General features: G+C 42.6%; 48 protein-coding genes (2 of these 48 running past the window's edge). 21 read left to right on the forward strand and 27 right to left on the reverse strand.

What is annotated here, in order from left to right:
- The 3 genes in view from ACT3ID_RS06680 to ACT3ID_RS06690 are tightly spaced (at most 37 nt apart) and all read left to right on the forward strand, a layout consistent with a single transcriptional unit that may run on beyond the window.
- Window positions 1-1,372 carry the 3' portion of an MGH1-like glycoside hydrolase domain-containing protein gene (locus ACT3ID_RS06680; RefSeq protein ID WP_491541226.1) on the forward strand. 179 nt of this gene lie to the left of the window's left edge, so 1,372 of the gene's 1,551 nt are visible here — the last part of the coding sequence; its start codon lies beyond the left edge, outside the window; its stop codon occupies window positions 1,370-1,372.
- Between the two features lie 37 nt (window positions 1,373-1,409).
- Window positions 1,410-2,600, forward strand: a complete 1,191-nt coding sequence (gene kbl, locus ACT3ID_RS06685) for a glycine C-acetyltransferase (protein ID WP_491541227.1) — start codon at window positions 1,410-1,412, stop codon at window positions 2,598-2,600.
- A 15-nt stretch (window positions 2,601-2,615) separates the two neighbouring features.
- Window positions 2,616-3,587, forward strand: a complete 972-nt coding sequence (locus ACT3ID_RS06690; RefSeq protein ID WP_491541228.1) for an NAD-dependent epimerase/dehydratase family protein — start codon at window positions 2,616-2,618, stop codon at window positions 3,585-3,587.
- 176 nt (window positions 3,588-3,763) lie between these two features.
- Here ACT3ID_RS06690 and ACT3ID_RS06695 read toward each other — a convergent pair whose 3' ends face one another.
- From ACT3ID_RS06695 to ACT3ID_RS06760, 14 genes are all read right to left on the reverse strand, one after another.
- Window positions 3,764-6,025: a tetratricopeptide repeat protein gene (locus tag ACT3ID_RS06695; RefSeq protein ID WP_491541229.1), complete on the reverse strand. Its 2,262-nt coding sequence runs from the start codon at window positions 6,023-6,025 to the stop codon at window positions 3,764-3,766.
- A gap of 10 nt (window positions 6,026-6,035) precedes the next feature.
- Complete coding sequence (locus tag ACT3ID_RS06700; RefSeq protein ID WP_491541230.1) at window positions 6,036-6,644, reverse strand: ankyrin repeat domain-containing protein; 609 nt, start codon at window positions 6,642-6,644, stop codon at window positions 6,036-6,038.
- A gap of 302 nt (window positions 6,645-6,946) precedes the next feature.
- Window positions 6,947-8,686, reverse strand: a complete 1,740-nt coding sequence (locus tag ACT3ID_RS06705) for an arylsulfatase (RefSeq protein WP_491541231.1) — start codon at window positions 8,684-8,686, stop codon at window positions 6,947-6,949.
- Between the two features lie 56 nt (window positions 8,687-8,742).
- Complete coding sequence (locus ACT3ID_RS06710) at window positions 8,743-10,344, reverse strand: sulfatase family protein (RefSeq protein WP_491541232.1); 1,602 nt, start codon at window positions 10,342-10,344, stop codon at window positions 8,743-8,745.
- A 161-nt stretch (window positions 10,345-10,505) separates the two neighbouring features.
- Window positions 10,506-11,537: a LacI family DNA-binding transcriptional regulator gene (locus tag ACT3ID_RS06715; protein ID WP_491541233.1), complete on the reverse strand. Its 1,032-nt coding sequence runs from the start codon at window positions 11,535-11,537 to the stop codon at window positions 10,506-10,508.
- 202 nt (window positions 11,538-11,739) lie between these two features.
- A complete protein-coding gene (locus ACT3ID_RS06720; RefSeq protein WP_491541234.1) occupies window positions 11,740-12,519 on the reverse strand; it encodes a glycosyl hydrolase 53 family protein in 780 nt (259 codons plus the stop codon).
- A gap of 19 nt (window positions 12,520-12,538) precedes the next feature.
- The gene (locus ACT3ID_RS06725) at window positions 12,539-12,934 is read right to left on the reverse strand and encodes a glycosyl hydrolase 53 family protein (RefSeq protein WP_491541235.1); all 396 of its coding nucleotides are present in this window, start codon (window positions 12,932-12,934) and stop codon (window positions 12,539-12,541) included.
- Window positions 12,935-12,984: 50 nt separating this feature from the next.
- Window positions 12,985-14,022 carry a porin gene (locus tag ACT3ID_RS06730; RefSeq protein ID WP_491541236.1) on the reverse strand — a complete coding sequence of 346 codons (1,038 nt, stop codon included), beginning with the start codon at window positions 14,020-14,022 and terminating at the stop codon, window positions 12,985-12,987.
- A 171-nt stretch (window positions 14,023-14,193) separates the two neighbouring features.
- Window positions 14,194-14,895, reverse strand: a complete 702-nt coding sequence (gene phoU / locus ACT3ID_RS06735; RefSeq protein ID WP_491541237.1) for a phosphate signaling complex protein PhoU — start codon at window positions 14,893-14,895, stop codon at window positions 14,194-14,196.
- A gap of 40 nt (window positions 14,896-14,935) precedes the next feature.
- Window positions 14,936-15,766, reverse strand: coding sequence for a phosphate ABC transporter ATP-binding protein PstB (gene pstB / locus ACT3ID_RS06740; protein ID WP_491541238.1), 831 nt, complete (start codon window positions 15,764-15,766; stop codon window positions 14,936-14,938).
- A 35-nt stretch (window positions 15,767-15,801) separates the two neighbouring features.
- Window positions 15,802-16,659: a phosphate ABC transporter permease PstA gene (gene pstA / locus ACT3ID_RS06745; RefSeq protein ID WP_491541239.1), complete on the reverse strand. Its 858-nt coding sequence runs from the start codon at window positions 16,657-16,659 to the stop codon at window positions 15,802-15,804.
- A complete protein-coding gene (gene pstC, locus ACT3ID_RS06750) occupies window positions 16,652-17,527 on the reverse strand; it encodes a phosphate ABC transporter permease subunit PstC (RefSeq protein WP_491541240.1) in 876 nt (291 codons plus the stop codon). The genes pstA and pstC overlap by 8 nt, the downstream gene beginning before the upstream one ends.
- A gap of 69 nt (window positions 17,528-17,596) precedes the next feature.
- On the reverse strand, window positions 17,597-18,526 hold the full coding sequence (locus ACT3ID_RS06755) for a PstS family phosphate ABC transporter substrate-binding protein (RefSeq protein WP_491541241.1): 930 nt from the start codon (window positions 18,524-18,526) through the stop codon (window positions 17,597-17,599).
- A 156-nt stretch (window positions 18,527-18,682) separates the two neighbouring features.
- Window positions 18,683-19,633: a PstS family phosphate ABC transporter substrate-binding protein gene (locus tag ACT3ID_RS06760; protein ID WP_491541242.1), complete on the reverse strand. Its 951-nt coding sequence runs from the start codon at window positions 19,631-19,633 to the stop codon at window positions 18,683-18,685.
- A 204-nt stretch (window positions 19,634-19,837) separates the two neighbouring features.
- On the opposite strand from ACT3ID_RS06760, the gene ACT3ID_RS06765 reads away from it, so the two are divergent.
- Both ACT3ID_RS06765 and ACT3ID_RS06770 read left to right on the forward strand, forming a co-directional pair.
- Complete coding sequence (locus tag ACT3ID_RS06765; protein WP_491541243.1) at window positions 19,838-20,071, forward strand: hypothetical protein; 234 nt, start codon at window positions 19,838-19,840, stop codon at window positions 20,069-20,071.
- Window positions 20,072-20,214: 143 nt separating this feature from the next.
- Window positions 20,215-20,958 (forward strand): NYN domain-containing protein, encoded by a 744-nt coding sequence (locus tag ACT3ID_RS06770; protein ID WP_491541244.1) that lies wholly within the window; start codon window positions 20,215-20,217, stop codon window positions 20,956-20,958.
- 135 nt (window positions 20,959-21,093) lie between these two features.
- On the opposite strand, the gene ACT3ID_RS06775 is transcribed toward ACT3ID_RS06770, so the two are convergent.
- Genes ACT3ID_RS06775 through ACT3ID_RS06785 form a run of 3 tightly spaced genes read right to left on the reverse strand, consistent with a single transcriptional unit; the run spans window position 21,094 to window position 25,261 of the window.
- Window positions 21,094-21,978 (reverse strand): cell division protein FtsX, encoded by an 885-nt coding sequence (locus tag ACT3ID_RS06775; RefSeq protein WP_491541245.1) that lies wholly within the window; start codon window positions 21,976-21,978, stop codon window positions 21,094-21,096.
- Window positions 21,979-21,992: 14 nt separating this feature from the next.
- Window positions 21,993-23,978, reverse strand: a complete 1,986-nt coding sequence (locus ACT3ID_RS06780; RefSeq protein WP_491541246.1) for a putative porin — start codon at window positions 23,976-23,978, stop codon at window positions 21,993-21,995.
- Entirely contained in the window at window positions 23,975-25,261 is a 1,287-nt protein-coding gene (locus tag ACT3ID_RS06785; RefSeq protein ID WP_491541247.1) for a competence/damage-inducible protein A, read from the reverse strand. Before ACT3ID_RS06785 ends, ACT3ID_RS06780 begins: the two co-directional genes overlap by 4 nt.
- Window positions 25,262-25,390: 129 nt before the next feature.
- On the opposite strand from ACT3ID_RS06785, the gene ACT3ID_RS06790 reads away from it, so the two are divergent.
- The 5 genes from ACT3ID_RS06790 to miaB all read left to right on the forward strand — a co-directional run bounded on the left by ACT3ID_RS06790 (window position 25,391) and on the right by miaB (window position 31,372).
- Window positions 25,391-25,987, forward strand: coding sequence for a CDP-alcohol phosphatidyltransferase family protein (locus ACT3ID_RS06790; protein WP_491541248.1), 597 nt, complete (start codon window positions 25,391-25,393; stop codon window positions 25,985-25,987).
- Between the two features lie 399 nt (window positions 25,988-26,386).
- The gene (locus tag ACT3ID_RS06795; protein ID WP_491541249.1) at window positions 26,387-28,303 is read left to right on the forward strand and encodes a methyltransferase domain-containing protein; all 1,917 of its coding nucleotides are present in this window, start codon (window positions 26,387-26,389) and stop codon (window positions 28,301-28,303) included.
- Window positions 28,304-28,658: 355 nt separating this feature from the next.
- Entirely contained in the window at window positions 28,659-29,132 is a 474-nt protein-coding gene (locus tag ACT3ID_RS06800; protein ID WP_491541250.1) for a phosphatidylglycerophosphatase A family protein, read from the forward strand.
- Between the two features lie 76 nt (window positions 29,133-29,208).
- On the forward strand, window positions 29,209-29,850 hold the full coding sequence (gene pyrE, locus ACT3ID_RS06805) for an orotate phosphoribosyltransferase (RefSeq protein ID WP_491541251.1): 642 nt from the start codon (window positions 29,209-29,211) through the stop codon (window positions 29,848-29,850).
- Window positions 29,851-30,007: 157 nt separating this feature from the next.
- The gene (miaB, locus tag ACT3ID_RS06810; RefSeq protein ID WP_491541252.1) at window positions 30,008-31,372 is read left to right on the forward strand and encodes a tRNA (N6-isopentenyl adenosine(37)-C2)-methylthiotransferase MiaB; all 1,365 of its coding nucleotides are present in this window, start codon (window positions 30,008-30,010) and stop codon (window positions 31,370-31,372) included.
- Between the two features lie 140 nt (window positions 31,373-31,512).
- Here the strand turns inward: miaB and ACT3ID_RS06815 are convergent, their stop codons facing one another.
- The 6 genes from ACT3ID_RS06815 to ACT3ID_RS06840 form a co-directional block, all read right to left on the reverse strand.
- A complete protein-coding gene (locus ACT3ID_RS06815; RefSeq protein WP_491541253.1) occupies window positions 31,513-31,905 on the reverse strand; it encodes a response regulator in 393 nt (130 codons plus the stop codon).
- Window positions 31,906-32,172: 267 nt separating this feature from the next.
- The gene (locus ACT3ID_RS06820) at window positions 32,173-32,973 is read right to left on the reverse strand and encodes a DUF4382 domain-containing protein (protein ID WP_491541254.1); all 801 of its coding nucleotides are present in this window, start codon (window positions 32,971-32,973) and stop codon (window positions 32,173-32,175) included.
- A gap of 396 nt (window positions 32,974-33,369) precedes the next feature.
- Window positions 33,370-34,263: a hypothetical protein gene (locus tag ACT3ID_RS06825; RefSeq protein ID WP_491541255.1), complete on the reverse strand. Its 894-nt coding sequence runs from the start codon at window positions 34,261-34,263 to the stop codon at window positions 33,370-33,372.
- A 14-nt stretch (window positions 34,264-34,277) separates the two neighbouring features.
- Window positions 34,278-35,525, reverse strand: coding sequence for a glycogen-binding domain-containing protein (locus tag ACT3ID_RS06830; RefSeq protein WP_491541256.1), 1,248 nt, complete (start codon window positions 35,523-35,525; stop codon window positions 34,278-34,280).
- A complete protein-coding gene (locus tag ACT3ID_RS06835; protein WP_491541257.1) occupies window positions 35,522-36,241 on the reverse strand; it encodes a hypothetical protein in 720 nt (239 codons plus the stop codon). The genes ACT3ID_RS06830 and ACT3ID_RS06835 overlap by 4 nt, the downstream gene beginning before the upstream one ends.
- A 5-nt stretch (window positions 36,242-36,246) precedes the next feature.
- The gene (locus tag ACT3ID_RS06840; RefSeq protein WP_491541258.1) at window positions 36,247-36,807 is read right to left on the reverse strand and encodes an RNA polymerase sigma factor; all 561 of its coding nucleotides are present in this window, start codon (window positions 36,805-36,807) and stop codon (window positions 36,247-36,249) included.
- Between the two features lie 280 nt (window positions 36,808-37,087).
- Here ACT3ID_RS06840 and ACT3ID_RS06845 point away from each other — a divergent pair, with 280 nt between their 5' ends.
- The 3 genes from ACT3ID_RS06845 (at window position 37,088) to ACT3ID_RS06855 (ending at window position 40,211) form a co-directional block, all read left to right on the forward strand.
- Window positions 37,088-38,260, forward strand: coding sequence for a M20/M25/M40 family metallo-hydrolase (locus tag ACT3ID_RS06845; RefSeq protein ID WP_491541259.1), 1,173 nt, complete (start codon window positions 37,088-37,090; stop codon window positions 38,258-38,260).
- A 63-nt stretch (window positions 38,261-38,323) separates the two neighbouring features.
- A complete protein-coding gene (locus ACT3ID_RS06850) occupies window positions 38,324-39,319 on the forward strand; it encodes a glucosyl-3-phosphoglycerate synthase (protein ID WP_491541477.1) in 996 nt (331 codons plus the stop codon).
- A complete protein-coding gene (locus ACT3ID_RS06855) occupies window positions 39,312-40,211 on the forward strand; it encodes an HAD family hydrolase (RefSeq protein ID WP_491541260.1) in 900 nt (299 codons plus the stop codon). Before ACT3ID_RS06850 ends, ACT3ID_RS06855 begins: the two co-directional genes overlap by 8 nt.
- Here ACT3ID_RS06855 and ACT3ID_RS06860 read toward each other — a convergent pair.
- Window positions 40,191-41,927: a sugar phosphorylase gene (locus ACT3ID_RS06860; protein ID WP_491541261.1), complete on the reverse strand. Its 1,737-nt coding sequence runs from the start codon at window positions 41,925-41,927 to the stop codon at window positions 40,191-40,193. The two genes, ACT3ID_RS06855 and ACT3ID_RS06860, sit on opposite strands and share 21 nt — an antisense overlap.
- 227 nt (window positions 41,928-42,154) lie before the next feature.
- On the opposite strand from ACT3ID_RS06860, the gene ACT3ID_RS06865 reads away from it, so the two are divergent.
- The 3 genes from ACT3ID_RS06865 (at window position 42,155) to ACT3ID_RS06875 (ending at window position 44,672) form a co-directional block, all read left to right on the forward strand.
- Window positions 42,155-43,444, forward strand: a complete 1,290-nt coding sequence (locus ACT3ID_RS06865; RefSeq protein ID WP_491541262.1) for a sigma-54 interaction domain-containing protein — start codon at window positions 42,155-42,157, stop codon at window positions 43,442-43,444.
- Window positions 43,431-43,949: an LPS assembly lipoprotein LptE gene (gene lptE, locus ACT3ID_RS06870; RefSeq protein WP_491541263.1), complete on the forward strand. Its 519-nt coding sequence runs from the start codon at window positions 43,431-43,433 to the stop codon at window positions 43,947-43,949. Before ACT3ID_RS06865 ends, lptE begins: the two co-directional genes overlap by 14 nt.
- 87 nt (window positions 43,950-44,036) lie before the next feature.
- Entirely contained in the window at window positions 44,037-44,672 is a 636-nt protein-coding gene (locus tag ACT3ID_RS06875) for a hypothetical protein (RefSeq protein ID WP_491541264.1), read from the forward strand.
- Window positions 44,673-44,730: 58 nt separating this feature from the next.
- Here ACT3ID_RS06875 and ACT3ID_RS06880 read toward each other — a convergent pair whose 3' ends face one another.
- The 3 genes from ACT3ID_RS06880 to ACT3ID_RS06890 form a co-directional block, all read right to left on the reverse strand.
- Window positions 44,731-45,372, reverse strand: a complete 642-nt coding sequence (locus ACT3ID_RS06880; RefSeq protein ID WP_491541265.1) for an MBL fold metallo-hydrolase — start codon at window positions 45,370-45,372, stop codon at window positions 44,731-44,733.
- 88 nt (window positions 45,373-45,460) lie between these two features.
- The gene (gene rpmE / locus ACT3ID_RS06885) at window positions 45,461-45,673 is read right to left on the reverse strand and encodes a 50S ribosomal protein L31 (protein WP_491541266.1); all 213 of its coding nucleotides are present in this window, start codon (window positions 45,671-45,673) and stop codon (window positions 45,461-45,463) included.
- A 77-nt stretch (window positions 45,674-45,750) separates the two neighbouring features.
- A complete protein-coding gene (locus ACT3ID_RS06890) occupies window positions 45,751-47,247 on the reverse strand; it encodes a sigma 54-interacting transcriptional regulator (protein ID WP_491541267.1) in 1,497 nt (498 codons plus the stop codon).
- Window positions 47,248-47,587: 340 nt separating this feature from the next.
- Here ACT3ID_RS06890 and ACT3ID_RS06895 point away from each other — a divergent pair, with 340 nt between their 5' ends.
- The 5 genes from ACT3ID_RS06895 to ACT3ID_RS06915 form a co-directional block, all read left to right on the forward strand.
- Entirely contained in the window at window positions 47,588-50,560 is a 2,973-nt protein-coding gene (locus ACT3ID_RS06895; protein ID WP_491541268.1) for a SusC/RagA family TonB-linked outer membrane protein, read from the forward strand.
- A gap of 25 nt (window positions 50,561-50,585) precedes the next feature.
- Window positions 50,586-52,178, forward strand: a complete 1,593-nt coding sequence (locus ACT3ID_RS06900; RefSeq protein ID WP_491541269.1) for a RagB/SusD family nutrient uptake outer membrane protein — start codon at window positions 50,586-50,588, stop codon at window positions 52,176-52,178.
- A 41-nt stretch (window positions 52,179-52,219) separates the two neighbouring features.
- On the forward strand, window positions 52,220-53,281 hold the full coding sequence (locus ACT3ID_RS06905; protein ID WP_491541270.1) for a SusE domain-containing protein: 1,062 nt from the start codon (window positions 52,220-52,222) through the stop codon (window positions 53,279-53,281).
- Window positions 53,282-53,360: 79 nt separating this feature from the next.
- A complete protein-coding gene (locus ACT3ID_RS06910) occupies window positions 53,361-56,228 on the forward strand; it encodes an alpha-amylase family glycosyl hydrolase (RefSeq protein ID WP_491541271.1) in 2,868 nt (955 codons plus the stop codon).
- A gap of 218 nt (window positions 56,229-56,446) precedes the next feature.
- Window positions 56,447-57,671, forward strand: the 5' portion of a protein-coding gene (locus ACT3ID_RS06915) for a glycoside hydrolase family 13 protein (RefSeq protein ID WP_491541272.1). It continues 638 nt past the right edge of the window; 1,225 of the gene's 1,863 nt are visible here — the first part of the coding sequence; its start codon is at window positions 56,447-56,449; its stop codon lies off the right edge, out of view.

Below are 57,671 nucleotides of genomic sequence, written 5' to 3' on the forward strand. Positions count from 1 at the left end.
TCGACCAGATCTGGTGGAGATGTATAATAAGTGTTGGGAGATCGGTTATAATCATTCAGAGCATGGTACTGATAAAAATAATTTTGTTGACTGGTATGTTGATGAAGGTTTTGATTCCAGAATCTTCCAATGGGATACATCATTTTCTTTAGCATGGGCAAAATACTCTCAGGGAGGAATGCCTAATATTGAAAGCCATGACAACTTCTATCGTAATCAGCATGAAGATGGGGCTATTGGAGGCGTAATACGTAAAAACGCAAAAGACAATAAACCAACCTCTTCTCCCTCCTTTACCCATAACAATCTGTTTTCATGGGCAGAATGGGAATATTATTTGGTAACCGGCGACAGTTCACGATTTGAAGATCTGCTTCCTGTTTTAGATAAATACGCTGAATGGGCACGAAAACATCGTCGGCACGATGATGGTCATTACTGGTGGTCCGGATTTGGAAGTGGAATGGATAATTCACCGCGTTCAAAACCTAATAAAGCCTATCCACCGCATGGATGGGTAGATTATAATGCCAATGAAGCTTTAGCGGCTTACTATTTAGTAAAAATGGCAGAAGTTGTCGGTGACGAAGAAATTGCTCGAAAGTATCGCCGACACCACCAAGAACTAAAAGAACTTGTCAACAATGATATGTGGAGTGAAGAGGATCGTTTTTATTGGGATATTGATAAAGATGGCTCATTCATGAAAGTAAAGACAATAGCTTCGTTCTGGCCTATGTGGGGACGCATTACGGAATCCAAACATGTTGACGGACTTGTTGAACATCTGAATGACACAAACTCTTTTAACCGTCCGCATCGTGTACCCACAACAGCTGCTGATGAAGATACCTATGTCCCCTCCGGTGGCTACTGGCGCGGAGCAATATGGGCTCCTACCAACCACATGATTGTAAAAGGGCTGCAAGCAAATAATCGTCACAAAATAGCGCGTGATATCGTACTCAACCATTTAAATAATATGGCAGCCGTATTTCAGGGTACCGAAACTGTCTGGGAAAATTACGCACCGGAATACACAAAGCCGGGTAAGCCTGCTAAGGGAGATTTCGTCGGATGGAGTGCAGACGGACCAATCGCACAATTGATTGAGAACTATATAGGTATTAATATTAATGCACCGGAAAAAAGTATCAGATGGAACCTTTTAAGCACAGAAAAACTAGGGCTTCGAAATATCGAACTTGGTGACTCAACAGTTGATCTTGTTGCAGATGAGCGAAAGACGCCTGACGCACCAATTACAGTCTTGGCTAAGACTGATGAAGCATTCACACTTTCGCTATTTGATGGAAACCGGAACTGGGAACGAACAATTGTTCCAGAATCAAAAGAGTATATTTTTGAATAATAGATTTTGAGATACATAAATAAAAACAGATATCATTATGTTTGATACCTTTCAACCAGAACTACAAGATGAACTTCAACAAATTAAAGATGATGGCTTATACAAAGAAGAGCGCGTGATAACGACTCCACAAGGTGCTGTCATAAAAACAGATGATGGCCGGGAAGTTATCAATTTCTGTGCTAATAATTATTTGGGATTATCCTCACACCCTGAAGTTCTCAAAGCCGCCAAAGAGACCATAGATGAGCGTGGCTTCGGCATGTCATCAGTACGATTTATCTGTGGCACACAGGATATTCATAAAGAGCTGGAGCAAAAGATAGCTGATTTTATGGGTACGGATGATGCTATCCTCTATGCTGCGGCTTTTGATGCCAACGGTGGTATCTTTGAGCCGCTCTTTGGTCCCGATGATGCCATTATCTCAGATGAGCTCAATCACGCCTCCATCATCGACGGTATCCGTCTCTGTAAAGCCGCTCGCTATCGGTATAAACATAATGATATGGAGAGCCTGGAAGAGAAGCTCCAGGAAGCTTCTGATGCCGATCAGAAGATCATAGTAACTGATGGTGTCTTTTCGATGGATGGTACCATTGCCCAACTGGGAAAAATTTGTGACCTGGCTGATAAGTACAACGCATTGGTCATGTCGGATGAAGCACATGCCACCGGTTTTGTCGGAGAAACGGGCCGTGGCGTTCCTGAATATCGTGATGCAATGGGCCGGGTTGATATCATTACCAGTACGCTGGGCAAAGCTCTCGGCGGTGCATCGGGCGGATTTACCGCGGCCCGTCAGGAAATTGTCGATATCCTGCGTCAGCGATCGCGTCCCTATCTGTTTTCCAACACCTTGGCCCCTCCTATTACCGGTGCTTGTATTGCGGTAATGGATCTGCTGAATGAAACGACAGAGCTCCGGGACAAGCTCGAAGACAACACCGAGTATTTTCGTGAAGAGATGAAAAAAGCCGGCTTCGACATCAAACCCGGCAACCATCCTATTGTGCCTATCATGATTTATGATGCCAAAGATTCACAGGTATTTGCAGAAAAACTGCTGGATAAAGGTGTTTATGTAATCGGATTTTATTACCCGGTGGTTCCCAAAGGCGAGGCCCGCATTCGCGTACAGGTTTCAGCAGTTCATGACAAAGAGCATCTTGATCATGCTATTGAGGCATTCACCAAAGTGGGCAAAGAACTGGATATTATTAACTAATAACTGCATGTATAAATGGATACCATTTTAATTACCGGGGCCTGCGGACAGCTGGGAACCGAACTTACCACTGAATTGAGAGAGATTTATGGCGGGTCAAATGTAATAGCAACGGATATCACCGATCCAAGTCCCGAATGGCCCGACGATGCCGGTCCCTTCGAACATTTAGATATTTTAGACAAAGAAAAGCTGGAACAACTCATAGATGAACATCAGGTAACACAAATCTATCATCTGGCAGCGCTGTTATCAGCCAAAGCAGAAAAACAGCCCCAGTTCGGATGGAAATTAAACACGCAAGGGCTTTTAAATGTCTTGGATCTGGCCAAAGAAAAGGATCTCAAAGTATACTGGCCCAGTTCTATAGCTGTTTTTGGTGATAATTCACCAAAAGATAATACACCTCAGCTGACGGTGATGGATCCCGATACGGTGTACGGCATCAGCAAGTTGGCGGGTGAGCGGTGGTGCGATTATTATCACAAAAACTATGGTGTAGATGTTCGAAGTCTGCGCTATCCGGGATTAATAGGCTATAAGGCGCTTCCGGGCGGAGGCACTACTGATTATGCCGTCGAAATTTATCACAAGGCACTAAAAGGTGAATCTTTTGAGTGTTTTCTTGATAAAGGTACCTATCTGCCTATGATGTATATGGCAGATGCCATTAAAGCGACTATTCAACTGATGCAAGCTGATGCCGAGGACGTTGAGATAAGATCGAGTTATAATGTAGCAGCCATCACTTTTTCGCCGGAAGAAATTGCATCCTCCATTCAAAAGCATATACCCGATTTCAAGATCTATTATAACCCGGATTATCGCCAGGCAATTGCCGATTCCTGGCCTAACAGTATAGATGATTCTGCCGCACGTAATCAGTGGGGTTGGCAGCACGATTATGATCTGGAAAAGATGACCGAGAGTATGCTCGAAAATCTTGCCAATTATTACGAACGAGATCGGGTTAGCGAAACGACTTGATAGTTTAGATTTGCCCGCGGATGAATCCGTGGGCTAGGAATGTTTTCTTAAAAGCTCACTTGAAGTGAGCTTCGTTTTTTCTCCCTTAGCCTGATGATTCATCTTCAGGTAATAGAAAACTACAGTGGATTTCCCTGCTCTGCCCACAAAATGTCAGCAATATCCGTGGAACTATATTATTGCATCCGATTCTTAACTATCTGCAATATTCTTTGATACTGCTGATTCTGCGGGGCCAATTCTTTTAGTTTCTTAGCGTGCGGCAACGCCTCATCATATTCTTCTTGCTGAATATAAAGCGTTGAAATACCATAGCGGTAGTCAGGATTATCAGGGTCTATTTTGATGGCCTCCAGATACATCTCTTCTGCTTCATCGGGGCGATTTAAATTTTGATAGCTGATCGCGAGATTATATCGTACGCGTGCATGTTCGGGCATGAGCTCGGCCGCCCGGTTAAAGTATTGCACAGCATTTTGCACAGATCCCTGCTCTGCAATCAGTAAGGCCAAAGAGTAATGCGCGGGTCCATACTCCGGTTCGCTGTCAATGACCTCCTCTAAAAGCTGACGGGCCCTGTCATTTTTGCCTTGTTCGTTGTATAGATAAGCCAAATTTAATCTGGCCGGATTAAATTCGGGATCTTTATCTAACACCAGCTGATATGTTTCGATAGCTTTTTGTCTTTCCCCCTGCTTCTCAAAATATTGGCCGCGATTCATCAGTCCACTGGGGAAATACTGGTTTACATCCAAATATTCTTCATATTCTGCTATAGCTGTCTTGAAAGACTGCTTTAGGCCGGGCACAATATCTGCCACACTAAATTCCGCAAGTCCTTCTGCTGCTGAAACACGAACAGCCCGAACGCTATCATCTAATAAGTCGGTTAATATCGGCTTTTTCTGATTTTGAGGCAGCGATCCTACAGCACGAGCTGTACTTTTCCGAACCAAAGGACTCTCATCCTTTATCGTTTTCTCAAAGATATCTAAGCTCTGTTCCGCCGGAAACTGCCCCAGGTACCAAACAGCAGTAGCTCTGGCAATATCTGGCTCAGAAGTATCTGCTATCAACCCCTTTAGTTGAGGTATGGCTTCTACTCCCATAGAATCAGCTTTTAAGAGTGTTTCGGAAAAATGATCGGGGCGTCCCCGGCCGTACCACTTTTCGACAGTCTCTGCCGCCCATTCGGCAGACTGATCCTCATGGCAGCTATTGCAGGCGTTGGGGGTGCCAAATTCGGCCGATAAATCCGGACGCGGGACCCGAAAACTGTGATCGCGTCTGAAATCCACTTCCATATAGTACCTGCCCGGCATGTGACAATCGATACACCGCGAAGCTTGCGTATTCGGCTCGTGAAAGTGGTGCTCTTCGGTATTATATTTTGGTTCGTGACATTGCATGCACAGCGTATTATCCGTCACATTAGCTTTCAGCTCCAGGCTGTGCGGATCGTGGCAGTCATTGCACTTAATGCCTTCTTCAAACATTTTGCTCTGCAGAAAAGAGCCGTAAACATAAACCTCCTCCAGAATCTGCCCATCGGCAAAGTACATCTCCGGATGCGGCAGGTTGGGATTAAAATGATCCAGATATTTCTCGTCATGATCGAATCCATCAACCAACTTCTCCCGCAGCGAGTGACAGCGGGCACAGGTTTCAATCTGCATCTCTTGCGATGAGTTTTCTGTCAGCTCCAGATCTTCTCGGATACGTTCATCCGATGCGTCATCCGCCTCTTCGCTCTTCATAAATTCTACATGATCTTTTCCCGGTCCGTGACACGATTCACAGCTCACGTTGATACTGGCCCACGTGGTATTAAAGGAATCAGTGTTTGGATCATAATTCTCCTCCAGCTGTGTAGAATGACAATCGGCACACATCGTATTCCAGTTCATAGCACCGCCCGTCCAGTGCAGCCAGTCACCGGGCTCTACTTTTTCATCCGGATGCATCGAAAACCAACGCTCTTCTTCCGTATCCCAGGCTACAGTTAACGCTTGCAGTTTGCCACGTCCGAAATCAACCAGATACTGCTGCAGGGGCGTCCAGCCGAAAGTATGGGTTATTTCATACGTTTGTTGTCTGCCTGCAGAATCAGGTGCTTCAACCATATATCGGCCTCCCTCCCGGAAAAATCGATATGTTCCATCATCTTCGGTTAACTTTACATCATCAAAATCTCCCCGTACAGAAGTACTGTCGGCGGCCTTCATAGCATAATCGTGATGAGAGTCCATCCACTCATTCATTTCCTTAGTGTGGCACGACTGACACGATTCATCTCCTACAAAATTCTCCTTCTCAATCTTTCCGAAGGTTTGCGGATCATGAGATTCGGCAGGTTTATCTGACTGGCTACAGCTATATAGCAATCCTATAACCAATGTAATCAGAAGAACAGAAACCAATGCCAGTTGATGCTTCATGAAAACCCTGCTATTGACTGTCCTCTGCTTCTTTTAATAATTCCGCCACTTTTTGATGACCATTGGCCTCAGCAAAGTTACGGGCCGTTTCGTCGTCATTATCCCGCAAATTCGGGTCTGCTCCGTGATCAAGCAATACACTCACAACTTGTTCATTACCCTCGGATGCAGCCCACATCAGTGGCGACCACCCTTCGTTGGTATCCTTATAGTTTGGATCTGCTCCATTTTTCAACAGAACCTCAACTGTTTGTGGATACGGACCGCTGGCAGCAAATATAAGTGCTGTCTGTCCCTCGTTATCGGTTGTTCTGGGATCCGCTCCATTAGCCAGGAGCAACTTCACAACTTCAGTGTGTCCGTTAAATGAAGCTAACATCAAAGGAGTGCGCCCCGATTGATCACTTACTGTGATATCAACATCTTGTTTTACCGCTTCTTTAATAAGATCTGTTTTGCCTTCCAAAGATGCATCAAATATTTGCTGCGTAGTGAAATTGGTCTGTGAGTTCACACGCTTTTCGGCATTTTGCTCCTGCTGATTTTTATCTTCACCACAAGCTGCTAACAATAATAACGCGCATAAGAAAAAAGAGGCGAAAGTTCGATGATTAATCATTGTTTTAGCTAAGATTAAGAAGAAAAAAGTAATAGAAGCTTTTCAAAACCTTTGTCATTGCGAATGAAGCGATTCCGAAAACTTTCGGAAGTGCGAATTGCGGCAATCTTTCCCTCGTGTGGTGAGGTCGCCACACCCGAAGATTACGGGATTTGCCATGACATTTCTTTTAATATAAAACTTATTAGTATTCATTTTTCAAAAACCTCAGAATTCATTATCAATAAAAGCCGACCTTTTTTATAAACCGGCTTTTATTATTAGCATATGGATGAAATTAACAGCATAAGAACCTTCTCCGTCTATCTCGTTTGCCCTGGTCGAGGAAGAATATGCGTACGTTTAGCTTCATCAATAAACAGCCGGCGCAACTCCTGAACTACATCCGGATAATGCTGTGAAAGATCATAAATCTCGCTGCGATCATCATCAATATTATACAGTTTCCACTCAGGATCATCCAGCATTCCTTGGTTATTCATCACATTTTTTCCTACCAGCTTCCACTCTCCCTTTCGAATAGCCGCATTGCCCGTATGTTCGAAGACATAAGACCGCTCTTCCACTTCCTCTCCATTGACAATAGGTACCAAACTTCTTCCTTCCAGGGCAGTAATTTCGTTTCCTTCATACTGATCTGGATATTCGGCTCCTGCCACATCATAAATAGTAGCTGTAATATCAAAAAGGAAGCCAGGCTGACGCCGAATAGCTCCACCTTCTTTAAACTTCTTCGGCCAGTGCATAATCAACGGCGTACCCACGCCACCTTCATAGGCATAATGTTTATACTCGCTCCATGGTGTATTGGATACATTTGCCCAGCCGGAGCCATACGCAATGCCCGTTCCGGGACCGCCCATCTCATCGAGTTCTTCCCCCTCATAGAGCTTACTCGGCAAACCCGGCGTTCCGGCACCTATCCCCTGTCCTCTTTCATCTTTGGGGGCAAGAATCTCTTCTGTCAAATCAAAGCCATACGGCCCCCACTCGGCATCGGCTCCATTATCACTTAGGAAAATAACAAGAGTATTATCCAGTTCTTCTGTATCCTCCAAATGCTGGATTATACGACCAATCCCGTCATCCATATTATCGACCATACCAGCGTATACTGCCATACGTCGGGCCAAATCTTTTTGGCGGTCTTCAGGTATTTCTGACCATGCAGGATTTCGTTCAAGACTGCCCGGAACACCGTGCTGCTCTGCTACACCAGGACGAGGAATAGAACTCCGGGGCGACAGCTCAGTATCTTCCGGAATAATGCCAATGCGCTTCATTCGCTGCAGTCGCTCCTGTCTCAACACATCCCATCCATCTTTATATTTGTCCTTATATTTGTTGATATATTTCTCCGGAGCTTGAAGTGGAAAATGCGGAGCTTGGTGAGAAACAAAGGTAAACCAAGGCTTATCAGGATCTTCCTCTTGCGATTGCTCAATAAACTGAATCGCAAGATCGGAGAATGCATCCGACGCAAAAAATTCTCCCTCCTCAAATTCAGGTTGTGGTCGGTCTTCAGGTAATCGAATCATCATTTCAGGCTCCCATGCGTTAGCTCCATAGCCGTGAGTAAAACCGTAAAATTCATCGAATCCCTGCTTAGTGGGAACCGGATCATTAACATGCCATTTCCCAGTCATAAATGTACTGTATCCAGCTTCTTTTAAGACCTCGGCAATGGTTACGCTGTTATCCTGCAGGCGTCCCCGATAGCCCTGCGGATTATCATCTTTACCATCACCGGCAAAAAAACCGATACCTGCCTGATGGGGGTATAATCCCGTCAACAGAGAGGCTCGTGATGGACTGCAACGGGCGCTGTTATATATTTGCGTGAATCTTACGCCATTATCAGCAAGTTGATCGAGGTTGGGAGTCTGAATTTCCCCACCGTAGCTGCCCAGATCAGAATAGCCAAGATCATCGGCCATGATTAATAGAACATTGGGCTTTTCTTCCTGGGCCAAAACATGTTGCCCCATTCCAAAAACCATTAAAAGAAGAACTGTACTGAATAAGATTTTTACTTTTTTCATTCTGATACTATATAGATTAAGCTTTTTCTTGGCTTGTTATTGTAATAGAGTAAAGATTATTCTTCACTCTCTGGTAGAAATTCAACCTCATACTGCTCCTGGAGCTCTTTGATCTTTTTCTTGAGCTCTTCACGAACATCCGCATATTCGGGATCTTCGTATACGCTTTGCAGTTGTTCGGGATCTTCCTGCAAGTCAAAAAGCTCCCACTCATCCTGCTCGTAATAGTGAGCCATTGTATAGCGGTCGGTGCGCACGCCATAATGTTTGGCTACATTGTGTACGCGGGGCGGACCTTCGTAATAGTGATAGTAAACAGCATCACGCCATTCACCGGAATGCTCATCTTTAAGTAGTGGCACAAGTGATTTACCCTGCATCTTTTCAGGAATTTCGGCACCTGCCAAATCAAGCACAGTCGGAGCCAGATCCAGGTTTTGTACTAGTTCCTTATTTACCGATTCTGCACTAATCCCTTCAGGCCAGTGAACAATCAGCGGCTGACGCATTGACTCCTCATAAATCCAGCGTTTGTCAAACCATCCGTTTTCACCCAAAAAGAATCCCTGATCACCAGCATAAATAACAACTGTATTATCGTATAGGTTTTCTCGTTTCAGGTAATCCATTAGCCGTCCAACGCCGTCATCCAGTCCGCGAATAACACGCAGATAATCTTTCACATAGCGCTGATACTTCCAGCGCTTTTTGTCCTCTTCCGACATCTGACCCCAATTGTCATAGAGCTCCTGGTTTTCTTCCTGGTAAGCTTCTTCAATACGAGTTAATTGCTCATCAGTGAGATCATTACGTTTTATCAGACTTTTCCAATTACTCACAGATTCTCCTGTTTCGGGATTTTTAGGCACTTTCAGATCCCACCCCCAAGACATATGATTATCAATCTCCATCTCCTGACTTGAGGCAGGTGATGCCAGTCCTGAATAATCTTCAAACAGTGTCGAAGGTTCGGGCAGATCACGATCTCTATACGCTCCCAATTGATTTGGTCCCGGCAGCCAATTTCTGTGGGGAGATTTATGGTTCATCATCAACATAAAAGGCTTGTCTCTATCTTGCTTCTGTAGCCATCCTATAGCGCTACTCAAAATAACTTCACTAGTGTGCCCATGACGCTGAACTCCTCCTTCTGGAGTACGCATATTGGGATTATAATACGGTCCCTGCCCTCGTAATACTTCATAATAATCAAATCCTTTAGGCTCAGTTCCGAGATGCCATTTACCCATTATTGCGGTTTGGTAGCCAGCTTTTTGCAATAATTTAGGAAAAGTGACTAAACTCGTATCCAGTTCCTGTCCCGCGTTTATCCAAACCCCATTTTTGTGATTGTGTGTACCCGTTAACAGTACAGCACGAGATGGCTTACAAATAGAATTAGTTACAAAGGCATTATCGAAACGCATTCCCTGATCCGCCAACTGATCAAGATTTGGAGTGGGCGTATGATCTAGTTTCAGTCCGTAGTCCAAGGCTTCTTGATACGCTCCTATAGATTGCGCAGTATGATCATCTGAATACATGATAACTATATTCGGACGTTCCTTTACCTGCTTGGATTGATCAGAGGAGACCGTACTGCATCCACCATACATTACAATTAAGAAAACCAGATAATACTTTTTAAAAAGAGCCATATCCCATCATTTTATTAACGACTGTTTTTATTTTTTATTAATGACTGTTGCTACTCAAAATTATATTCGGCTAAATTGTTAGCGTTAACATATCGATACCAAAATAAAAGAAATAAGAGAATGATCAAGAATAATTTATATCCCTTCTGCCTGGAAGAATACTAAGAAGTTCGGTTACAACCGCACGATTGTCTTATCTTCTGCGTTGTAAGCACTTCAATATTTTCAGTGGCTTCATCAGGATCGTCAATCGTTTGAATAAGTTTTCGGGCAGCCCTCTTCCCTACCTCATAAGCTGGCTGATGTATAGTGGTAAGCGGTGTGTCTAGTAGTGGAGCACGGATGTCATCCGTAAATCCAACAATTGCTATATCTTCAGGAATAGATAAACCTGCTTCTTCAATAGCCCTGACTGCTCCAAAAGCAACCGGGTCGTTAACAGCTACTACGGCTTCAGGATATTCCTCCGATGATACTGAAAGAATTTTTTTCATACCCTCATAACCCAGCTCTTCCTGAAAGCCACCCTCAACAATCCATCTATTATTTATTGGTAAATCATTTTCTCTCAAGGCATCCAGATATCCTTCCAATCGTTTTTTACCAATTGAAACATCCTGAGGACCACTGAGATGAGCAATCTTTTCATATTTATGTTCCTTAATAAGATGTTCCGTTATCTGTTTTGAACTAGCTCTATCATTAACGCTAACACAGCTGGCGCCAATATTTTCAACACATCGGTCAAAAAACACAACTTTTGTACCTGAATTAATCAATCCCTCGTAATAAGAATAGTCATCTACAGTTAGCGAGGAAGAGATCAATATTCCATCAACACGCTTGGCACGCAGAGCCTGAATAGCATTTTTCTCTCGTTCAAATTGCTCGTTTGCGTTGGTAAGAAAAAGTTGATAGTCTGATGCATTGGTCACCTCTTCAATACCCCGTACTACTTCAGGGAAAAATGCATGAGTAATTTCCGGGATAACAACTCCAATCGTATATGTTTTGCTCGAAACCAGGCTTTTAGCTACATGGTTCGGCGTGTAGCCCATACTTTTCGCCTTTTTTAAGACTTTTTTCCGAGTCTTCTCATCTACATTTGAACGATTATTTAGAGCTCTTGAAACTGTCATTGCCGACACACCCAGCTCTTCAGCAATGTGTTTAAGTGTAATATTTGAACTCACTAAATTGAATATTGATTACAGTTATACTTTAGGAAAAGCTTTGAAATCAGAAAATAAAAACGCTAACAGTTATATATAATTTAATAAAATTTAAAGTTAAATCATTTTTAGCTGTTATTCACGATTCTTCTCGTATTGATGACTTGGTTTTTATTAAACATTATTGATCAGCCGAGGTTCAACATCCGAAAGCCTACGAGTTTTAGAAATCGTAGTCATAAGTCATAAAGGTAATCCCCTCGTGTACCTCATTATCAAAATCAAAGAAGGTATTATTTTCCCAAGATGATCCAGCGCCCCACAAATCTTTCATTTCAGAACTAATCCATGCGGGTTCCCAGTACATTATTCCTGTACCACCGCCGTCTATTACCTGCTGGGTTAGATCAGTCATAAAGTTCAGCTGCCCTTCTTTAGTGGCCGGATAGCCTTCAAGTAAACTTGTTTCATCAAAAATATTACTATAGCTATCAGCATTATCGAGCGTCCACGGATACGCTGTTTCTACGATCATGACCTCTTTACCAAAATTCTGTCGAAAATCGGATACATACTTATCGATATTCTCCAGTGCAACTTCCGACCAGGGAGTGTAATATGAGAAACCAATGATATCAAAATCAGTAATTTCGCCAGTGGACATGATATTCTCGAACCACCATTCTACGTTTTCGGGCTGGGCAATATGCAAAATGATCTTTGTATCAACTTCTGTATCAGCCGCCACATCCCGTACCGCCTCTATACCACTGTTAATGACAGTCCCCAGATTCTGCCAATGGCCTTCACAGCCATTCAAAGGCGGAAAGTCACCCGGAGCATTCGTAAACATCATTCCGCAGTTCGTTTCATTACCAATCTGCACAAATTCGGGCATCAAGTTTCGGTCGGCTAAATGCATTAACGAATTTCGTGTATAATTATAGACCGAGTCTCTGAGCGTCTCAATATTTTTGATCTCCATCCATGCTTTTTGGAACATCTTGTCTTTCCGGATCAGCTCAGATGTCAGAGTAATGAAAGTCCAGATTGACTGCCATCCCTTGTTCTTTCGATTGTTGAATGCTCTTAGTAACTTCCGAAAGTCTGCTGTAAAGCGGGAGAGCAGCCTTTTTATAAACTTCCTGTCTAATCCAATCTGGAGTGTGCCACAACCGCAGGCGAACGACATTTGTGCCGTAATCACTGAATATTTTATAAGGATTTTTGACTATTCCCGAATCCCGATATGTGCCGCCGTGATCTATTATCTGGTTTACATATGAAAGATCGGCTCCCATAACAAATTCATCTATAGAATACTCTCTCGAATCTTTCTCGTTAACTATCGGTGCTTTACCCTGACATTCCAAAACTAGTAAACCACCTAAAAGCACTAACCAGAAATACCTTATCATATCACAGCACAAATTACAGAATTATGCGTTGCTTGGAGAATTATTAGATCCTAGAATTCATAAAATAAAGTCACACGCGGAATAATATCCGTATTGGGAGTAAAGCCAGCCGAATTCTCCCCATAAATTATACTTTCGATGTTAGGCATGATATGAATCTGATCGTGAACAAAAATATCAAGCCCTCCTACAAGAAATGTCGACTCCACATTTTCTGCGAATGGTACGTATGAGTTACTGCTGCCATCAGGATACCTGTCAAAAAGATGATCGACCCGAAGATAACCTTTTAATGTTTCTTCATCATTAAGGGTGAAATTTGAAAAAACAGAAATCAGATCCAGATTTATATCTGGTCCTCCAACCAGCGGTTCCCTATATTGATTGGCGTATAAAGCGCCGAGATTGAGTCGATCGGTCTGATATCCGGCAAAAATCTGTGACGTAAAACTATCTTGTCCACCCGCATTATTAAAATCGCCATAACCTTCAATGACAAAATGATCGGTAATATTATATGCCAGCGACAGCATTAGCTTTTTACCCTTGTCAATTTCAGGTTTATTACTATTACCATTACCTAAGAAGAAATGATAATTCAGTTTCTCTGCATCGTCCAAGCTTCCCTTAAATGCCAGTCCAAAATCACGAGAGCTGCCAAAGTCATACAAATCCAGTGGAGATTTTTCAATAGAACGATATCCCCATACATCTTCAACTAATCCCCAGGTGGGAGTCGAAGAAATACCAGCCAGAATCTGATGCTGACTATTTTGCCACTTCAGGTAGGCATCTTTGACATCTGGAATCATTTCGGCACTGGATTCAAAATCACCGGCTGAATTCATCTCTAAACGCAGACGGCTGGAAAAAGCATCGCTGAAAGTGTATTCATGAGTGAGATAAATCCGACGAAACCAGAAACCGTTTTGGTTTTCCAGATTTGAATTGTGATGCTGTGATATCCAATAATAATCGGCAAATGCCAATCCGCTGAATGAACTTTTATCTTCTACTGAATTCTGTGCTTGTAACGGAGTAATATTAAATCCCAAAAATAGTAATCCTATTATATATATATATCGCATACTGATATTTTATTTTTGTGCTGATCGTTTATTCTGCAGCTGCTGAACTTGTGCTGATCTATATTTTAAAGCAAGCAGCCAAATTTGATAAAAATCTTTCCCTACCACCTATAGGCTTGAAGACCTTCGGATAGACAATAACAACAAACGTATATACTATACGCCGCGGATTTAATCCTCGGAGTCAGCCGAATTATTGTTGTTATTTTTGGATTTCATCTTCTTGTGCTTAAGTACTTTTGCCTCAATATAAAAGATGAGCTCTTCGGCTATATTTTTTGTAAGGTCACCAACCCGTTCAAGCTTTCTGATTATTGAAAACAGATAAAGATAATTCTGTGTCTGTTCAATATCCTCTTTTATTAGCTCTGAGGTTACGGTAGAAACTTCGCGATTAATTTCATTCAGTGTTTTATCGAGCTTAAACACTTTTCGGGCCAATTCGGTATCCTCGGTAATAAAAGCGTTAAAAACGTTACTCACCATCTTTAAAGATGTATTATACATTTCATCCAGCCGCATTTTTTGGATGGTTTCTTCGTCAATCCGCCTTCCGAAATCAACAATATATTTTGCAATACTATTGGCATGATCACCGATTCTTTCGAGGTCGGAGTTGATTTTAAAAGCCGCCATCACAAAGCGGAGATCTACGGCTACAGGGTTATGAAGAGCTAAAATATTTTCGCAATCCCGGTCTATGGTCAACTCCAGACTATCAACTCTCTTTTCATTGGCCATAATCTCGTGCGCCATCTCCTCGTCGAAACCCTGAAGTGCTTTGTGGCCTTTTTCGAGCTGATTTTTAACCAGAAACATTAACTCAAGGATGTTATCCTTTAATAATTTGATTTCCGTGTCTAAGTGCTTCATGTGCTAAATGTTTTCGATTTGATCTCTCGTTAGTGGCGAATCACCCGAATCTACCTGTAATATAATTCTGTGTACGATCTTTTTCGGGATTGGTAAATATTTTTTGTGTATCGCCATATTCAATCAGTCGTCCCATATATAAGAACGCGGTATTATCGCTCACACGTCCGGCTTGCTGCATATTATGGGTTACAATAACAATCGTATAATCTTTTTTAAGCTCGTGAATTAGATCTTCAATCTTGCCGGAGGAAATAGGATCAAGAGCAGAAGTGGGTTCATCCATCAGCAAAACTGTAGGCTCTACCGCAAGAGCACGGGCAATGCATAACCGCTGCTGCTGACCGCCGGATAACGACAGTGCCTGTTTATCAAGATTGTCTTCAACTTCGCTGTAGAGTGTAGACTGTTTTAAGGATGTAATAACTCGCTCTTCAATATAATCATCATCCTTGATCCCCTGGATGCGAAGTCCGTAGGCAACATTTTCATAAATAGATTTTGGAAATGGATTTGGCTTTTGAAAAACCATCCCAACTGTTTTTCGCAACTCTTCAACATTTACCGAAGGATCATAGATATCTTTGTTATCCATCAGGATTTCTCCATTCATGTGAAAGCCTTCAATATAGTCATTCATCCGGTTGAACAGACGCAAAAATGTTGATTTACCACATCCGGACGGACCGATAAATGCCGTGATGGAATTTTCGACGATATCCAGGCTGATGTTATCGATCGCCTTAAAATCACCATAGAAAACATCCACATTTTTTGCCTGCAGTTTGTACGACCGATTTTTTGAATTCAGTTTTGGTTTTGTCTTCAATTTTGTAGCCTTTGGCTGATCACTTTTTGTTTCTGAATCCATCCTAATATTCTATTATTTAAAAAATGTTAAACCCGTTACCACTTCATTTTATTCTGCCAGCGGTATCGCAAATAAACGGCAATGCCATTCATGACAAAGGTTATCAACAGTAAAACGATTATAGCAGCTGCGGCATTAACAACAAACTCCTGTTGTGGACGTGTTACCCAATTAAATATTTGCACTGGCAGTACGGTAAATTCATCCAGTGGATTTTGGGGAGCAAAAGGAACGTATACCAAGGCTCCGACTACAATCAATGGTGCCGTTTCACCAATAGCACGCGAAAGTGCCAGAATTACACCGGTCAAGATGCCACCAAATGATGCAGGCAGCACCTGATGCCAAATCGTTTGCCACTTTGAAGCACCCAACGCATTTGAGGCATCGCGAATGGAACTGGGTACGGCCCGAATAGCTTCTCGCGTAGAAACAATGATAATGGGTAAGATTAACAGTGAAAGCGTCAATGCCCCGGCCAAAATACTGTTGCCCATATGCATCATTCGCACAAATACCCCCAGTCCCAACAGGCCGTAAATAATAGAGGGTACACTTGCCAGGTTTGCAATGTTAATTTCCAAAAAGGAACTCCAACGGTTCTGCTTAGTGAATTCTTCCAGATAAATACCGGCGCCCACTCCCAGTGGGAACGATATTAACGTAGTAAAAACCATGATCCAAACAGTCCCCATCCAGGCTGTATAAATCCCCGAGTTTTCGGCAAAGCGTGAGGGCAACTTAACTAAAAAGTCCCAACTTAGACGTTCAGCCCCCACATAGATCACAAAGCCGATAAAAATAGCCAATATCACAATTCCAAATGTGCTGGCAAAAATCCCAACATATTTAAATGCAATATCTTTGAACCTATTTATCTTTGGTCTATTCATACTTTTCCTGATACCTGTTTTTTATCCAGAAGCTGATGTTATTCAAAATAAATGTCACTACGAACAGGGTTATACCGGCCGCAAATATGGTTTGATACGCAATGGTGCCCTGCGGAAGATCACCCGAACTTACCTTAACAATATAGGCGGTGATAGTTTCTATAGGCACGGTGGGATCAAAAGTAAACGTTGGTGTCTGACCTGCAGCAATGGCTACAATCATGGTTTCACCTATAGCACGAGAAAGGGCCAAGATAATAGATACCATAATGCCCGACGAAGCAGCGGGTACCATTACCCGAAAGGCGGTTTGGAACCGGGTTGAACCCATTCCATACGAAGCCTGTCGCAGTGAATCAGGGACCGCGGCTAATGCATCTTCACTTAGAGATGATACAAAAGGAATAATCATGATTCCCATTACAAGCCCCGGCGAAAGTGCGTTAAAGCCGGAAAGATCGGGAATAAACAGTTTCAAGAATGGAGTCACAATCATCAGGGCAAAGAAACCATAAACTACCGTAGGTACCACAGCCAGAACTTCCAGCAGTGGTTTCAAGACCTTCCGAAATCGTTTTGGGGCGTATTCGTTCAAATAGATTGCAATAGCTAATCCTACAGGAAGGGCAACGGCAATAGCGATAAATGTTGTAAGCAATGTTCCCGAGACTAATGGAAGAATGCCGTAATTTTTATCTGCAAAAAGAGGAGTCCATTCGGTGCCCGTAAGAAAATCTATAATAGAAACCTCACTGAAAAACCCGAACGCCTCGTACGATAACACTCCAATGATGCCAAGAGTCGTGAGAATGGTTATCAGGGCACAGAAAGCCAGAACCTTCTCAATGATTTTCTCTTTTAAATTCATGAAAGAGGATAATGGTAGTTTATTCCGCTTAACCAACAATGAGTGGCTAAGCGGAATACGACAGATTAGTTAATTAGCTTCTGTTGTATCGGATACGAAGCTCTGAAATGCTGATTTTTGCTTTTCATAATCTTCTTCCGGCATAGGAACATACCCCACATCCTGTGCCAGTTCTCCTGCATTATTGAAATAAAATTCTACAAATTTCTGTACGGCCGGACGCTGCGCGGATTCTTGAGATACATAAATGTACAGCTCTCGCGACAATGGTTTATATGTACCGTCTTTAACAGTTTCAAGTGAAGGTTCTACAGGACCGTCTCCCGCGTCAATACCTATGAGCTTCAACTGATCGGCATTTTCCTCGTAGTAAGCCAATCCAAAGTAGCCAAGTGCATATTTATCCGAAGAAATGCCCTGCACCGCTACATTATAATCGGCCACTGCATTGTAATCGGTCCGGCTGGCACCAGATTCACCGTTAATGACTTCGGTAAAGAAATCATATGTTCCATGAGCTGTATTGGGTCCATAAAGGCGTATTTCCTCCTCCGGCCATTCATCACGGATATCACTCCACTGCTCAACCTCACTATCCGGCTCCCAGATCATTTTCAGCTCATCGGGAGTAAGCGTCTCAACCCAGTCATTTTCAGGATTAACAACAATTGAAATTCCATCAAGTGCTATAGAAAACTCTTCGTAGTTCACTCCGTTTTCCTTTGCCAATTGTTGCTCCTCTTCAGAAATTTCGCGTGAGGCATTCGAAATATCAGTCTCTCCCCTCGCAAACTTCTTAAATCCGGCTCCTGAGCCCGACGAGCCAACCGAAACTCTTATACTCGGTTCGACATCCCGAAACTCCTCGGCTACAGCTTCGGTGATGGGATAAACGGTACCTGATCCATCGATTTTAATTTCTTGCTGACCGCCACCCGAGCCACAAGAATAGAGGAAAAGACCGCTAAACAGGAAAAGTACAAATATTTTTTTAACCATTATCTCAATAATTTAGAATTGAATATACTATGGAATTATTTGTGTGTGCTGAAATTCGATGACTTAATGTAACCGAAAAAAATGAGGCTTTTGTTAAGACAATGTTAAGAATTTTTCTCCCCTGAACTATGCTGCCCGTGTAGCCACGCCTATAATCTACTGTTGATTAGCAGTTGTGTCAGATGCTGAATAAAATTTTCTAAACTTCTGTTTTTCAGCTTCATAATCAGAATCAGACAAAGGCACATATCCAGCCTTTTTAACAAGTTCAGGTGCATTATCCAGATAAAAATTCACAAACTCCTGAACATTTTGCCGCTTGGCAGCCTCTTTGCGCACATATATAAAAAGTGGCCGGGATAAAGGTGTATAGGTTTCATCAGAAACAGTTTGCAAACTGGGTTTAACCGCTTCCTTATCACCATCTTTCACTGCCAATAACTTCAATTTATCCTGATTTTTCTTGTAATAGCCAAGACCAACAAAACCCATTGCATTGAGATTATCACTAACTCCCTGAACCAGCACACTGTCATCTTCGCTGGCAGTAAAATCACCACGGCTGGATCCACTCTCTCCTACTATAGCAGAAGTAAAATAATCATAGGTACCAGAAGCCACACCGGGACCAAAAAGATGAAACTCTTCCTCCGGCCACTCATTCCGAACATCATTCCAGTGGGTTATTTCTCCCTGTGCTTCTGGCTCCCAAATTTTTTCCAGCTCTTCTACAGTAATTACATCCGACCAGTCATTATCGGGATGAACAATTACCACAATACCGTCAAGAGCAATTGGAAGTTCGATATATTCTACCTCATTTTTTTCGGCAAGTTTGATCTCTTCTTCGTCAATTACACGTGAAGCATTATTTATATCAGTTTCAGCACGTATAAACTTTTGAAAACCCCCGCCTGTTCCGGAAAAATCAACCGTAACCTTAACACCGGATTTGTTTGCACGGTATTCCTCGGCGATAGCCTTGGTAATAGGAAAAACTGTACTGGAACCATCAATCTTTATCTCGTTAACAGGATCTTCTTCTGACCTGCATGAAAATAGCAATAGCCCGCAAAATAAAAGTAGTACAAAAACATTTCTGTCCATTTAAATAATTAATGAAATAGTCTTTCATATTATCATGAGTAGCGTAATATATTTGAAACTCAATATTGACTATGAATGTTTCTGCTCCATTTATTTGTAAAATCGAGAGTTTTTATGATTTTTTTGACGAAATGGTATTGTTTTTTGTAACGAGAGATATTAACTTCTGAAATAAATTTTACTACCCATATAACGGCAGAATTTATGAAGAAAGCAGGAGAAAAATTTCGCAAATACTACCGCTCCGGGAATTACAAAAATTTCTACAAGGTAAAAGAGCGTTACTCTGAAGTTACAGGGCAAACGCATATCACCTTTACTAATGGCATAAAGAAGTTTTTCGCATGTGGACAATATAAGGAAGAAGCCTTGGAAAAAATCTTTAATAAAATTGACGAAGTTTATAGCAGTAAAAAAAGCGCCAGCTACCAGCTTTAATAGTAACATCGCTTTTTTCTTCCTTCCTTTATACAACCGCTTATCTGCTTCCTATAGCTTTTTGCTTTAATTTTTACTGCATTCTCTTACCTTGTGTATTACGATTATAGAAAAACTGAAAAATTTCATTTTAGCACCATGCTATGAATGACAACTCATCTGATAAACTGGCGGTACTTATAGATGCTGACAATGCCCAACCCCTTATTATAGAAGGATTATTGGCCGAAATCGCAAAGTATGGCACAGCCAATGTGAAGCGTATTTATGGAGATTGGACCTCTACCAAATTGCGCGGCTGGAAAGAACACCTGCTCCAGCATTCTATACAACCTATTCAGCAGTTCGGATATACAACCGGCAAAAATGCTACCGACAGTGCCATGATTATCGATGCCATGGATCTGCTATATACTAATCAGTTTGATGGATTCTGCATCGTTTCCAGCGATAGCGACTTTACCAAACTTGCCGCGCGTATACGAGAAGCTGGATTAACTGTATACGGATTCGGGGAGCGAAAAACTCCGGAGCCTTTTGTAGCTGCTTGTGACAAGTTTATTTACACCGAAGTGCTGCGCGGCGAAGAAGAAGCCGATAAGGATTCTTCCTTTCGCAAGATGTCTACCAATGAGCTGAAACAGGATACCAAGCTGGTCAATTTAACCCGTAATGCTGTTGAGGCTTCTTCGGATGAAAGCGGATGGGCTCATCTTGGGCAAGTGGGCAGCTATATAGCAAAACAGTCGCCTGAGTTTGATCCCCGTAATTATGGCTATCGTAAATTGGGTAATCTGTTCAAAGCTATTAAGCTTTTCGAGGTCGAAGAGCGCTCTACCGGGCAAGGTCAATCGATAGCGATCTATGTCAAAGATAAGCGTAAATAGGATCGCAGATTGAACAGATTGCGCTGCTTACACTGATGATGGAACACAGATTACACTGATTGAGCTGATTAGCACGGTTATATTTATTTATCAGCGAGTATCCGCATCACCAGTGTCACCAGCGTTCTATGGATATTACTCCGTAATCGAAGTCTCTCGAATGAATTTGCGGGCCGCCCACTGGCTCCCCCAAAAACCCATAAATATCGCCAGCAGTACCATCGCTCCGCATAAGTAATACCAATGACCAAATGGCCACTCGAGTCCGCCAAACTGTGGTATATATTTAGGTAATATATATTGGAAAGAGAGCAACATCACACCCACAGACAATATCCCCGCGATTAGCCCCTGAATAACTCCTTCAATAACAAACGGACGTCGAATAAAACTATTGGTTGCCCCTACCAGCTTCATCGCTTTAATCAGATCTCGTTTGGCGTAGATCGTCAACCGTATAGTATTGAAAACCAGAATTAATGAGGCAAGCAAAATTAGAATACCTAATCCTCCGCCGATGGTAGCTACCGTTTGGAAGCGCGATTCAAGCATCTCCAGCAACCGCTGATTAAACCGCACTTCATCCACTCCTCGAAATTGTTCAATAGACTGTACCAGCGAATCTACCCTGGATATTTCAGTATCGGGATTAATTTGTAAGCGAAAAGAAGCCGGCAAAAACTTTAATTCTGCCAGAGAACTGCTGCCGGAACCAAACTCTTCCTCGAAAATAGCCGCAGCACTATCTTTAGATATATATCCCACTTCCTGAATCAGTTCGGTATTTTTCAGCTTATCCTCCAGCTCTTGGGTGGTTCGTTCATCTAAATCGACCAAAAAAACTTCCACATCAATCGATTTCTTCAAAGTTTGGGCTACCTCATAACCGTTGTAGGACACGCGAGCCAAAATTCCCAAGAGCAATACGGCTATAAATAAAGAAAAAATAGAAGTGAATGAAGCCAGTCGGGCTCTCCGAAAACCCGCTATGCCTTCTTTTACAAGGTATTTTAAACTCATTAATGGTAATTGATTTAATTTCTGAAAAGTGCCTTTACACCAAATATGAACCGGCGCTGCGACATAGGATATTGTGCTGTCTCAAAGTAGCCCAGCTGACTAACATCGTCAAGTACATTTTCCCATCGTAGTGTAAACATAATTGAACGCACCCTTGCCGAAATATCGACATCCAACCGATTAAAAACAGGCAAGTGTTGATCATTACTGAGTGGCTGCCAATAATCCAACGTGGGATTATAGTGATCGGCCTGATACCGAAATGGCGCCATCATTCCAGACACTCCCGCCTTGACATAGGTAGCCCTATCAAACAGATACCCTTTCCAGTAAGCACTTCCTTTTAGCCATATCCGCTCATCGGGCGACATCGATATAGTACCGGTAGGATTTATATAACTATCTGTAAATCGGTGCATAGTTGCCGATCCCTCGAGTTCAAAATATTGGTGATCCCATTCAAAAAATCCGGTGGCAGATTGCGATGCATAGCTCAACACATTCGTGAATGTACTGTCAACAGTCATTATACCATCAACAACATCTTTATGTTGTCCGCGGACGCCAATTTCAGTATCCGCAGTAAAATTGTACTTAAGCGTTCCCCGTACCTCCTGAATCTTCTCGTTATTTAATATTTCATTGCCGCTGAATTCTTCAGAATCCCAATATAACTGTTGAGGCGTAGGCATAATGCTTCCTGTGGATATGCCAGGGTTGAGCGTAAATCCTCCAATGGAAATATCGGTATCTGCATTGAGGCGATATGACTGAAAGCCATCGCTTCGGAGACGAAATTCTGCTCCACCAGTTACTTCCCCAAATTGAGCTAGATCGATTGATAATCTTCCTTCCGTCTTAAACAGCGTCCAGTTGGAAGTCGGCAAACTTTCCTCACTATCCGACTGGTTAAAGAATTGCTGCAAACTGGCTCCACTTTCGAGCGTAAATCCGCGCCAGTTCCACCACTTCTTAGCATTTGTACCGATTGATTTTATCTGATATCCTGTAGTATCGGCGGGATATGTCAGTGACCGTTCTTTGCCCTGATAAAAGATACCTGCGCGAAATTCATCAACGGCATCTACTGTATCACTTCGCTGATAAAAATTCAGCCTCAATAAATTACTCGTTTTATCGGTTTGAGCTGAAGGCTGATTTGCAGTGGCTGTAAAATGATCAAAGTTAAAGAGCAACAAATTAGGAATATTATAACCGAACGGCTGCCCAATATCATAGTTGTTGTTTACATAGTTAAGTTTCAGATATTGGCGGTTATTGATATGATGACTAATTTTTCCATAAATCTGACGACCCGTAACTGCTGAATTATTATACTCCCCTCCTGTCCGACGATCCCAGTAGCTTACTTCTACATTCGTACGCTGCGACAGATTATGACTTACTTCAAATTGCAGGTTTCGGAACGAAAAAGCACTCTCACTGTACAACAATCGCGATAGCGGCTCATTCAGATAATACTGCCGGTTATAATAGCTCATACGGTGCTCAGTACCTAAATCCTGTTGGTAAAACTCCGATATTTTATGCTGTGAAATCCACGACCAATCCACAATCCCAGTAACGGGATCATTCAACGAAATATCCTCCCAATACAGCTGTTGATGACGTGGCTCATGGGCATTTATCTGGACAGCATTCGAACGAACGCTCGTCCCGAGCCGGTAACTTATAACACCTGGATCACGATTAAGTTTATAGGTCCAGTCAGGCCATATTTGCCACCGCAATGTACTGTCGGTAGCTGTGAGTTCGGCTCCCAAAGGAGGATGAAACTCCCAAGGCGTTAGCTCTATAAGCGGTTCTTCCATGTCAGCAGCTTGTTGACCTGAGGGATCTTCGGGCGGAAGTTCAACAGGCACAAAAAGGGTCGTATCTATGACCACCGTATCCATACGGGCCGAATCTACCTGTGCCGTGGCAGCCGAATGCATCAGGATAAAAATGAAAATGAGATATGTAATTCGGGGTAGCTTCAAGCCGGGTGTTTTTTTAGACCATATGGCATTTCTGTGATTCCCAGGATCGCCCGCCGTGCCATCTCCAGTGCCACGGCCGAGGATCTTTCCTTATTTATTAGCCGGTCGTTAGTGAAGAGAGCCTTCAGCGCAAAGTGTTGATCTTTGCTCCAAAATCCAATCCAGACGGTACCCACCGGCTTTTCCTCTGTACCGCCGGTCGGACCGGCAATACCCGTCGTGGAGATGCCGATCTCCGTATCCAAATGTTGCGCTACGCCCCGGGCCATCTGCAGCGCCACCGGCTTACTGACCGCGCCATAGCGTTTGATATCCTCCGGATTTACATCAAGCTGATTCGTCTTCACCTCATTATCATAGGCAATAATACCTCCTGTCGTATAACTGCTGCACCCGGGATTGTTGGTGATGTCGTTCATTACATATCCGCCGGTACAGCTCTCGGCCGCAGAGATCCAACGTTTATTCTGTTCTAACAGATCTCCAAGTACTCCGGCAATCGTGAGCTCTTTGCCTTCACCGAGGATCACGTATCCCGCTTTTTCTCTGATGTGATTAGCAACCGATCGAATTTGTTGCTCTACCTCCTTTTCTTCTGAACCATATCCGCTTATGCGAATGCGCACTCCCTGCGGGCTCGGAAGATAAGCTACACTCACATTTTCCGGCAACACCGGGTCGAGATCCCCAATCACCTGATCGCTAAGTGTACTTTCACCAATGCCTGCCGTTAACAGGTAAAGCGAATGACGAAGCTCGGTATCGCCATCCCCTTCCCGGATTTTCGGCAGTACCTTTTCACGCATCAGATGCTTCATCTCAAAAGGCACCCCCGGCAGAACAGCTAATTTTGCGTGCTCCCGTTCGAACCACATCCCCGGCGCCGTACCCTGCGTATTAAATAACACCTCACAGCAATCGGGTACTTCCGCCTGATGATAGTTCGATCTGCTAAACGGAATATTTCGCTTCTTAAATACTTTTTTGATAAATGCAAGCACCGACTCATCCACGACAAGTTCGCAATCAAAAAGGTCAGTCACCGCCTTTTTGGTGATGTCGTCATGTGTGGGTCCCAATCCCCCGGTAACAATCACCAAGTCCGATGTTGAAAGCGCACGCGAAAGAACATTTTTTACCGTCTCCAGGTCATCGCCCACCGTATGGATTTCCGTGATATCGATGCCGGATTCGGTCAGGAATTCTCCCAGCCAGCTGGCATTGGTGTTAATGGTATCACCAATAAGCAGCTCGTTTCCAATACTAATAATTTGGCTCTGCATGTAGAAAGCGATCGCTTATGATTTGATAAAATCGTTGAGCAAAATATCAAAACTCTGTGACCTTTTCGAAGCTATTTCTCATCCAGCAAAAAAGATTTAATTCTTTCACACAATTACTATCTTTGACCCGTGCGTCAATTACCCAACATATTAAGCTCAATACGTATTGTACTGGCTCCGATCTTTCTCTTGCTGTACGTGCAAGACGAGGTCGTCTGGCGTGCATTGAGCGTGGGGATTTTTGCAGTTGCGGTCGTTACCGATTTTTTCGACGGATATATTGCCCGCCTCTACAGTGCTCAAACCGAGTATGGTGTTTTCCTGGATCCGCTGGCTGACAAATTTTTAACCTTTGCGGGATTTATCTGTCTGCCCTTTATCGACGCCAGCCAGTTTCCCTGGTGGGCTGTTGGTGTTATTGTTTTTCGGGATGTATTAGTGACTGCTATGCGGATACTTGCCGACTATCGTAACGTGACTATGGACACGCGTCTGACAGCCAAAGTCAAAACCCTGAGCCAGATGTTTTTCCTCTACCTTGTGCTGCTGGTGGGGGTATTTGTTGAAACGGATGTCTGGCTGAGCGAGTACTGTCGTCAGCTAATGGAATCAGGCATTCTCGGGTGGCTGATGATAGCCATTGTTGTACTTACCCTCTATTCCGGCATTGAATACGTATTCGTCAACAGGAATATTTTTTCTCTCAAAGATAAAACTGCGGTGTAGATTAGCTAGTTTTCTTCCCTTTCTTAACTCTGCTCAACTAATGTTACTTCAACTCAGCTGATATAAATGCTGTTTGTGAGTTAAAATTACCTATCCTGAAACCTCTGGCGGATATCCCGTGCAGTAAGAGCCTGCCCTGCCAACTTTTGGTTTATTAGCTTTCCAATTGTGAATTAATTAATCAACATTCATCCGGGGTTACCTTATTCGTCACGTGCCCGTACTTTCGGGAGTAAAAGATATTTTTGAAATTCAGTAACATTTTATTCAGTTGGGGAATAAGCTCAATAAAATTCACCATTGCATCTCCCCTCCTATGAACTAATACATTATATCCGTATTTTTGGAAGTTGTAGTAGCTAATAACCAGCAGAAAAATTATTGGGAGAGAAAAATAAAATGACTGTCAAAACTAATACAAACAATCAAAAAAAATCTCATTTCAAGCGAGACACCAACAAATCACTGGGGCCTGTAGACGATCTTGAGCAACATCTGCATCCGGAATGGTGGAAACGAATTTTCAACTCCATATATCTAAAAACTGATGCCGATGTTGTGGAAGACGAAAAAATTACTGAAAATGAAGTCACAATTTTTCAGGAACTGCTAAAAATTCAAAACGGCGATTCTTTATTAGATCTTGCCTGCGGTCAGGGCCGCCATCTCATAGAATTAGCCAATCGAGGAGACTATAATCTTTTCGGCCTGGACAGATCAAGGTATTTAATCCAGCGAGCAAAAAGAAAGTCAAAGGAACAAGGCATCGCTATATATTTTAAAGAGGGAGATGCTCGAAAACTGCCATATGATAATGACTCCTTTGATTTCGTAACCATTTTAGGAAATAGTTTCGGCTATTTTGAAGCTACCGAAGAGGATGTCAAGATACTAAAAGAGGTATTTCGGGTTCTAAAACCGGATGGAAAACTTTTAATGGATATAGCTGATGGAGAATTTCTGAGGAAAAATTTCACCCCCAGAAGTTGGGAATGGATCGATAAAAATCATTTTGTCTGTAGAGAACGATCTCTTGCCTCTGATGATGAACGTCTGATATCAAGAGAAATCGTCACACATACAGAAGAAGGTGTAATCGTTGATCAGTTTTATGCAGAACGGCTTTATACCAAAAAAGATTTGGCAGATCTTACCCGAAGAGTAGGATTTAAAGAAGCTCAGTTTCACGGGAATATTGAGGTTGATTCGTTGCGCAATCAGGATCTGGGAATGATGGCCAATCGTTTTATCCTGACTGCCACTGCACACAAGGAGTGGACTCCTAAAAAAAGTAAAAAGGATGTAAAAAGTGTAGTTGTGGTTATGGGCGATCCCAACCTTCGGGATGTAGTTAAACCCGATGCTACTTTTGATACCGATGATTTTGAAACTATAGAAAAACTCAAGAACGCTCTGAACAACCTGGAAAACTATAACTTCAGGTACCTGGATAATCACAGCACCTTAATCTCAGACCTTCAAAAGGTAAAGGGAGAAGCAGACCTGGTTTTTAATCTGTGTGATGAAGGCTTTGGCAATAAAGCGCAAAACGAACTTCACGTGCCTGCGCTAATGGAAATGATGAATTTACCATATACGGGTTCCAATCCGCAAACACTCGCTTATTGTTTTGATAAATCCCTGATCAGAGGAATCGCCAAAGAAATTGAAGTCCCTGTAGCTGACGCATCTGTAATTACTGCGGAAGATGATTTATATGAGCTTAATATTCCTTTTCCGGTTATAGCAAAGCCGAACTTTGGTGATTCCAGTTTTGGAATAACAAAAAAAAATGTGGCTCATACTATAGAAGAGTTATCCGATGCCATCCTAAAGATCAAAACCCAGTTCGGTTATGAAAAACCAATCCTGATTGAAGAGTTTTTAACCGGCGCAGAAGTTTCTGTAGGCATCATAGGAAATATGGGCAACTATAAAATCCTTCCGATAATAGAAGAAGATTATTCTGAACTGCCCGATGATTTGCCAAAAATCTGCGGATATGAAGCAAAATGGCTTCCTGATTCTCCCTATATGCAGAAGCTGAAATCTGTCAAGGCCGATCTGCCTTTGTCTGTTGAGCAAGATCTTATTAGTCACAGTTTAAAATTATTTCAGCGCTTGGATTGTAAAGATTATTGTCGTTTTGACTGGCGATTAAATAGTCTTGGAGAACCTAAAATGCTGGAAGTAAATCCCAATCCCGGCTGGTGTTGGGATGGTCATTTGGCAAAAATGTGCAGTATTGGGGGTATGAGCTATTCACAAATGCTGAATGGTATATTGGATGCCGCTGAACTGCGTCAAAACCATTAGAAGTTTCAAGCTCGGAAGGTGGGTGCCTCTTATTACATGGATTAGTGGGAAGGTTCGAATATTCACCAATCAAAATAGGTAGTGTTGTGGTACCCTCAAGAATACAATTCTTTCACAACTGATTGAGTGTCAAGGAAATCCCACAACTCAGGGTGGAATATTCCCGAAGAGATACCTACCTTGTCACCGCCTTTATTTTTGGTGAGGAGCAGGTATAAAACCAGATAGAACGCACAAGGTATCTCTAATGATCCGATAAACATTACCTCAAAAAAATATCCTCTGTTATCATCAGAACTGCTATTCAGAGAAAATCATAAAAGTTTTTAGACACAAACTTTAACAGACCATTAAAATGCCACAACTTAAACCTCTTCTTGGTAGTTTTTTTAATGCAGGATTTTTGCCGAATGCCCCCGGGACCTGGGGTAGTTTTTTTGCATTGTTCCCCATTTATTTTATAGGAGTTTATAGTCCGTGGTTTGGCATGGCTCTTTTTACGGTTCTCTGTTCATTTATCACCGTATGGGTTTCTGAAGAGTGTGAACGTGTATGGGGAGGTGACCCCTCTCCTCTTGTGATGGATGAGTTCGCTGGTCAGGCAATGACATTTATTGCTATCTCATTCACAGGGATTTTGTCATACGACCTTCTGATTTTGTTCACCGGATTTATTTTTTTTCGATTTTTTGATATTCAAAAACCACTGGGTGTTAACAAATTGCAAAATTTACCAGGTGGCTGGGGCATATTAGTCGATGATCTACTGGCTGGATTTTACGCTTTTATTTCACTACAAACCCTCATTTATATACTTAAAATTATATAACACTGGCTTCACAATTTTGTACTTTATTTTAACTATTATTGAATGTTGTTGAGCCATTGAATTAAGCACTATTACGATGATTATTGACCAAAATTTTTCGAAGGAAGTTGCACTCGATTTACTCAAAATTAACGCTGTTATCCTCCGACCCAATGATCCATTTACGTGGTCATCAGGGTGGAATTCACCCATTTATTGTGACAACCGGTTGACGCTGCGTTACCCTCCGATTCGCAAAAAAATTGCCAGTAAATTTGTGGAATTTATTAACAAGGAATATCCCGAAGTTGAAGTCATCACCGGAACCGCTACGGCTGGAATTCCGCATGCAGCTTTTATTGCCGAAAATATGGATAAGCCAATGGCATATGTTCGTGCAAAAGCCAAGGCTTACGGACTTGGAAATCAGATTGAGGGTGGCATTCAAAAGGGAGAAAAAACAGTTGTTATTGAGGATCTTATTTCAACGGGAGGTTCTGCTATATCCGTTATTGAAGCTCTTGAGTTTGTAGGAGTACAGGTTGATGCCGTCCTCAGTATTTTTACCTATGGATTTGATAAAGCTATCAACCGATTCCAAAAAGCTGATGTCCCCATGCATACGCTAACAAACTATGCTACTCTTATAGATGTAGCCAGTGAAAACGATTATGTGGACGAAGCCGACCTTGATACGTTGTCTGAGTGGCGCCAAACACCCGAAACCTGGCCGAATTAGTTTAGGTTGCAAGTTGCGGGTTGAAAGTTGCAGGTTGTTGGATCTAAATCATCATTCCTAATTCATAATTCCTAATTCACCCCTGCCCTTTCATAAAGAGTCAATCTATTCTTATATTTAGCGATCTAAACAATAGCAAAAAAAGCACTTATCAACAGTGGATCAACGCAACTTTTATATTGAGACATACGGCTGTCAGATGAACGTCTCTGACACCGAGATTGTCAATTCCATCCTGATGAATGAAGGCATGAAGCCGGTGGATGAGCCTAAAAATGCCGAAGTCATTTTTATCAACACCTGCTCTATTCGCGAAAATGCCGAAGAACGCGTATGGAATCGCCTGAAAGAGTTTAAAGCAATGAAAAGAAAGCGGGATGGTGGCATGACAGTCGGCGTGCTCGGCTGTATGGCGGAACGTATCCGTGAACAGATAATGGAAAAAGAAGAGCTGGTCGATCTTGTTGTTGGTCCTGATGCCTATCGCGATCTGCCTAAGTTATTGGCTGATGTTGATGATGGCAGAAAAGCAGTGAACACGCTGCTTTCGCTCGAAGAAACATACGCGGATATCAAACCGGTGCGCCGGGATGATAACGGAGTTAGTGCTTTTGTAACGATCATGCGGGGCTGCGATAATATGTGTGCTTTTTGTGTGGTGCCATTTACCCGCGGACGTGAACGAAGCCGCGATGCTGAAAGTATTATTGAAGAATTACAACAGCTCAGTGATCAGGGCTATAAAGAAGTGACACTGCTGGGACAAAATGTAAACTCCTATGACGATGGGGATAATTCATTTGCTGATTTAATGTACAAAGCCAGTCAGGTTAATCCGGAAATGCGAATCCGTTTCTCTTCCCCCCATCCCAAAGATTTTCCTGAAGAACTGCTTAAAGTAATTGCCGAACAGCCAAATCTCTGCAACTATATTCATATTCCGGCACAGTCGGGCAATAATGACGTGCTGGAGCGTATGCGTCGTCCATACACGCGGGAGCAATACCTGGATCTCGTGGAAAAGATGCGAGATATTATCCCCGGCGTTACGCTATCAACTGATATTATCACCGGATTCTGTGGTGAGACCGAAGAAGAACATCAGGATACGATGTCACTGATGGCGGAAGTGAAGTATGATCTGGCGTATATGTTTGCCTATTCTGAACGCGGGCGTACGCTGGCTCAGCGAAAATATGAAGATGATGTCCCCGAAGAGGTCAAGAAAAAAAGATTATCTGAAATTATTGAGCAGCAGATGAGTATTCAGGAAGAGCTCAATAAAAAAGAGATTGGTCGGCGCCACTTGGTATTGGTAGAAGGTACCAGCAAGCGTTCTGAGGAACAGCTTTGTGGCCGAACTGATACTAACAAAATGGTCGTCTTTGATCGTGAAGATGACATCAGCAAAGGAGACTATGTAGAGGTTACTATCACCGACTGCACATCTGCCACTCTGATGGGTGATGTTATTAAAAAGAGCAGTATTCGGGAGTTTGAACAAGAAACTGTAGCTGCATAACTGTAGCTGCTTAATCAGGAGTTTCTTTTACTGTTACTACGCTCTGCGTAGGAACTTTTGAAAGAATTATAAGTAGTATTTCGACTTCCTTTGCCTGAAGTACAATCCTTCACATCTAGGCGTTCTTTGCGGAGTTATCGTTATTCGACAGGCTGCTTAGAAAAGACTTTATTTATCGATTTTTTTAGATGTCCCATCTGAATTGGTTTCACTAAATAGTCGACAAAGTTCGTTTTTTTAGCCCTGTCAAGATTGTACTGATCAGAATTACCAGTAATATAGATAACGGGTACATCAGACTTTTCACGGATTTCCTGCATAGCAGAAATGCCATCGATGTCACCATCGAGCTGAATATCCATTAAGACAAGGTCGGGATCAAATTGTAACACAGAATCGATCGCCCTTTGACCAGAGATTTCTTTTTTTACCACTTCATGACCAAGCTTCATAACCATGCGTTCCAAAACCATAGAGATGATGATGTCATCTTCGACAATAAGTACATTTCTACTTCTTGTTGAACTGTTCATAGTCTGTGTAATTTCTGAATGAAGAATTTTATGGGTTGGAAAGCTCGCCGTCTATATTCATTGATAAAATTTGCTGGATCAGAAAGTTACGATAAATATGACGAGCCAGATCAAAGAGTGTTACAATATCTTATCACCCATTTTGGGCAAAACTTAAATTGGCGACAAAATACACTGGCAACTGGAACAAACTTATAGCTGTATAAAAAATAAAAGCCCGCACCCGGAACGAGTACGAGCCGTTTTAGAAGAGCAATTATTGGTAAATTAATTGGAAGAAAGGTCTACCGTACCAATATTATTTGTCTCTCCGACCGTGACTGATACTTCGTCAACAGTCGTAGATTCATAACTCTCATTTCTGGGATCTATTGAGACATCGTAATTACCTTCTTCTAGTCCGATCAGGCGAAACTCGCCGCTTGAAGTGTCTGCAATAGTGGAAGTCAAGGTATCAGAATCTGCCAGTGCATAGACAACTGATTCTGCCTCAGCGGGATCTATTGTGCCAGCAATACTGCCTGTAATAGCTTTTTCAGATGCCTTAATAACCGGTTTGAGCAAGTACATTCCACTCTGTCCGGCTTTAACTACAGAACGACTGGCATCGAAATCTAGCAACAGAACATACTCGATTCCATCTTCTATTTCTGCATTAACATTTAGTTTAACACCAGTTTCTGCACCACTGGGCACTTTCATATCATATTCCTCACCATCAACAACAACACTGTGTCCAGCCTGACTCAGAATTAATCGGATTTGATTGTAAGTACCCTCTTCAAGTTCACTGCTGCCAATTACTTCGGTAGCCCCATTGACAAGTTCAAGCAGGTTGTAACTTTGCTGGGGTTCATTTAGCACTACCCAGCCCGAACCGTCCTGCGATTCTACTTCTACACGCTCAATGTATACGTTTACGGCATCCGCAGAATCAATCGGAGCATCTGTCATTTCAACGGTCATCGTACCGGTACCTCCGTCCGTACCTGTGCCACAACCAATTGCGATCATAGCCAATGAAATAATCAATGCAAATGGGATAATTTGTATTTTTTTGTCTAACATAGATTTATCTTTTTAGTTGTTATTCAGAAATTAGCTTCTCAAGCTTCTGTTCATATGACGAGTGAAATCTGGAGGGGTTACAAATCTTTTGATTTACACGGATCAGATGGGATAATCAGATATTAGGTTCAGAAAGCTATCAGCAGGAAGGCATACTAACTAAGGGCTTTGTAATACCGGGTGTTATCCTGAATTTATTTTTGGGATTATCCAAAGCTTCTAAAGGCCGATTGCTTCAAGTTCAGGACTAAAGGTTTAGCATGACATGGGTGGTATGGTAAAGCTCTCTAACTAAAAGCTGACGGCTGATCGCTTCTGTCTTTTAATGAAATGTGATTTTATCTCTCTTTGGTCTTTGTCTAAAAAAAATTAAAAGGCAAGAATTAAATATGACTGCTAATTATTTCCATTTGAATTACCGCGATCTCCCTTGTTTTCCAACCCTTTGGGGATGTTACCGGGCGGTCCTCCACCTATATTTCCATTAAACAAGTTTTGGAGAATTTCTTTGGCAGGAATTCCGCCTTGCATCTGCTTCGAGATCCCCTCTATTACCGAAGCAGAAGGTAGTTCGCTCCGTTGTTGTGCCATCTCTATAGCCGAAGGCAACTTCTGTAAGTCATTGGCATGAAAACCACTTTTTAGAGCTCTCACAATAAAAGCTTCAGAATCCCCTGGACGTTTTACTGTGGAAGGCAAGTCCGGTAAGATCCCCACTGCTGCAACAATATCCGGTGAGCTGGCACTGGAAAGCACCGACTCATTTTCAATTTGAGAAAGAATCCCAGTTACCGACTCCGCAGAATTATTCTGCATTACTGATTTAGAAGCGGCTTTTGTAAGTTCATTACGAAACTGATCGGCTGACATGCTTTGATCCGACCGTCCTATCATCTGTTGTACTTCCGGCTTTTTTATCCAGGGATCCACGACCTCTGCTGACGTTCGCACACTCTGATGAAGCTGCCCGAGAACTGCCCCAATACGTTCACCTGGGATACCCTTTGACAACCCCTCTAATGCCTTTTTCATAGCAATATCAGACGGCAAGTTTTCTTTTGACATTGAAATCGCCGTATTCACAATTGTTTGTAACTGCTGATCACTAATCTTCTGCTGTTGGGCACGATCTTGTAACTCAGCTAATGTTTGTTCTTCAATTCCTATATCCCTTGCCTGCTTCAAAAGCTCAGAAGTGTCATTCTGCTGGGCATACAAATTATATCCGGCTCCAAAATACAACACCACACCGGCAATTAGACTAACCAATATTTTGTTAAGTGTTTTCATGACTTTTCTCTGTTTTATTCTACTAATATCATCGCATTTTCACTTCCAAATCCATCATCTACAGTATAGGTGTCACCTGAAAAAGATAGCCACTCCTCCGATGCTCCCTGTACCAACAGAACTTTATATTCATAAGCACCAGGCGCTAAATTCAATTCTGCTACATAATTGTTGCCAGATTGTTTGCGAAGAGGAATTTCAGCTTTACTCCAATTGTTAAAATCTCCGACCAAATACAGCCTACCTTCACCTGAATAATTAATTTCAAGTTCTTGTTTGTCATTGCTCATCTTCCAATCCGGAGTTATCGTTCCTTGACTCTTACGGAATTTAGGCTCAAAGCTGAAACGCACGCCACCAGATACTTCATAATCATTAACTTTTGTATCTGCAGATTCAGACTGGAAACCCATAATTTTAGTAGCTGCAAAGACTGAGAACCGGTTATTGATGGGATATGAACCTTCAGCCTTTAGCCGATAAAGACGATCTGTATTCTCAATTGTAGAAGTTTCCTGCCGGTCGGGTGGAAAACCTACAGGCGGACCGCCCCCTCCATCCTGCACAATCTCTGTCTGATACTGATCCAGTCCTACATCAAGTCCAACAGAGGCACCATTCCGGAAATGATATTCTGCACCAATGTTTGTATTAAAACCCTCTCGTATATCTGGTACAGTATCAAGTGATCCATACAAGCTGGCTTTTATTTGCCATCGATAGCCTGGCCATGTTTCGAATTCGATTCCATACATGTCATATCGAAATGTGCCGGATTCTTCATCAGTATAATTTTGATAATTTCTGAACATCGATCCGGCTTTTACACGTGTGAGTGTAAAGGGTGATATAAACCAGGTAATTTTGGGCTGCACCCATGCAAGTGAACGGTTGTATGAGCCTGTCAGGTAACTTCCTCCGGCATCGACTCCTATGCTCCAATCATCGGCAAAACGGTAATTATAATTAACCAGTCCCAGTCCTCCTTTCCAGTTGTTTTGCTGCTCAAACACCGGTTCGACAAAAAGTCCGCCGGTAAGTGACAATGATGAGTTATTTTTATACCAATATGACTGGCTAATTACAGTGGTCAAGTTGTATGTAGATTCGGTATTTGTATTAAACTCTGATAAAAACGGATTTAAGTAGCTATTGGTGGAATATCCCACACGAGAATCCAGAGAAATGATATGTTGCCACTGGGAATGGCCTACTGATGGTATAGAAATTAGCAAGATCATAGCAAGTAATATGTTTCTCATAAATACACAACTGCATTTTTGTTACCGAAACCATCATCACGGTGTATAGGAGCTAAAGGATCAGTTACCCACTCACTGCCGTTTTTAACGAACATATAATTGTGTTCGCCCCGGCTCATGGAGACTAAGCCTGTCCACACTTCTTCGCCATTTACAATCTGTTTTGATAGTTCAATCGGTTCCCAATCGCTAAAATCTCCGGCAACGGAGACTGAATTTGCATTATCATCAAAATAAACAAACCGAAGCATCACCTCTTCTGCACCGGTTGAAACCTGCTGGACAGATTGACCGACAGACGAAGTAGCAGATCCTTCAGGTATTTCTAAATTATTCGTATCCAATATGAAAAGTGGATATCCGAGTGAAAACACAACCAGCAATACCACAACCAGACCATAAGCCGGCCGCCATACAATCTGCTGCGGACGGAACAGCTGCCCAAACCACTGGCGTATTTTTCCTGATATCGCAGGTTCTTCGGTGACAGATTCCTTTTTTTCGATCCGATGCATTACCTTATCCGCAAAATCATCGGGAACCTCTAAAAACTCTTCTGATCGCTGCGGAACTGAAAATTCAGCTGATAATTTTTGTTCAAATCGAAGCATTTCTCTCATATCAGCATCATCGGCAATAGTATGTAATGCCCGACGCTCCTCTTCCGGAGAAAGTTCTCCGTCCAGATATTTGCGTAAAAGTTTATCTCTATTCATAACAGTCAGCCGTGTTGATCAATAAAGTTCTTAAGTTCTTTCTTGGCGCGATAAACCCGCACCTTGAGAGCACTCACTGATGCATCCAATTGTTTAGCCATCGCTTTGTAAGTCATATTTTGTTCATATTTCAGTGAAAATGCTTCAGCGTACTTGGGAGTTATACTACTTAAACCCTGTTTTACCAGTCCTAACCATTGTGAACGTTCAATCTGCTGGTCAGGCAGATTATAATCCGTTAACTGCTTATCTATCTGCGAATTATCCAGCTCACTAAAATTTTTGTTCTGTCTGCGAATATTCTTCGCATAATCTCTGCAGTGGTTCATTGCCAGACGATAAAGCCAGGTCGAGAATTTGGCTTCCCCATTGAATGAGGAGAGCTTCTCATATGATTTCACAAATATTTCCTGGGCCAATTCTTCCTTTTCATTTTTATTATCTACAAACCTGTTTACCACACTAAAAACCAGCGGAGCATAACGATCTACAAGAACCCGAAAACGATGTTGTTCCCCCTCCAGGATATCTTGTATAAGTTGAAATTCTTGTTCTCGATCCTTCATTTATATTTATCAAAAACATTTTATGGCTGGCAAATGAGATTGATGTTAACAATGTACATTTTCCCAAGCCGAGGATATTTGACGAGTCAACAACCAATTGGTTACTGACTTTTTTTATTTTTTTGAAATAAAAGGAATGCTATTGTTAATAGCGATTCTACTATTGTTTCCTGTAATAATCATTCAGAATTGCTATTTTTTCAATCTTCTGAAACGATGGTTACACGATATTTATTAAATAATATTCAGAGAGAAATTATTAAAACAATTTTCGGATATTTTGGAGAAATCATTTGAAGATATACTGAGCTCACTTTCAGGGATAAAATCAGAGGCAGAAGAGTTAAAAGAAATTTTATTGGCTAATCTGGTGATGGCCGGTGAAATACCTGCTCCCACCTTTAAAGAGGATGAACGGATAGAATTTTTGATGAACCGTTTTAAAGAGGCCGAAATCACCAAAAATTCCGTCGATGAGGTAGGCAATGGTATCGGCATACTGGAAGGCGAAGATAGCGGTAACGGTTATATTCTGCTTGTTGCCCATGCCGATACTGTATTCGGATCTAAAGTGGACCATACGATACAGGTACAGCCCCAGACTGTCACCGGGGCTGGTGTAGCCGATAACAGTTTGGGACTTGCAACCCTGGCCACCCTTCCCACATTTTTAGATGAATTGGATTTGGAGCTCAACCACAATCTTATCCTTATGGGCGCCACTCGGAGTCTTGGACGCGGTAACCTGGAGGGGCTTCGCTTTTTTCTCAAGAATTTTGAACAACCCATCAAAGCGGGTATAGGTATTGAAGGCGTAAAACTCGGGCGGCTCAGTCATACATCTATAGGTATGAAGCGCGGCGAAATTACTTGTAAAGTACCCGAAGAATACGACTGGTCTCGCTTTGGTGATGCCAGTGCCATTCTTACCCTCAATGAAGTCATTAACCGTATCAACGAAATACGGCTGCCACAGCGCCCGCGAACCAGTATTGTGATGGGATCTGTTGAAGGCGGCAGTTCGTTTAATACAACGGCACTTAAGGCCAAACTACAGTTTGAAATTCGATCAGAATCATCGGAACTGGTGCAGGATATACATCAATCTATGGAAGAGATTGTAACGGAGGTATCATCCCGAAGTGGCGATACTATTTCGCTGGATATTTTTGCCCAGCGGGAACCGGGTGGTATTCCCTTTTCTCATCCGCTGATACGTCATACCCGCCGCATTATGGACCAGCTGAATATCGAGCCCCGTCCGGGTCCGAGTACTTCAGAACTTTCGGCGTTCATCGACCGGAAAATACCGGCCATCACGCTGGGATTGACTCACGGCGATAATGTTCATGAATCTAATGAGAGCATAGAAATTAAACCAATTTATACAGGCATAGCACAAATCATAGGTACGCTGTTAGCAATAGACGGAGGTTTTTGTGATGAAGATTAATAATCAATTAGAAAACAGTAGCTATTGTAACTAGAATCGAATCAGTAAATTTTATCCTTATAAATCGTGGAGAAGATTAAAAAGTGGATCAACGAAAATACCTATCATCACTCCCAATTTTGGGATCTCAAAAAATTAGTCGAACAAAAAGAGAAAAAAGATCTCACTATATCCCTATGTCTCCCTACACTGAATGAAGAAAAGACTATCGGCAAAGAGGTTATTATCTTTCAGTCAGAGCTCGTCGACCGCTATCCCCTGCTGGATGAGATCGCTGTCATCGACTCAGGATCTGAGGATAAAACGCGAGAAATAGCGGCCAATTTTGGTGCCGATGTATATTTGGCTGATGATATTTTGCCTGATCTGCCCAAGAAAAAGGGAAAGGGCGAAAATCTGTGGAAAGCGATCTATCAGCTTGAGGGTGACATTATCGTTTATGTAGATGCCGATATCAGTAACATTCATCCCCGGTTTGTATATGGATTGGTGGCTCCGCTCATTTATCGCGAAGAAGTGAAGTATGTGAAAGCATTTTACGATCGGCCGCTGGCCGTATCAGACAGTGTGCGTCCCTCAGGCGGCGGTCGAGTTACAGAAATTCTTATTCGACCACTCTTTTCACTTTACTTTCCCGAATTAACCGGTATCATTCAGCCCCTTTCAGGTGAATATGCCGTCCGACGAGAAGTGCTTGAAAATATCAACTTCCCGATTGGTTACGGAGTTGAAACTTCTCACCTGATCGATGTCTACACGCAGTACGGTTTAGAGGCTTTTGCCCAGACCGATCTCGATCAGCGAATCCATGAAAATAAACCCACACGTGCATTGGGAAAAATGGCATTCGGTATTCTACAGACCTTTATTAATAGAGCTAAAAATCTGGGGATAATTGAGAAGATCAATGACTTTGAAACTATCTTACGTCAAACTCAAGCTAAAGATGAGGTATATGAACAGGCCGAACTGGAAATTATAGAAGAAGAACGTCCCCCGATGATTGAAATTGAAGAATACCGGAAGAAATTCAATCGCACTCTTCATGCCAATGAATGATGTCGAACTGCACGAACGTATTCGTGAGCTCTCACAGCCTATTTCACCTCAAAAAGTAGGCCATGACACAAAGCTACAGGAACTCGATAACATTCGGTGCGTAGCTTGGGATTTCTATGGTACTATGTTCATATCAGGTGCTGGCGACATCGGCATCGATGAAGCAGAAAAAGACAACCAGGTCCATTTCGATGAAGCACTGGAAAGCTCCGGATTCACTATCCTACAGCAGGAAGCGGGACAAAAAGGTATCTCACTATTTGATGAGAATGTTGAATCCTATATCGCTGAATCCAATAACAGAGGCATAGATTATCCCGAACCAGATGTTCGTTCAGTCTGGATTGACGTTTTGCGAACGTTGATTGAAGAAGACTACATCAGCGGAAATCTGACAAAACAATCAGCCAGACATTTTGGTGTTGAGTTCGAGTTTCGTATAAACAAAATATGGCCGGTACCCGATCTTGAAGAAGTCTTACAAACACTGATCGATAACGATATCACCCTGGGTATCATTTCTAATTCGCAATTTTATACACCTATTGCATTTGAAGCTTTTCTGGAAAGTTCTCCCCAGACGTTTGGCTTTAACGAGAACCTGCTTATATGGTCATACAAAACGGGGCGTAAAAAGCCTTCGCCCCATTTTTATCAATATTTTGTGCATGCTGCCGTTAAGGAAGATATTAATCCCCAAGAGATTTTGTACATAGGTAATGATATCCGCAAGGATGTAGAACCTGCCAAGGCATTGGGATTGAAAACAGCCCTTTATGTCGGAGATAAGCGATCTATCCGACATGATGAAAAAGATCTAAGGGATAAACGATATCATCCCGATCTCATTATCAATGATCTCAATCAAATTCTAGACTGCCTCTCGTTTTAGCCAAACTGTTTCAAATGGCTCTAACTCAAGTTCGGGATGAATAGATCGTTCTTCCCCACTTAACAAGTTTGGTAAAACCTCAACATCACCGACAGCCGGCTTCAATTTATTTGAAGAAATTGATTTGACTTGGCTGGTTATATTGCTGATAGATATTACAGCCTCTTTTTCTTCTTCATTAATGCGTTCAACGGCAAAAAAGTCACTACCCAACTTTAATACATTCTGTAATGCATGAGGGCTGAAAGCCGGATGCTCTTTTCTCACTTTCAGAATATTCTTGTACTCGTTTAATACACGGCCTCCCACTGTCGTGCCATCAGCCAAATAATTATCCAACTCTTCCTTCAGCCATTCTCTTCTGTTGATAACTCTTTTTTCACCGGTTTCCGCAACTCCCTCCAGATAGTTGGAGGTTGCAGTAAAATTGTGAAAATAGATACCAGGAACCCCCTGCAGCACAAGGGCTATCGTTTGCGAACACATGTAGCGTTTAATCTGTAGATCAGAAGCACTCTGCCCCGGTACCTCAAACGCGTCAAAATAAGTAATATTCAACTCGTAAGGACTTTGCGAGCCATCCGGATTTTCTTTGTAGGATACAAACCCTCCCCGCTGCTTTGTACCCTCTACCAGATAGTCAAACTCCTTTTCCGGTACCAATCCTTCCAGCGGACGCACACCAATACCATCATGCGAAGCCGTAAAGTTGAAATAGGTACATCCTTGAGGGGGCTCTGGCAAGTCAGCTGCCCACTGCGTTAAATATTGTCCATTTTCTGTCAATATAGCGTGCAATAAAAGCGGCGGGAGACTGAATTGATAAATCATGTGTGTTTCATCTCCATCCCCGAAATAACTGACATTTTCTTTAAAAGGGACATTCGTTTCAGTAATTATTGTAGCATCGTAATCGATATAGTCCACAATATCCCGAAAGAGTTTTACCACTTCGTGGGTTTCATCGAGATGTATAGACGTAGTACCGATTTCTTTCCACAGGTATCCGATAGCATCAAGTCTGACAATGCTGATACCTTTTGAAAGATAAAACAAGAAGATATCGATGAACTCCAGGAGTACATCGGGATTGGTAAAATCCAGATCAATTTGGTCGTCGCTGAAGGTTGTCCATACATACTTCATCCCATCAGAGGTTTCCACAGTCGAAAGTAATGGAGATTTACGGGGACGAGTTACCGATGATACATCCGTATCGGGATTTACTTCGATAAAATAATCTTTACCCGGCTCTTTATTCATCTGATAATTCTTGAACCATTCGCTAAATCGGGAAGTGTGATTGATAACCAGGTCGGCCATCAACTTATATTCTTCAGACAATCGCTTGATATCATTCCAATCTCCCACGCCTTCCCGCACTTCTTTATAATTGACTACTGAAAAACCCTTGTCAGAAGAGCTCGGGAAAAAAGGCAGGATATGAATGGTGTTAACAGCATCATCCAGCTTATCATTAACAAACCTTTCCAGGATTTTAAGCGTATTTTTTTGTCCGTTTTTCGAAATTATGGTGTCACCATACGTAATCAGGACTATATCCTCGGCCGTCCAGGACCCTCCCTGTTTAGGAGTATCCTGAATCTCAAAATCATAACTATTAATTAAATCTTTAATTTGATCAGCTAATTCAGAAACGTTCTCGGCATTATATAAAAAATCCAGTCGTTTTAGGATCTGGTCGTTAAAATTCATGTAGTATATATTGGTAAATCGTTTTAATAAGTACTTGTTTCAATTGGACATAAGGTAAGAAAAAAGTATAGAATAGTTAAGACTTGAAATGGTTTTTTATGAAGTTCTGTTTCTTAATCCAACCGCATAAAAGGAATATCTTTATGGATATAAGAGAGTTCTTGTTACCTTTAAGATGGTAAAAACTTAAATTAAAATACCAGTTTTAGAAACCAGTTTCTTTCTATATGGATCGTGAAGCATTTCAAGAAAGATTTGGACTTATCGGTGAATCTGCCGCGTTACGGCAGGTTATTGATAAAGTTATCCAGGTAGCCGATACTGATATCACCGTACTCTTGCAGGGAGAAAGCGGTGTCGGGAAAGATCTTGTTGCCAAAGCAATACACGAGATCAGCCACCGCAAGCACAACGATATGGTTATTGTCAATTGTGGTGCTATTCCCGAAGGAATTATTGAAAGTGAATTATTTGGCCATGAAAAGGGAGCTTTTACCGGTGCGCATGAATCGCGCGAAGGCTATTTTGAAAAAGCAGATGGTGGAACGATTTTTCTTGACGAAATCGGAGATACACCAGCCAATGTCCAGGTGAAACTTCTGCGGGTTTTGGAAACGGGAGAATACTTCCGTGTCGGATCCAGTAAGTCACGTACGACGGATGTGCGTGTAATTGCTGCTACCAATAAAGATCTGTGGCAGCTTGTACAAGATGAAGATTTTCGTGAAGATCTTTATTACCGGTTGGATACCGTCAAAGTAAAGCTCCCCCCTTTACGCGATCGCCCGGATGATATTATCCCCATATTCCGTAGTTTTGTAACAGAATTTTCTTCAAAGTATGATTCGGTTTTTAAAGGTTTTTCTGATGAAGCAAAAGAGCTTCTGGTCTCATATCGATGGCCTGGTAATGTGCGTGAGCTCCGAAATGTCGCCGAGCAGCTGGTCGTTCTGGAAAAGTCACAGTTCATTGATAAAGAAAAGCTGCAAAAGTATCTGAAAGGGCGTCAGCACACTGGCTCTGCCGATAACCTACCTGTTCTGGCTGATAAACAGAATAGAAGCGGTGCGAATGGTGAAATGGGCGACAAGGATCAAAAGCTAATTTACCGTGCCCTGGTAGAATTACAAAGTGACATCAGCGATTTAAAGAAAATGCTGGGCACTTTTCTTTATTCTACATTTTCACAAAAAAATATTAAGGCGCTCCCTCAAAATATTCAGGACGAGTTTCAACAAAATGATATGTCAGACATCAATGTAGATGTTGGCGATGCCGCGGATGAAGATATTGGAGTAGAATCGTTTGCAGAAGCAGATATCTCTGAAGAGCAGGAAGATGATGCATTTTCAGATTTTTTCAATTCTGACGATATTCCCTCGATTGAACAAACAGAACAGTTTCTAATTGAGCAGGCACTGCGTAAATATGAAGGGAACCGCCGAAAGGCATCAGAAGCGCTCGGCATCAGTGAACGTACTCTTTATCGTAAGCTCGACCAATATGGCCTGCAATAAAATTTGGTCTTTTTTACTGTTACTGTTTTGTTGTGCGGCCCTGAATGGCTGTTTCCATTACAGCTTTACCGGCACTTCAATCCCGGAAGAGGTTGACTCTATTTACATTCCTTTTTTTGCTGATCAGTCATCAAGTGGCGTCGGTGATCTAAGTGACCGCTTAAATCAGGTACTTATTGATCGATTCATTAATCAAACAAGACTACAACTGGCTAATTCACGAGCTGGAGCAGATGCTGTGCTTGAAGGTTCTATTGTTACCTATACCAATCAGGCATTTAGTGTGACCGGCGATGAACAAACCAGCTTAAATGAAGTCTCGATCACTGTTCGGGCAACTTTTCAATACACCAATAAAGAAGAGGCTGAATGGAGTTCCTCTTTCAATGGATCGGAAACATACGATACCAATGAAAATCCGATCGAAGGCGAAACAAACGCCGCCCAGCAAGCACTCGTTCAAATTGCTGATAATATGTTCAATGACGCAGTAAGCGGTTGGTAGAATAAAATTTATTGACTTACTGACTTTTCGAACTGTTGAATTAATTCTATAATTCAACAAATCAACAAATCAATAATTATTATTTAAATGCCTCAGTTACCTTTTGACATCCCTGACTCATTGGCCTCTTATGCCGAACATTTTGAGAATGATCCTAACAAAGCTACAAAGCGGCTTAAGAAGCAGCTGAATAAACGCGGTCCCGATGCAGTTGGACATTTTTTACTGGCTTGGTTTTATCACCTCGAAGGGATGGACGATCAAGCTGTGGATGAAGCTCTGAAGGCCCGGATTTTTGCTCCTGGAAGTCCGTTTTTTCAAAAGCTGCATTATTACTTAAGTCATCCCAAAGCGTTTGATGCCTGGACCCCGAAAACGAGCAAACCTTCATCGCGAAAATCATCGGAGACGATTAGTGATCACGGACCGGTTTTAAACCTGGATTCGCTTATTCAGAAACTTTCAACCGTTGAAAATAAGCAAATTCACCCGCCAAAAAACTCTACTGATGATGCCCCTAAAAAAGCAGATATTGCAGGTGATGATGTGGATGATATTGTGTCGGAAACGCTTGCCAAAATTCACGAAAATCAAGGGAAAATAGATGCAGCCATTCGCACGTATGAACGCCTTAAGAAATTAAAAGCGGATAAAAAAGATCACTATGATGATCAAATTGCTCGTTTGCGGGAAATACGAGAAGAGAAGGAAAAAGAAAATTAAGATTCGGGAGTGCGAAGTGTGAAGATAGTCTGAAATGTTTATTGTTTTTGTCAAGTGCCTAAGCAGTTACCTTCACAAAAGGATTGGCCTGCTTTTCGTGCCCTATCGTCGTCTCTGGTCCATGGCCGGGATAGATCACCGTTTCATCCGGCAAGGTGTATAACTGCTTTTGAATAGATTGAGCTAACGTATTAAAATCACCTTTATACAGATCCGTTCGCCCTATCCCTTCTTTAAATAACGCATCTCCCGCTATTACCAAACCATCTTTTTTACTGTAAAGTGATACGTGATCGGGGGAATGACCCGGTGTATAGCGGATATCAAAAACAAAATTACCTATTTGCCATTCAGGGTTCACAGGTAATGCTTCCGGTTCAAACGAAAAGCCATCAATCTGAAGTCCAAACATGGCCGCCTGCGAAGCAAAATTATTCCACAAATACCGATCCTTGTCGTTCAGATAAACCGGCACGTCATAATCCTTCAGCACCTTGTCAACTCCCAATGCATGGTCTACGTGGGCATGGGTAAGCAAAATGGCGACAAGTGATTTCCCCTGCTCTTCAATTTTGGACTTAACAGCCCCATATTCCTTTTGCTCGGCAAACCCGGGATCAACAATCAGCGCCTCCTCTCCTTCAATCAACAGGTACGTATTTTCTGCAAATGGTCCAACCGTATATTTTTTAATCTGCATAGCAAAATGTCTCGTTAAAAATAAAAAAAGGATGCACCTCGGATTGAAATGCATCCCTGAATTACATTCGCAAGCAAGAAACCAGATACTAGTCTTTGCCGTAACGCTTCTTAAAGCGATCAATACGGCCAGCCTTCTTCTGGAAGTTCATATTGCCCGTATAGAACGGGTGATTTTTAGAGTCGACTTCGCTTCTATAGGTACCGTCATCCGGATTCATGGTACTGCGTGTTTTAAATTCAGTACCATCACTCAAGACAACAGTAATTTCGTTGTATTCTGGATGGATTCCGTCTTTCATGAGTCAATAATTTCTTTATGGCTAATTTTTAGATGGGTAAAGATAAGGCATTGCATCTCTATTTGCAATGAAAATCATTAATCAAAATCCTCGAAATCGTCAAAATCATCCATCGAGCCAAGCATGCTTCCAAGCATATCAGAATAGGAACGCACATCATCTACATCTTCTTTGCCGACCATCGAATGCTGATGCAGACCTTCAATTACAAAATCCATCATTACGAATTTCGTTTTATCCGATACATCAAGTTCAGCATCAACCACATCTGCCAAGCCGTCCACTTGTGTCAATGTTCTTTCATATTCTTTTTGCGATAAACTATCAGTTAAATCCAGCGTATTTCCATTGGCAAACCAATCAAGAACAGGCTTATAGATATTGTCATCATCTTGTTTCTTCTGTTGCTCGGGATCGGGAAAATACTTGCCAAACGTTTTTTTAATCGCTTTGCCTATGATATGCTTAGCCACATTCAAAACGCCCTCTTGTTCTCCTTCATAAACCAGTTCCAGCTTACCGGTAAGTGCAGGAATCATATGAAAGATATCAGTTATACGAGCCGTGGTTTGCTTTTCCCCGTTAAGCAACGCCCGACGCTCAGCTGCCGATATAAGCTGTTCCATGGCCGTGATTGTCATTCGGGTGGATACACCGCTCTTCTGATCTATATACTCTGATTCACGAGCTTCAAACGCCATCTCTTCAAGCAGTTCTTCAAGAATCTTCGGGACAACAACATCCACCTCTCCATTCCGAGAAATCCACGCCTCCTGCTGGGTAATTTTCATACCTGTTTCAAGCTCGCGCGGATAGTGTGTTAAAATCTGTGAGTCAATACGATCTTTCAGCGGTGTAATAATACTGCCCCGATTGGTATAATCTTCGGGATTTGCAGAAAACACCATCGCCACATCAAGTGGAATTCGCACATTAAAGCCCCGAATCTGTATGTCACGTTCCTGCATGATATTCAACAGTGCCACCTGAATACGCGGCTGTAAATCGGGCAACTCATTGATTGCAAAAATGCCGCGATTCGTCCGGGGCACCAGTCCAAAATTAATGACATTCTCGTCGGCCAGTGTTAGCTTTTGTGCAGCTGCTTTGATGGGATCAATATCACCGATCAGATCGGCGACAGCCGTATCGGGAGTGGCAAGTTTTTCGCCGTATCGTTCACTTCGATGAATCCATTGGATAGGTGTATCATCCCCTTTTTCTTCCACCAGTTCCCGCGCTTGTTTGGACACGGGATTAAAGGGATCATCATTTATTTCGGAGCCTTCTATCACAGGCATATATTCATCCAGCAGTGAAACAAGCTGGCGCAGAATCTTCGTCTTGGCTTGTCCGCGCAGGCCCAGCAAGATAATGTCATGTTTTGCCAGTAATGCATGCTGTAACTGCGGTATCACCGATTTATCATAACCAATGATATCGGGAAAGAGTGTTTCATTCCTCTTAATCTTCCGGATCAAATTTTGGCGGATCTCCTCTTTTACCGAAACCGATTCCCATTCTGATTCTTTTAGTTCACCCAGCGTTTTAATCTTTTCGTGCCGTTGATCCATATAAGAATTTCTTGGTTCATCCTTTTTAACTTGATAACCTAATAACATCGACAATCATTTCATCTTGTACAAGGTTCTAAGTAACACCGGTACTCTTCATTATAGCCAATTTTTACTTTCAAAAAGTAGGCTTAAACAGCTGTTAGAATAGACCTTGAATATTAAAAGATAAATTGTTAATTATTCGAGTAATGAAAGCGCTTTCATCTACTTAACAGTAAATCGCCTTTATTTTTATTCAAAAATGTAAGCGCTTTCTTTACAGCAAAGGTGAAAAAACGGCTTACTGAAATCTACTTCAAAAGCAGAAGTTTATTTATCAAATCTTAAACTTAATTCTATGATATCTATCAAAAAGCTACTACTAGTCTCATGTCTTATACTGGGATTGGCGTTACCCGGGTGGGCCCAAGTTACTGTTTCCGGAACAGTGACCGATGCCGAAACGGGTGATTCGCTACCCGGAGTTAACATCACAGTACAAGAAAATTCTAACCTGGGTACATCTACCGATATCGATGGAAACTATTCCATTCAACTACCATCTGACGACGTTACTCTCGTCTTTTCTTATGTGGGGTACCTGCAGCAAGAAATTCCTATTGAAGGAAGAACCAACATCGATGTAAGCATGTCTCCAGACGTTCAAATGCTTGAAGACGTTGTCGTTATCGGATATGGCACGCAAGAGGTTGGTGATAATACAGGATCTGTAACGGCTATAAATTCCAGTGATTTTAATGAAGGAGCAATAACATCACCTCAAGAGCTTTTCCAGGGTAAAACAGCTGGAGTATCTGTAACTTCTAACGACGGAGCACCAGGAAGTGGGGCAACAATTCGCATTCGGGGCGGATCTTCCCTGTCAGCAAGTAACGATCCTCTTTATGTCATTGATGGAATCCCAATGGATGGCGAAGATATATCGGGAATGAGAGATCCGCTTAATTCCATCAATCCCAATGATATTGCATCTGTATCGATTTTAAAAGATGCTTCTGCAACGGCCATCTATGGTTCCCGAGCATCAAACGGCGTTATTTTAATCGAAACCAAAAAAGGACAAGTAGGACAGCAGCTTGAGGTTAACTATACTGGTAAAGCATCATATCAAACCAAAGCCAAGGAATTAGAACTTCTGTCTGCAGATGAGTTCCGAAATGTGATTGAAGAGCGCTTTGGGCAAGATGGCACACAGCTTATGGGAGATGCCAATACCGATTGGCAGGATCAAATTTATGAAAATGCATTTAGCCAGGAACATAATCTGAGTTTTACCGGGGCATACAATGATATCCCCTATCGCCTTTCTCTGGGATATGTGGGTAACGAGGGAATCCTCCGAACTTCGCATTTGGACCGACTTACCGGTACTATTAATGTAACCCCCTCTCTTTTTGATGATGCCCTGCAAGTAGACTTGAACATCAAGGGTATGCAGGTTAATAATCAGTTTGCCAATCAGGGTGCTATCGGTACAGCCATACGCTTTGATCCGACCAAACCGGTCACAGTTGATGACGAAAACGCTCCTTACGGCGGATATTATACATGGACCGATAATTCAGGCAATCCAATTCCTATTGCTCCTGATAATCCCGTTGCTCTGTTGGAACAGACCAATGATGAATCAACCGTTTACCGTTCTATAGGTAATATTAAGTTAGATTATGCCGTCCCTTTCATTCCAAATGTGAATGCGAATCTAAATTTGGGGTATGATTATTCAAGTGTTGGTGACGGTACTTATGAAGTACCCTCAAATGCAGCATTTGCATATGACGGAACGGATGCTTCCGGTGTCAAAAGAGATTATACGCAAGATAAGGAGAATGAACTGCTGGATTTCTATCTCAATTACAGTGAGGATTATGCTTCTATCGATAGTGAGGTTGATTTTACAGCGGGATATTCCTGGGAGCATCACTATTCAAAAGGATCGGAATATGAGACAAATTTTAACCGATCCGATACATTGGTGGTCGACCAAGACACAGATTATGAGACCGAACATTACATCGTATCATTTTTTGGTCGTATGAATTACACTTTTAAGAATAAATACCTGCTTACCGCAACCTTGCGGCAGGATGGTACTTCAAGATTTTCTGAAGATAACCGGTGGGGCCTCTTCCCTTCCGCTGCACTAGCATGGAAAATGCATGAAGAGCCGTTCCTATCAGGTTTAGATAATCTTGACCAGCTTAAGTTTCGTGTTGGATACGGTGTTACTGGTCAGCAGCGGATAAATCAGGGAGATTATCCCTATTTAGGAACGTATACATATAGTGAACCCAATGCCCGTTATCAATTTGGAGATGAGTTTGTAACAACACTCCGTCCTGAAGGCTATAACGCCAATCTTAAATGGGAGGAAACCACAACCTACAACATTGGGTTGGATTATGGCCTGTTCAATGAGCGGATTACTGGCTCTTTTGAAGGATATTATCGCGAAACCAACGATTTACTAAATGTAATTCCGGTTTCGGCAGGTACTAACTTCACAAACCGGATCTTATCAAATGTAGGTACACTTGAAGTAAGAGGAATCGAGTTCAACGTTACCGGGCGTCCGATCTCTACCGAAGACGCCTACTGGGAAGTTAGTTTCAATGCTGCCCACAACGTTGATGAAATTACGAAGCTAACAAATGTCGATGATCCTGATTACATCGGTGTTGAAACAGGTGGTATTGCCGGTGGAGTTGGCAACACGATACAGATACACAGCGTCGATCATCCACGTAGTTCATTCTACGTTTACGAGCAAGTTTACAATGAAGATGGCGAACCCATTGAAGGATTGTATGTTGATCGGAACGATGACGGGGTAATTAATGAGGATGACAAGTATCGGCATGAAAGCCCTAGTCCGGATTATGAGCTGGGACTTTCTTCCCGTTTTGAATATCAAAACTGGGATGCTTCGTTTTCTGCAAGAGCCAACCTGGGTAATTATGTATATAATAATGTAGCCTCAAATAATGGCTTTTATAGTGATATGCAATATGGTCAGTATATCCGTAATGCTCCTGCATTAATCAAAGAAACCAATTTCCACAATGCTCAATTCCATTCTGATTATTACGTGGAAAATGCCTCTTTCCTCCGCATGGATAACATATCGGTTGGATACACACTCAACAATTTATTCGATCAAGTTAGATCAGTCAGAGTGTCAGCCACGGTTCAAAATGCTTTTGTAGTTACCAATTACAGCGGACTCGATCCTGAAGTGTTCGGTGGTATTGATAATGAACTCTACCCCCGCCCCCGGACTTTTGTACTGGGATTGAACCTCAATCTTTAACTGAAATTTTTTAAAACAGAACATTATGTATACCAACAAACTTAGATTTATACCGATAGCAGCAGTTGCTGTTCTGGCAATGTTTGCTATCACTTCGTGTACTGATGATTTAAATACCAGTCCGCTTGATGATGATGTTGTAACTTCTGAGGCGGTTTACGAAACACCCGAAGATTTTCGACAGGTGTTGGCCAAACTGTATGCTGGATTTGCTGCCACAGGTCAACAAGGGCCTGCCGGTAATCCCGATATCCAAGGTATTGATGAGGGATTTTCGAGCTATGTTCGAATGTACTGGGTTTCCCAGGAAATACCGACGGACGAAGCAGTCGTTGGCTGGACAGATCCGGGGCTACCCGACTATAACTTTCAGAGCTGGGGAGCTTCAAACGATTTTGTGATGGGAATGTACAGCCGAATTTTCTATGAAATTGCCCTTACCAATGAATTCATCCGTAATGCGGAAGGCAACGATAATTCAACCGTGCAAACGTATCAAGCGGAAGCTCGATTTCTCAGAGCCTTAAGTTACTGGCACGCTCTGGATCTGTACGGCGGCGGAGTTCCCTTTGTCACGGAAGAAGACGGAGTCGGTGCCTATCTTCCTGAACCAATTAGCAGTCAAGAGCTATTCTCTTATATAGAAAGTGAACTGCTGGATATTATTGGAGAGCTGCCGGAAAATAAAATTGAAGGCGAATTAGTCGATCCGGGTCAGAATGAATACGGCCGCGCCGATAAGGCTGCCGCCTGGATGCTACTCGCTAAACTTTATCTCAATGCAGAAGTTTATATCGGTGAAGACCGCTACTCCGATGCCCTCACATATGCAGATAAGGTAATTGAAGACGGTGGTTATACGCTCGAAGAAAACTATGAACATCTTTTTCTTGCGGACAACCATACCGCCGACGGCATAATATTCCCTATCACCTTTGACGGTGATAACACCAAAACGTATGGTGGGACCAGCTTTATCATACATGCTGCTATTGGAGGAAGTATGAGCGCTTCCGACTTCGGAGTTGACGGTGGCTGGGAAGGTCACAGGGTTACACCACAATTTGTAGACAAGTTTGATACAGATAATGACGCACGGGCGATGTTCTATACCGACGGACAATCCCTGGAGATCGATCAAATAACTGATTTCACCAATGGTTATGCTGTCACAAAATGGAAAAATATCACCTCTGACGGTCAACCCGGCCCGGTACCTGAATTTCCGGATACCGACTTCCCGATGTTTCGTTTAGCTGATGCTTACCTCATGTATGCTGAAGCTCATGCGCGGGGTGGCGGCGGCGATGCTTCAAAAGCGGTATCTCTCATTAATGATCTCCGAGAACGAGCCTACGGCGACAATTCCGGCAATATTACAAGCTCAGATTTAACAGCAGATTTTATTATAGACGAACGGGCCCGCGAGCTCTACTGGGAAGGTCACAGACGTACAGACCTAATCCGTCACGGAGTATTTACAAATTCTGACTATGTCTGGGCGTATAAAGGTGGTGAACAAGAAGGATCATCGACGCAGGATTTCTACAGCGTCTTCCCTATTCCAGCTTCTGAAATAAACTCAAACACCAACTTGACTCAGAATAACGGTTATTAATAAACCGTATATTTTGAATAACAATTTTAAAATCTAGTGTTATGAAGAATTACAAACTGATACTTTTGACGGTCATCGGCATCTTTGCCTTGGCATCCTGTGATGAAGGTCAACCGGGACCGGTTATGAGTTCTAATCCCGGGACTCCCTCCATCAATACTCCTGAAGAGGGACAAAGCTATACCCTTTCTGAAGAGGAAGCTGATGAGAAGCTGTTTACGATGGAATGGACAGAGCCTGACTACGGATTTTCTTCAGCTCCGGACTATACGATCCAAATGGATTCTACCACTCACAATTTTGAGGATCCCATTGAAATCGCGACAGTCAACACCACTTCATTTTCCGTAACAGTCGGTGAAATGAACGGTATTATCCTTGGTGCGGATTATCCTTTTGGAGAAGAGTTAGCAATGGATTTCCGGGTCATTGCATCCGTAGCAGACTCGGTAGAAGAGCAAGTATCTGATCCTGTTACATTGAATATTACCGCATATTCTACCTGTGCATACTGTCCCGAAATTTATGTTCCCGGTGGTTATCAGTCATCAAGTGGTTATGGCGGTGATTGGTCTCCGGCCGATGCCCCTGCCCTTGCTACAATAAACGACCAGGATCAATATGAGGGATATGTCTATATCGCTAATGCCAATAGCCAATTTAAATTTACAGCTGAACGTAACTGGGCGAACGGCGACTGGGGAACCAGCGGTACCGATGGTGAGCTGGAATCTCCCGGTAATAATATCGTTGCCGAAGAAAGTGGCTATTATAAGATGAATATTGACCTCAACAGTCTGACCTATGAACTCCTCAATACAACATGGGGTATTATCGGTAATGCTACGGCTGGTGGTTGGGATGCTGACCAAGACATGACTTACGATCCCGATGAGAAAGTCTGGACAATAACTACTGATTTGGTGGCCGGAGAAATGAAGTTCCGAGCCAACGATGCCTGGAACATTAATTATGGCGATAATGAAGGAAATGGTACGCTACAGCAAGATGGTGCTAATATTCCCATCGATTCCGATGGCAACTACACCATTGAACTAGATCTCAGCGCAAATCCATACACCTATAATATTACGCAAAACTAGCTTTTGGCAAATTCTATATTTCATAACCCACTCATCACTTGGTGAGTGGGTTTTATAATTACTTTCAGAATGCTGGCTTATGAAGCGTTTTTTCTCAGTTATACTTCTCTTTCTGGGTTTTCTTCCCGCAGTGTATGCTCAGGTTGTTTCCACCGATCCTGAATTCCCCACTGCCGATAAAGCCGTTACTATCTTTTTCGATGCTAAGGAAGGTACAGGAGGGTTAGAAGATTACAACGGAGATATCTATGCTCATACCGGGGTTATAACAGATGAGAGTGCTGATGGTTCCGACTGGAAATATGTAATCGCCGACTGGAATGAAAATACCGAAAAAGCCAAGATGGAGCCTGTTGATGGTGAAGACAATATGTACAGGCTGGACATAGATCCCTCAATAAGAGAATTCTACGGCGTTCCCGATAGTGAAACCATTGAGCAGATGGCTTTTGTCTTTCGCAACAATGACGGCTCACGTGAAGGTAAAGCCGAGGGCGGCGAAGATATCTTTGCGGAGGTGTATCAGGATCAGTTTAATGTAAAAATTATTCAACCCACCAAAGACCCCTCCTTTTACGAAAGAAACAATACCGTTACAATTGAGGGAATTGCCTCATCGGAAAGTTCAGATGTTGAGCTAACCCTTTCTATAGGTGAACAGCAAGTGGCGCAGGTTAGCGATGATACACTTGAATACAAATATACTCCGCAAAATGAAGGCAACTATACAATCAGATTGGAAGGTACAGAGGGCGAAAATAGTGATGAGGCCACGCAGCAACTGGTTATAAATCCTGATATCGTCGAGCAAGATCGACCGCAGGGTTTACAGGATGGTATTACCTACGTTGATGATTCGACGGTCCGCCTTTCGTTATTCGCCCCTCATAAAGAATTTGTGTACTTACTCGGTGATTTCAATAGCTGGCAGATCGATCCCGATTATTATATGAATCGCGAGACGGTCAATGCCGACAGCAGCTATTACTGGATCGAGATCGACGGTCTTTCTCCCGGGCAAGAATATGCGTTTCAATATTTCGTAGACGGCGAAGTTCGTATTGCTGATCCTTATTCCGAGAAGGTGCTGGATCCTTTTAATGATCATGAAATTCCCGAAGATACTTATCCGAATCTCAAACCTTATCCCGAGGGACAAGAGCAGATTGTGGGTGTCCTGGAGCCGGGCAAAGAATCATACGAATGGCAGCACACCAGCTACGACCGCCCGGAAAATGAAGAATTGGTTGTGTACGAGCTACTGATCCGCGATTTTGTGGATGATCACAACTATGAGACTCTTACCGATACGCTCGATTACCTTGAAGGCCTTGGGGTGAATGCAATTGAGCTGATGCCGGTCATGGAATTCGAGGGCAACAACAGCTGGGGCTATAATCCCTCCTTTTTGTTTGCTACTGATAAGTACTACGGTCCGACCGAGGACCTAAAGAAGTTTATTGATGAGGCTCACTCCCGAAATATTGCAGTTATTCTGGATATCGTTCTGAACCATGTCTATGGTCAATCGCCCCTGGTGCGGCTTTGGAATGAGGGTGAGTACGGACGGCCAACGAGTGAAAATCCGTATCTGAACGTAGAGTCGCCCAACCAGACCTATTCTTGGGGATATGACTTCAATCACGAATCTCAACCCACACAATATTATGTGGATCGCGTTACCCAGTACTGGTTGGAAGAGTTCAATGCCGACGGTTTTCGTTTCGATTTCACCAAAGGCTTTACGCAGAATCCGGGTGACGGCTGGCAGTACGACAACGACCGCATCAGAATCCTGAAACGCATGGCCGACCGGCAGTGGGTTGTTGATGATTCATCGTACGTAATCCTTGAACATCTAACGGCGAACAGCGAAGAACAGGAACTGTCTGACTACGGGATGATGCTGTGGGGCAACGCCAATCACAGCTACAATGAAGCTACCATGGGATATCACAATAATGGAGACAGCGACTTTTCCAGTGTCTCCTACTCTTCCCGCGGATGGAATAATGCTCATCTGTTGGGATATATGGAGAGTCATGATGAGGAGCGGCTGATGTATCGCAATCTGGAATATGGCAACAGCTATGGCAGTTACGATATTACCAATCTCTCCACGGCTCTGAACAGAAACAAGATGGCGGCGGCATTCTTCTTTACTCTACCCGGACCAAAGATGATCTGGCAGTTCGGAGAGCTCGGCTATAACAAAAGCATAAACCTGTGTGAAGATGGGAGTATCAATGATGATTGCAGATTGTCACCAAAACCGATCCGCTGGGACTATTATGAAAATGATGAGCGAAGGAAATTATACGACACCTATAAAGCACTCCTTCGGCTGAGGAATTCTCATCCAGCATTTACATCCGAAGAGTCTGACGTCAACCTGGATCTTGAAAATGCTACAAAGCGAATTACTCTTAGTCATCCGGAAATGGAAGTAACTATTGTAGGTAATTTCGGAGTGAAAGATGATGATCATGTCCAACCTGAGTTTGATCAAACCGGCCATTGGTATGAATTTTTTACGGGCAATACTCTAGATATTACTAATGCCGATACCACAATCCCGCTAAATGCCGGGGAGTTCCGTCTCTATACGACGGAAAAGTTTGAAGCCCCTGAGAGTGATCTGCTTACCGGCGGTACCGGTGAACCCGACGGCGATGAAGAAGTTTCAGAGCTTGTCCTTCATCAAAATTATCCCAATCCTTTTAATCCCACGACCATGATTCCCTATGAATTACCGGAACCGGCCGAAGTACGGCTGCAGGTATATGATGTGCTCGGACGCAGGGTGACGCAACAAGAGCTGGGAGAACAACCGGCGGGTGAAGGTGAGATTCGTTTTGATGCTTCAGGACTTTCAAGTGGATTATATCTATACCGGGTTGAAGCCGGATCAGAGTTTAAATCCAGGAAAATGATGCTGATTAAATGAATGAATTAAAAATATTAAAAAACTGAGTGTCACCCTGAATTCATTTCAGGGGTCTGTTGCATTTACCTTTTACTGCAACAGATGCTGATGAGATCCTGAAGCAAGCCTGTCCCGACTGTTGTCGGGGTTCAGGACAGGGTTCAGCATGACATACAGGAGATAATTTAATAGTAGTAATCCCTCAATTAGTCCAGATTTCTTAATCAAACCCAAACAACATGAAACTCTTTTATCGCTCATTAAAATTATTCTTTGTTCTGGTATTCTTATTTACAGCCTCTGTCAGTGCCCAAGACTACGAAATTGATCGTGTAGAACCATTACACTGGTGGATCGGGATGGAAAATCCTGAATTACAGGTTATGATCTACGGAGATAATATCGGCAACCTTACTCCTCAAATTGATTATGCAGGGGTTAACATTAAGCGGATTCAAAAAGTTGAAAATGACAACTATCTGTTTCTGTATCTGGATATTTCGCGCAATGCCGAGGCCGGCAAAATGGAGATCTCGCTCACCAACGATGGCCAGCAGGTATTGAGTTATGCTTACGAGCTTAAAGAGCGTGAACAAGGCTCCGCGAATCGTGAAGGATTTAACTCCTCCGACGTCATATACCTCATCACTCCTGACCGCTTTGCCAATGGAAATCCCGGCAACGATGAGTTGCCGGAGTATGAAGATGGGCTGGACAGAGAAGATGATTACGGACGTCACGGTGGCGACATTCAGGGCATCATTGATCATCTGGATTATATCGAGGAGATGGGATTTACGGCAATCTGGCTTAACCCGGTACTTGAAAATGCCATGGAAGAATCCTCCTATCACGGTTATGCCTCTACCGATTATTATAAAATAGATCCCCGTTTCGGCAGCAATGAACTGTACAAAAAGCTCAGCAAAGAAGCCGAAAAGCGCGGGATCAAGCTTATCATGGATCAGATCATGAATCATTCAGGGTCTAACCACTGGTGGATGGACGATCTGCCGACATCAGACTGGGTACATCATCCCGATGAGTATCAAGAGACCACACACCGCCGCACTACTCTTCATGATCCATATGCTTCGGATATTGACAAAAAGCGTTTTACCGACGGCTGGTTTGTGCGGACAATGCCGGATCTGAATCAGGATAATCCCCTGCTGGCTGACTACCTGATTTACAACAGCATCTGGTGGATTGAATACGCCGATCTCAACGGCGTTCGTCACGATACGCACCCATATCCCGGACAGGAATTTACCGAGAAATGGATCTGTCGTGTAATGCAAGAATATCCCAACTTTAATATCGTGGGCGAAGAATGGTCGGTTGATCCTTTGGTAATAGCCAAATGGCAACGCGGCAGCGATATACCTACTGACTTCAGCTCTTGTCTGCCCAGCCTGATGGATTTCCCTATCCAGACTTCCCTTGTTGATGCCCTTACCAGTG

Source organism: Fodinibius sp. GM108, assembly GCF_058386985.1.

Excerpts from the sequence above, each read along its gene's own strand:
- kbl (WP_491541227.1), top strand. The coding sequence starts at position 1,410 with ATGTTTGATACCTTTCAACCAGAACTACAAGATGAACTTCAACAAATT.
- ACT3ID_RS06690 (WP_491541228.1), top strand. The coding sequence starts at position 2,616 with ATGGATACCATTTTAATTACCGGGGCCTGCGGACAGCTGGGAACCGAA.
- ACT3ID_RS06695 (WP_491541229.1), bottom strand. The coding sequence starts at position 6,025 with ATGAAGCATCAACTGGCATTGGTTTCTGTTCTTCTGATTACATTGGTT.
- ACT3ID_RS06700 (WP_491541230.1), bottom strand. The coding sequence starts at position 6,644 with ATGATTAATCATCGAACTTTCGCCTCTTTTTTCTTATGCGCGTTATTA.
- ACT3ID_RS06705 (WP_491541231.1), bottom strand. The coding sequence starts at position 8,686 with ATGAAAAAAGTAAAAATCTTATTCAGTACAGTTCTTCTTTTAATGGTT.
- ACT3ID_RS06710 (WP_491541232.1), bottom strand. The coding sequence starts at position 10,344 with ATGGCTCTTTTTAAAAAGTATTATCTGGTTTTCTTAATTGTAATGTAT.
- ACT3ID_RS06720 (WP_491541234.1), bottom strand. The coding sequence starts at position 12,519 with ATGTTCCAAAAAGCATGGATGGAGATCAAAAATATTGAGACGCTCAGA.
- ACT3ID_RS06725 (WP_491541235.1), bottom strand. The coding sequence starts at position 12,934 with ATGATAAGGTATTTCTGGTTAGTGCTTTTAGGTGGTTTACTAGTTTTG.
- ACT3ID_RS06730 (WP_491541236.1), bottom strand. The coding sequence starts at position 14,022 with ATGCGATATATATATATAATAGGATTACTATTTTTGGGATTTAATATT.
- phoU (WP_491541237.1), bottom strand. The coding sequence starts at position 14,895 with ATGAAGCACTTAGACACGGAAATCAAATTATTAAAGGATAACATCCTT.
- pstB (WP_491541238.1), bottom strand. The coding sequence starts at position 15,766 with ATGGATTCAGAAACAAAAAGTGATCAGCCAAAGGCTACAAAATTGAAG.
- pstA (WP_491541239.1), bottom strand. The coding sequence starts at position 16,659 with ATGAATAGACCAAAGATAAATAGGTTCAAAGATATTGCATTTAAATAT.
- pstC (WP_491541240.1), bottom strand. The coding sequence starts at position 17,527 with ATGAATTTAAAAGAGAAAATCATTGAGAAGGTTCTGGCTTTCTGTGCC.
- ACT3ID_RS06755 (WP_491541241.1), bottom strand. The coding sequence starts at position 18,526 with ATGGTTAAAAAAATATTTGTACTTTTCCTGTTTAGCGGTCTTTTCCTC.
- ACT3ID_RS06760 (WP_491541242.1), bottom strand. The coding sequence starts at position 19,633 with ATGGACAGAAATGTTTTTGTACTACTTTTATTTTGCGGGCTATTGCTA.
- ACT3ID_RS06765 (WP_491541243.1), top strand. The coding sequence starts at position 19,838 with ATGAAGAAAGCAGGAGAAAAATTTCGCAAATACTACCGCTCCGGGAAT.
- ACT3ID_RS06770 (WP_491541244.1), top strand. The coding sequence starts at position 20,215 with ATGAATGACAACTCATCTGATAAACTGGCGGTACTTATAGATGCTGAC.
- ACT3ID_RS06775 (WP_491541245.1), bottom strand. The coding sequence starts at position 21,978 with ATGAGTTTAAAATACCTTGTAAAAGAAGGCATAGCGGGTTTTCGGAGA.
- ACT3ID_RS06785 (WP_491541247.1), bottom strand. The coding sequence starts at position 25,261 with ATGCAGAGCCAAATTATTAGTATTGGAAACGAGCTGCTTATTGGTGAT.
- ACT3ID_RS06795 (WP_491541249.1), top strand. The coding sequence starts at position 26,387 with ATGACTGTCAAAACTAATACAAACAATCAAAAAAAATCTCATTTCAAG.
- ACT3ID_RS06800 (WP_491541250.1), top strand. The coding sequence starts at position 28,659 with ATGCCACAACTTAAACCTCTTCTTGGTAGTTTTTTTAATGCAGGATTT.
- pyrE (WP_491541251.1), top strand. The coding sequence starts at position 29,209 with ATGATTATTGACCAAAATTTTTCGAAGGAAGTTGCACTCGATTTACTC.
- ACT3ID_RS06815 (WP_491541253.1), bottom strand. The coding sequence starts at position 31,905 with ATGAACAGTTCAACAAGAAGTAGAAATGTACTTATTGTCGAAGATGAC.
- ACT3ID_RS06820 (WP_491541254.1), bottom strand. The coding sequence starts at position 32,973 with ATGTTAGACAAAAAAATACAAATTATCCCATTTGCATTGATTATTTCA.
- ACT3ID_RS06825 (WP_491541255.1), bottom strand. The coding sequence starts at position 34,263 with ATGAAAACACTTAACAAAATATTGGTTAGTCTAATTGCCGGTGTGGTG.
- ACT3ID_RS06830 (WP_491541256.1), bottom strand. The coding sequence starts at position 35,525 with ATGAGAAACATATTACTTGCTATGATCTTGCTAATTTCTATACCATCA.
- ACT3ID_RS06835 (WP_491541257.1), bottom strand. The coding sequence starts at position 36,241 with ATGAATAGAGATAAACTTTTACGCAAATATCTGGACGGAGAACTTTCT.
- ACT3ID_RS06840 (WP_491541258.1), bottom strand. The coding sequence starts at position 36,807 with ATGAAGGATCGAGAACAAGAATTTCAACTTATACAAGATATCCTGGAG.
- ACT3ID_RS06855 (WP_491541260.1), top strand. The coding sequence starts at position 39,312 with ATGAATGATGTCGAACTGCACGAACGTATTCGTGAGCTCTCACAGCCT.
- ACT3ID_RS06860 (WP_491541261.1), bottom strand. The coding sequence starts at position 41,927 with ATGAATTTTAACGACCAGATCCTAAAACGACTGGATTTTTTATATAAT.
- ACT3ID_RS06865 (WP_491541262.1), top strand. The coding sequence starts at position 42,155 with ATGGATCGTGAAGCATTTCAAGAAAGATTTGGACTTATCGGTGAATCT.
- lptE (WP_491541263.1), top strand. The coding sequence starts at position 43,431 with ATGGCCTGCAATAAAATTTGGTCTTTTTTACTGTTACTGTTTTGTTGT.
- ACT3ID_RS06875 (WP_491541264.1), top strand. The coding sequence starts at position 44,037 with ATGCCTCAGTTACCTTTTGACATCCCTGACTCATTGGCCTCTTATGCC.
- ACT3ID_RS06880 (WP_491541265.1), bottom strand. The coding sequence starts at position 45,372 with ATGCAGATTAAAAAATATACGGTTGGACCATTTGCAGAAAATACGTAC.
- rpmE (WP_491541266.1), bottom strand. The coding sequence starts at position 45,673 with ATGAAAGACGGAATCCATCCAGAATACAACGAAATTACTGTTGTCTTG.
- ACT3ID_RS06890 (WP_491541267.1), bottom strand. The coding sequence starts at position 47,247 with ATGGATCAACGGCACGAAAAGATTAAAACGCTGGGTGAACTAAAAGAA.
- ACT3ID_RS06895 (WP_491541268.1), top strand. The coding sequence starts at position 47,588 with ATGATATCTATCAAAAAGCTACTACTAGTCTCATGTCTTATACTGGGA.
- ACT3ID_RS06900 (WP_491541269.1), top strand. The coding sequence starts at position 50,586 with ATGTATACCAACAAACTTAGATTTATACCGATAGCAGCAGTTGCTGTT.
- ACT3ID_RS06905 (WP_491541270.1), top strand. The coding sequence starts at position 52,220 with ATGAAGAATTACAAACTGATACTTTTGACGGTCATCGGCATCTTTGCC.
- ACT3ID_RS06910 (WP_491541271.1), top strand. The coding sequence starts at position 53,361 with ATGAAGCGTTTTTTCTCAGTTATACTTCTCTTTCTGGGTTTTCTTCCC.